This window comes from Nocardioides epinepheli (assembly GCF_037936805.1).
In the GTDB taxonomy this organism is placed as follows: Bacteria; Actinomycetota; Actinomycetes; order Propionibacteriales; family Nocardioidaceae; genus Nocardioides.
This window is the reverse complement of the sequence record NZ_JBBMMC010000002.1, coordinates 171,698-228,306: the sequence shown is the minus strand read 5'-3', so window position 1 is coordinate 228,306 and position 56,609 is coordinate 171,698. Positions and strand designations below refer to the sequence as shown.

The window sequence follows — 56,609 nt, the reverse complement described above, 5'->3', positions numbered from 1 at the left end:
ATGATATTCATCATCTATGACTATTCTGGTCACCGGTGCCACCAGCGGTATCGGGCTGGCCACCGCGACCGCGCTGGCGGTGACGGGGCATGACGTCGCGGTAGTCGGCCGGACACGGCCGACCGCGGAGCAGGCGGCGGCCCTGATCGCGCGGTCGGCACCCGGGGCGACGGTGTCGGCGTACCCGGCCGACCTCGCAAGGCGCAGCGAGGTGAGAGCGCTCGCGGAGGCCGTCAGGGCCGATCATCGCGACCTCGAGGCACTGGTGCTCTGCGCAGCCGTCGTCGATCCACCCCGGCAGATCACCGATGGCGTAGACACCACCTTGGCCGTCAACCACCTCGCCCCCGCACTGCTGACACAACTGCTCGACCCGGCCCTGGTGGGCGGCCGCATCGTGGCGGTGTCGTCGTCGCAGCACGGGGCGGCAGGTGCCTTCGATCCGACCGTCTTCGAGCCCGACTCGCCCGCCTCGCCGCGGCGCCGCTACGAGGCGACCAAGCTCCTCACCCTGCTCTACGCAACCGGACGCCTCCGAGCGCCCCATGCCGCGCCGATGGAGGTGATCGATCCGGGCTTCGTCCGCACCGGGCTCGGCCGCCATGCCCGCGGCGCCCTCCGTCTCCTGCTCATGCTCACGCGGCCGTTCCAGAGCGCGCCCGAGGTGCCCGCGGGCCTGATCGTCAAACGGCTCGAAGCACGCGACTTCACCGACGGCGGGTACCGCGGCGCCAAGGGCGAGGCGAAGCGGGCGAGGAACGCGCAGGACCCGCTCGCCGCCGAACGCGCCTGGGCCTGGACCCAGCGCCTGCTCGCCGATGCGCAGTGCTGACTCAGCCCCCCGGCTGCCAGTACGCCGCGACCAGGTCGACGGCGGCACCGGACCGTCGCAGGGGGGTTCCCTCCTCCAGGTAGCGCTGCCGGGCCTCCTCGTGATGGCTCGGCGGCAAGGACCCGTCGGCGCGGACCACGCGCCACCACGGCACCGGGCCGCCGTGTCGCGCCATGATCGAGCCGACCTGACGCGGCCCGGTGCCGACGACGTCGGCGATCGAGCCGTAGGTGGTCACCCGACCGCGCGGGACCGACTCGACGATGGTGAGCACGGTCTCCACCAGCTCCTCGGGATCCAGGCGCGCCACGCGTGGCAAGTTATCGGGCAATCGGGCCAACGGGCCAACGGGCCAACGGGCCAACGGGCCAACGGGCCAATGGGCTATTCGAGCGCCGGTCGGCGGGGGAACGCGAAGGCCGCACCGATCGTGGCGAGCAGGACGGCGCTCAGACCGGCCGCCCACAGGCCCGCCGGCGGGGTCCGGCCATCCAGCAGCCGGGCGAGCACCCACATGACCAGCACCACCGCGAGGACTCCTGCCCCGCGCGCGATCCAGCGACGCGCGAGTGCCGGGTCGATCGCGGCATCGCGGGGCGCCGTAGCCGCCAGCATCGCCGCCAGGTGCGCGGCAAGCAGCGCGCCGGCCGCGACGAGCAGCGCCGGATGCAGGGTCGAGCCGGGCACCTTCAGCCACCAGGCGAGCACCACCACGAACACCACGAGCCCGAAGCCGGAGTCGGGATGGGAGGCATGCGCCAGCGCGAGCGCGGCCACCACCACGACGATCACCACCGGGGGGCCATCACCGGCAGGCCACGCCGCGAGTATCGCGACCACCGGGCCCGCCGCGACCAGCGCCCGCAGCGCCTGCTGCGAGCGTGACCAGCGCCCGGGCCGGCGGCGCCGGATGGTCGTACCCACGCTCATGCCGCACCTCCCGGACGACGCCGTGCCAGCCTGCGAAGCACCTCGTCCACCGAGCCGGTGCCCCGCCACGGCACGACCGGGCAGCCGGCCGCGGCGAGCGCGTGCAGCACGTGCTCGCGTTCGAGCACCCGCATCCGCCAGGCGAGGTCGACCAGTCCCGGATCGGCGTCGCCCGGATCGGGCGCCCCACCCTCTGGAGGCAGGGTGTCGATGACGACGACCGGCACCCCTCTCCGGGCGAGGTCGACCGCCGTCGTCGAGATCGCGTCGACGAGCAGGGGCGAGAGCATCGCGACCGTCGCCCCGGCGCCCACCCGGAGCTCGAGTCGGCCCACCTCCTCGTGCGACGAGCCGGTCCGCACCTCGGTGAGAGCACTGAGGAGCCGTCGCAGGTGGTGTTGACCGGCACCCATCGCGACGCCACGGGCCCGACCGCCGATCGGTCGCAGCGCCACCCGGTCTCCGGTGCCGACCGCGTGCTCGGCAAGGGACGCGGCGGCACGCACCGTGAGGTCGAGGCTGCTCTCCGGGCCGTCCACCCCGCCCGAGCGGCCGTGCTCCCCGAAGAGGTCGACCACGAGCAGCAGTCCGGCGTCCTGCTCGGCGCGCGTCGTGGTGACATGGAGATCGCCGGTGCGCACCGAGACCCGCCAGTTGATCCGGCGCAGTCGGTCCCCGGGCTGGAAGGCCCGGATCCCCGAGAGCTCCGTGCCGGTACCCACCTGCTGCGAGCGGTGCGCGCCGACGAGCCCCTTGGGATGAGGTGCCTCGGCCCGGGAGCGATAGGTCGAGCGCGGGATCACCCGCAGGATGCGACCGGGCACGTCCACCGGCCCGCAGCGATATCCGCCCCACGGGCTGAAGCAGCCGACCTCCTCCTCCCCGACCGTGCGAGCGCCCCAGCGGCGCGGGGACACGACGAGCTGGAGCCGGTCGAGATCCTCCCTGCGCACCGAGAGACGTCCGTCGTGCGGGGAGACATCCTCGTAGGCCGTCGGCTTGACCACCCGGGTCACCTGCTCGACGTCGTCACCGTCCGCGACGTGGAGGGTCAGCTCGGCGCCGTGTCCCTCGCGAAGCAGTCCGTGGCCCAGCGACGCCCAGACCCGCGGCGTGCGACGGGGACGCCGCACCACGCCCGCCACGGCGACCAGCAGTGGCCCGAGGGACAGGAGCAGCAGCGCGGGCTCGCCCCACACGACCGCGCCGCCGAGGCCGAGCAGTCCGACGACCACTCCGCGCACCAGCGCCCCGGTGGGCTCCCAGCCAGGCATGGGGGCTACCGCTGCTCGACGGTGCTCGGAGTGGGCACTCGCCTCAGGACCTCGTCGACCACGCTCTCCCCCGTCGCGTCGGTCATCCACAGCTCCGGCTTGACCGAGATCCGGTGCCCCAGAGCGGCCCGGGCGACGACCTTCACGTCCTCGGGCACGACGTAGTCGCGTCCTCTGATGAGCGCGAACCCCCGCGCGGCCAGCGCGAGGCCGAGCGAGCCCCGGGGTGAGGAGCCGATCTGGACGTGCGGGTGGGACCGGGTCTCCGCGGCAAGCGCCACGCAGTAGCGCCCGACGCTCTCATCGACCACGACGGTCTCCACCGTGGCCTGCAGCGCTCGCACGCGTGCGGGGTCGGCGAGCCGGTCGAGCACGATCTCCTCGCGACGACGCCCGATCCGCCGGGCGACGACGTCGTACTCGTGGTCGGCGCTGGGGTAGCCGAAGCCGACGCGGAGGAGGAACCGGTCGAGCTGCGCCTCGGGCAGCGGGTAGGTGCCCTCGTACTCCACCGGGTTCGCGGTCGCGAGCACGCAGAACGGGTCGGGCAGCGCGAACGTCTGTCCCTCGACGGTGACCTGTCGCTCCTGCATGGCCTCCAGGAGGGCGGCCTGGGTCTTGGGAGGGGTGCGGTTGATCTCGTCGGCCAGCAGCAGTCCGGCGAAGACGGGTCCGGGCCGGAACTCGAACTCGGCCCGGCGCTGGTCGTACAGGAAGGAGCCGGTGAGGTCGGCGGGTAACAGGTCGGGGGTGAACTGGGCGCGGGAGAAGTCCAGCCCCAGGACCTGGGCGAAGGATCGCGCGGTGAGGGTCTTCCCCAGACCCGGCAGGTCCTCGATGAGCACGTGTCCCTTGGCGAGGATCGCGGCCAGGACCAGGGTCAAGGCACCACGCTTGCCGACCACCGCGCGCTCCACCTCGTCGAGGACCGCTGTCGCGAGCGTGGACGCCTCGCCGATCGGGAGCGGCGCGACCTCCTGGGGACCATCGGGCGTATCGGGCATCAACGGGTCGGGCATCAGCGGGTCGGGCATCACAGCTCCTCGATCGTGCGGATCAGTCGGTCGATCTCGCGTGGCCTCATTCGCTCGACCGGCCCCTCGGTCGCGGCACACCACTGCTCGCCGATCAGGGCGCGCCCGGCCTCGGAGTCCAGCCGGACGCCGTGGCGGGCTTGGAGGGTCCCGTCGGCGAGGCGGCGGATCCGGTCGCGGAGACCGCGGTCCGGCGTGCGTGCGGACAGATGGTTCTCGAGGTGCCGCAGGTAGTTCTGAGTGCGCGCATCGGCGCCCTCGGCTCCCGACACGGCCGGCGGTAGGGGCGTCCAGACCGCCGGCACCTGGCGCACGGCGTCGAGCACGACGAAGCCGCCGATGCCGACCAGCAGGGTCACCAGGACGACGGGCACGGGGTCTGGGTCGAACTTCATCAGCGCGCACCCGACGGGGACGACGACGGCGGCGGCCGCGATCAGCAGTGCTCTGCGACGCCAGGACCGGCGGCTGGCCGTCATGTCGACCCCCGTGGCTCGGGGGGCGTGGGGAGACGCAGTGTGTCGTGGATCCGACGTAGGAGCTCGAGCGCCCGCCGCCGGTCGGCCTCGTCCATCTCGTGCTCGGAGAAGCGGGCCTCGCGGTACAGGGCGGCGAGCTCGGCCACGGCATGTCCGTCCGCGCTGACGTGGTCGAGGAGTCGCAGCGTGAACTCCGCTGAGGTCTCCCACGGCTCGCGGGTCGCCCCCACCTGCTCGGCGCGGTCCTCGAACCGCTGCCAGCACTCGACGATCCCGTTGCGCGGAGTGCCGACGAACAGCGCGGCCTCCTGCTCGGTGGCGTCCTCGGCGATCGCGGTCACGACGGCCGGCACCAGGTCGACCTCGCCGGCGAGGACCGTGGGCTCCCGGCCACGGAGCCGTAGGTGACGCGTCTGACGCGCCGCGGAGTAGACGGCGACGGTGATGAGGCCGAGGATCAGCAGGGCGGCGCCGGCGAGCACCGCCAGCACGAGCACGACGAGCCAGTCGCTGTTGACGGGCGCCTCGCCGTCGGAGTCCTCAGTCGGCGTCGCCGTCGCAGTGGTCTCGGTCGGCGTCGGCGTCGCGATGGTCCGCCGCTCGGGGTCGAGCCCACTGCCACGGAGCAGCTCGCCCTGGCCTGCGGTCGCAGCCCACAAGGCGACCAGCACGACCACGAGCGTGCCGAGGACCGCCAGGGTCGCCGAGATCCCGGCCCGACGCCGGTCCGCCGTGGCTGCCACGGCGGCAGGCTACCCCGGCCCCGGCGCCTGGCACCGGAGCCGGAGAGCCCGGGTGGGTCAGTAGGTGGGCTGGCTGGGGTCGATCTGGTTGACCCAGGCGACCACGCCGCCGCCGACGTGGACGGCGTCGTCGTAGCCGGCGCCCTTGAGGATCGCGAGGGTCTCGGCCGAGCGGACACCCGACTTGCAGTGCATGACGATCTGGGTGCCGGAGTCGACCGAGGGCAGCTGCTCGAGGGCGGTGCCGTTCAGGAAGTCGCCCTTGGGGATGAGCACCGAGCCGGGGATCTTGTTGATCTCGTACTCGTTGGGCTCGCGAACGTCGACCAGCACGAAGTCGCGGGTGCCCTCCTCGCGCTCCTTGAGCATGTGCTCCAACTGGGTGACCGAGATGGTCGACCCGGCGGCGGCGTCGGCCGCCTCCTCGGAGATGGCGCCACAGAAGGCCTCGTAGTCGATGAGCTCGGTGACGGTGGCGTTGTCGCCGCACAGCGCGCAGTTGGGGTCCTTGCGGACCTTCAGCTTGCGCCACTCCAGCTCCAGGGCGTCGTAGATGACCAGCTTGCCGACGGCGGGGTCACCGATGCCGGTGAGGACCTTGATCGCCTCGTTGACCTGGATCGAGCCGATGCTCGCGCACAGGACGCCGAGGACGCCGCCCTCGGCGCAGCTGGGCACCATTCCCGGCGGCGGGGGCTCGGGGTACAGGCAGCGGTAGCAGGGCGCGTCGGGTCCGCTGGTGGGCCAGAAGACGCTGGCCTGGCCGTCGAAGCGATAGATGGAGCCCCAGACGTAGGGGATGCCGAGGAAATAGGCGGCGTCGTTGACCATGTAGCGGGTGGCGAAGTTGTCGGTGCCGTCGACGATGAGGTCGTAGCCCTCGAAGATGCCCATCACGTTGTCGTTGTCGAGGCGCTCGGGGTGGACGATCACCTCGACGTAGGGGTTGGCCTCGCGGATCGCGTCACGGGCCGACTCGGCCTTGGGGCGCCCGATGTCGGACTGGCCGTGGATGATCTGGCGCTGGAGGTTGGATTCGTCGACCTCGTCGAACTCCGCGATCCCGAGCGTGCCCACGCCGGCCGCGGCCAGGTAGAGCAGCGCCGGGCTGCCCAGGCCGCCGGCTCCGATGACCAGCACCTTGGCGTTCTTGAGCCGCTTCTGACCGGTCATCCCGACGTCGGGGATGATCAGGTGGCGGCTGTAGCGGCGGACCTCGTCGATGGTCAGCTCGTCGGCCGGCTCGACCAGCGCGGGAAGGCTCACGGTTTCACTCCTGAGTCGGTGAAGGTGTCGGTGCACGGATGGTGCGGGTGTTCGCGGTTCGGTGCGACGTGGGGAGAACGTCATCCCCCCTCGCCATTGTTCCCCGACCCGGTGGCACGCCCGGTGCACCGCCCGCTGTGTGACCACCGGGTCCCGATACGCTCAGCGCGTGGCATCGACATCACCCGAGCACGACGGCGCGCGCCCCCGAGGCGGCCGGCTGCCTCGTCGCGAACGGCGCGCCCAGCTGCTGGAGTCCGCGCTCGAGGTGTTCGTGCAGCACGGCTACCACTCCGCGGCGATGGACGACATCGCCGAACGGGCAGGCGTCTCCAAGCCGGTGCTCTACCAGCACTTCCCCGGCAAGCTCGACCTCTACCTCGCGCTGCTCGACAGCTCGTGCGACGCGATCATCGAGAACTGCCGCCAGGCCCTCGAGTCGACCCACGACAACAAGCAGCGCGTCGCCGCGGCGATCACCGCCTTCTACGACTACGTGGGCAGCGACTCCGGCGCCTTCCGCCTCGTCTTCGAGTCCGACCTGACCAACGAGCCGGCCGTGCGTCAGCACGTCGACCGGGTCACCACCGAGTGCGCGGCCCAGATCGCCGAGGTCATCCGCGACGACACCGGCCTGCCCGACCCGGCCGCTCGTCTGCTCGCGGTCTCGCTCGTGGGAATGGCCCAGGTCAGTGCGCGGTTCTGGCTCTCCGAGGCAGGGGGCCTCGATCGCGACCAGGCCACCGCGCTCGTCGCGGGCCTGGCCTGGCGCGGGATCCGGGGCTACCCCCTCACCGACTGATCCACCGGCGTCCACCGCACGTCGTCCAACGAACACAGAAGGAGCCCGACCGTGGAGGTCAAGATCGGCGTCCAGCACTCGCCGCGAGAGATCGTCGTCGAGACCGACGAGACCAGCGAGGCCATCGACAAGACCGTGCGCGAGGCACTGACCGGCGACGGCGTCCTCTCGCTCACCGACAGCAAGGGCCGCGTGGTCATCGTGCCCGCCGCCAAGATCGCCTACGTCGAGATCGGCGGCGGCGTGTCCGGCGCGGTGGGCTTCCGCAGCTGATCGCTGGGGGCGGGATTTCCCCGGTCGACCGGGGAAGTCTGAACTTGGCGGCCGATATCCCGGCCCCCAAGTTCAGGGATCGGCCGCCCAGTGGCGCCTGCGCCGCTAGCGAGGCGGACTCAGCTGTCGAGCCCCAGCTCGGACATGCGATCGGCGTGGCGCTCGGTGAGGCGGGTGAACATCCGGCCGAGGGCGGCCAGGTCGAGGCCGGGGCGGTCGACGCCGCCGGTGAGCAGCGCGGTGAGCGAGTCGCGGTCGGCCGCGATCCGCTGAGCCTGGGTGAGGGCCTCCCCCATCAGACGGCGACCCCACAGCGCCAGGCGCCCGCTGAGCCGGGGATCGACGGCGATGACCTGGCGGACGCGCTCGACGACGAAGGCGGCGTGCCCGCCGTCGTCGTCGAGCGAGGCCACGACGATCTCCCGGGTGATCGGGTCGAGGAAGGCGGCGATCTCGCGGTAGAAGTCGTTGGCGAGTCCGTCGCCGACGAAGGCCTTGACCAGGCCCTCCAGCCAGTCCGAGGGCGCGGTGTGTCGATGGAACTCGTCGATCGCGACCCGGAAGGGCGCCATCGCGGCGTAGGGGTCGCCACCCAGGTCGGCGATGCGGCCGTGCAGGGAGTCGACCTTGCCCAGCTCGGCCGCCGCCATCGTCGCCAGGGCCACCTTGTCCTGCATGGTGGGCGCCAGCTTGGAGTCGTCGGCGAGCCTCTCGAAGGCGCTGATCTCGCCGTAGGAGAGCACGCCGAGCAGGTCGATGACGGCGTCGCGGTAGACCGGGTCGGCGGCCGCCGGGTCCTCGGCAGGACGGCGCGCGGGCTCGCTCGATTCGACCATGCGCGCACCCTATTCGATACAATGGCCGCACGAGCGGGGCCCGCCGCCCGGACACGAGTCCGGATGTGTCTTCCTTCCCGCTCGCGTATGTGCGCGGTTGGCGCCTCCGCCCGGGTTCGGCCCAGGTGACCGTGGCCGGCCGCACAGATTCGACGAGACGATCGCAATCGGTGCAACCGGCCTCCACAGCCGAACACGGCTGCCGGCAGGTCATGACCACCCGATGGAAAGCAGAACATTGACCACCTTCCGAGAGCTCGGGGTGCTCCCCGAGATCTGTGACGCGCTCGAGCGCGCCGGCATCACCACCCCCTTCGCCATCCAGGAGATGACCCTCTCGGTCGCCCTGCTCGGCACCGACCTGATCGGGCAGGCCCGCACCGGCACCGGCAAGACGCTGGCCTTCGGCATCCCCGTCATCCAGCGCAGCATCGCGCCCAAGGACCCCGACTACGCCGAGATCCCGGCCGGAAAGCCGCAGGCGCTCATCGTGGCTCCCACCCGCGAGCTGGCGCTGCAGGTCTCCTCCGACCTCTCGCTGGCCGCGTCCGACCGCGGCATGCGCGTCCTCACCGTCTACGGCGGCGTCGGCTACGAGCCGCAGCTCGAGGCGCTCGAGGCCGGCGTCGACATCGTCGTCGGCACTCCCGGGCGACTCATCGACCTGGCCAACCGCAAGGCCCTCGACCTCTCCCACGTGCACGCCCTCGTGCTCGACGAGGCCGACGAGATGCTCGACCTCGGCTTCCTGCCCGACGTGGAGCGGATCCTCTCGATGACCCCCGAGACCCGCCAGACCATGCTGTTCTCGGCCACGATGCCGGCAGCGATCGTCGCGCTCGCTCGCACGCACATGCGTCACCCGATGAACATCCGCGCCGAGTCGTCCTACGAGAACGCCACGGTCCCGGCCACCGCGCAGTTCATCTACCAGGCCCACGACCTCGACAAGCCCGAGATCATCGGCCGGATCCTTCAGTCCGAGGACGCCGAGAAGTTCATCGTCTTCACCCGCACCAAGCGCCAGGCTCAGCGCGTCGCCGACGATCTGGTCGAGCGCGGCTTCAGCGCCAGCCCGCTGCACGGCGACATGGCCCAGGTGGCGCGCGAGAAGGCGCTGGCCAAGTTCCGCGAGGACAAGATCCGAGTGCTCGTGGCCACCGACGTCGCCGCCCGTGGCATCGACGTGCGCGGCGTCTCCCACGTCATCAACTACACCTGCCCCGAGGACGACAAGACCTACGTGCACCGCATCGGCCGCACCGGTCGCGCCGGCGCCTCGGGCACCGCGATCACCTTCGTCGACTGGGCCGACGTCCACCGCTGGAAGATGATCAACAAGGCTCTCGACCTGCCCTTCGACGAGCCGCAGGAGACCTACTCGACCTCCGAGCACCTCTTCCACGACCAGGGGATCCCCCCGGGCACCAAGGGCCGCATCGTCGAGGCCAAGCCGGCCGAGCGCAAGCCGCGGGAGTCCCGCGAGGCGTCGGGCAGGTCGTCTGGTGGCGACCGTCCGGCCCGTGAGCGGCGGCCACGCAACCGCACCCGCACCCGGTCGGGCAAGTCCGTGTCGGCCGACGCAGGCGCCACGGCCAAGGCGGCTACCGGCGCCGCAGGCAGCGCCGGCGAGCCGACGGGCGAGGTCACGGGGGCTGCGGCTTCGGCCGAGGCGCCCGCGCGCAGTCGCAACCGGCGGCGTCGTCGCCGGGGCGGCTCGGGTGGCTCGGGCACTTCGGGCACCAGCGCCGACTGAGCACTCCCACCGCTCGTGAGGCGCGGTCGGTCGATCCGACACACGGCCAACTCAGAGCCAACCTGACGGGCAGAACCTGAACTTGACGGGCGATATATCGGCCGTCAAGTTCATACTTCCCCGGTCGACCGGGGAAATCCCGGCCCGGCCGGGCGGTCAGACGGTGACGACGACCTTGGTGCCCAGCGGGGCGAAGTCCCAGAGGGCGAGGGCGTCGGGGGTGGCCTGACGGATGCAGCCGTGGGACTGCGGGGTGCCGAGGTCGCCGACGGTCTGGACCCGCTCGCCGTCGTCGACCGGGATGGTGTGGAAGCCGATCGCGGCGCCGGTGTCGCCCTGGGTGAAGCGGACGAACCACTTCATGGTGCCGGAGTCGTCGATGCCGATGGCGTCCTCCGAGCGCGAGTAGACCTCGTAGGTGCCCGGGTGCAGGTTGTCGGTGAGGCTTCCCGAGACCAGGTAGGTACGGCGGATCGCACCATCCGAGCCGACCAGCCAGACCCGCTGCCTGGCCTCGCTGAACACCACGCGCTTGCCCTCCCCGGAGTCCTCCGGCAGGACGGTCGCGGTCTCGTCGACAGTGGGGCCCTGGGAGTCGCCCTCGTCGGACCCGGTGGTCGCGCTGGAGGACGGCTCGGTCGTGGGTAGCGTCGTGGGCTCGGCGGCGGGATTCGAGGTGGGGCCCGAGGTGGAGGGGTCGCGTCGCCCGGACGCCGGCTCGCCGACCGCCTCGGCGACGGTGACCGCGGACTTGTCGTCCGGGCCGGGCTCCGGGTCTCCGTCGGCCGAGGAGGGCAGGACGCCCATCCCGCCGAGCAGTGCGATCGCGCTGGTGGCCACCGACACCCCCAGGATCGCCATCCGGCCTCGCCGCGCCTGGTAGCGCGACGGGGTGCCCCGGTGTCGTCTGACGGGCGGGCCCACCGGCGGGTCGGCCCGGCGCCGCCCGCCCCGGCTGCTGTGACGACTCACGAGGAGCGCTCCGAGCGGGCTACGAGCCCGGCGGCGACCTCACGGTAGGCGGCCGCACCCTTGCTGCTGCGGCTGGTGGCGAGGATCGAGCGGCCGGCGGCGGGAGCCTCGGCGAACTTGATGGTCTTCGGGATCGGCGGCTCGACGACGTCGAGCTCGTAGGTCTCCGAGATCGTCTCCAAGACCGTGCGGGCGTGGTTGGTGCGGCCGTCGTAGAGGGTGGGCAGCACGCCCCACACCTCCAGCTCGCGGTTGGTGAAGCGCCGGACGTCGTGGACGGTGTCGAGCAGCTGCCCGACCCCGCGGTGCGACAGGGTCTCGCACTGCAACGGGATCAGCACGCCGTCGGCGGCGGTGAGGGCTGCGACGGTGAGCACACCGAGCGAGGGCGGGCAGTCGAGCAGGATCCAGTCGTACTCGGCCCCACGCTCGGCGAGGTCCTCCAGCATGGAGCGCAGGACGTGCTCGCGGCCGGTACGGGTGAGCAGGTCGGCCTCGGCGCGGGCCAGCTCGATGGTGGCCGGCAGCACGTCGACGCCGTCGTCGGTCTCGAGCACCACCTCGGTGGGGTCCAGGCTCTTGGTGAGCACGTGGTGCACCGACAGGTCGAGGTCCTCGGGATCGATGCCGAGGGAGAAGGTCAGGCACGCCTGCGGGTCGAGGTCGACCAGCAGGACCGAGTGGCCGAGCTCGGCGAGCGCTGCCCCGATGGAGGCGACGCTGGTCGTCTTGGCGACGCCGCCCTTCTGGTTGGCGATCGCGAGGGTCGTGGTCATCGGGCTCCATCATGCCCGATCCGGATGCCCGCGCCGCGCAAGGCGACCCGGCGTGGCCACCTGAGACGATGCGTGCCATGTCGACCACCCAGCCGCCCGCCGCCCCCTCCGCCGGGCGCCCCACCGCACTGATCACCGGCGCCACCGCCGGCATCGGACACTCCTTCGCCACCCACCTGGCCCGCGACGGCTACGACCTGGTGATCGTGGCTCGCGACGGCGACCGCCTGGACCAGGTGGCAGCGCAGCTGGGTCGCGACCACGGCGTCGAGGTCGAGACGCTCGTCGCCGATCTCACGGTGCCCGAGCAGCTGGCGCTGGTCGAGGCCCGCGTCGCCGACGTCGATCGCCCGGTCGACCTGCTGGTCAACAACGCCGGGTTCGGGCTGAAGAAGCGTTTCCTGGACAACCCGGTGGACGCGGAGGTCGAGATGCTCGAGGTCCTCGTCACCGCCGTCCTGCGGCTCACCCATGCGGCGCTCGGCGCGATGACGGCGCGCGGCAGCGGCGGCATCATCAACGTCTCGAGCGTGGCCGCGTTCCTGCCGCGAGGCACCTACGCGGCCGCGAAGGCGTGGGTGAACAGCTTCACCGAGTGGGCGGCCAACGAGTACCGCTCGCGGGGCGTCACGGTGATGTGCCTGTGCCCCGGGTTCACCAAGACCGAGTTCCACGAGCGGATGCAGGTCAAGCGCGGCACCGGGCCGATGTGGCTCGACGTCGACTTCCTGGTGGAGAAGGCCCTCAAGGACTTCGCGAAGGGTCGCACGTACTCGATCCCGGGCGCCCAGTACAAGGTGATCACGAGCCTCACGAAAGTGATCCCGAGCCGTGCCCTGCAGGCCTATCAGTCGATCGGCCGCAAGTGAGCTAGATGACTAACTTCAAGGCCTCGCGCGCGCCCTCGCACGATCCCTTGGGATTACTCATCTAGGCGGGCCCCTCGGCGGCCCGGTCGAGGAGTCGCTCGTACTCAGCGACGGCGGTCGTGTGGCAGCCGAGCTCGTGATCGACCTTGCCCGTGCCGTGATGGTCGCTGGAGCCGGTGACGATCAGCCCGAGGTCGCCGGCCAGCCCACGCAGCTCGGCCCGGGCGTCGTCGTCGTGGTCCTGGTGGTCGACCTCGAGGCCGCCCAGGCCGAGCGCGGCCAGGGCCGCGATCTCCTCGGGCGGCAACGCGGAGCGGCGCCCCCTCCCCCACGGGTGCGCCAGCACACTGACCGCACCGGCGTCGGCGACCGTGGCGATCATGTCGGTGAGCCGGGCGGCGTAACGGTCGACGTAGCCGGGACGCCCTTCGTCGAGGTAGCGAGCGAACGCCTCGTCGCGGCTGGCGACGATCCCCTTGCGGACCATCGCGTCGGCGACGTGGGGCCTGCCGATGACGGTGTCGGCGCTCAGCTCGCCCGCGACGTCGTCCACGGTGAGGTCGAGGCCCAGCCCCTGGAGCACGGCCACCATCGCCGGCGCGCGGCTGTCGCGACCCTCGACGATGCGGTCGAGCTCCCGACGCAGACCCGGGTGGGCAGGATCGGGAAGGTAGGCGAGCAGATGCACGCCGGAGCCTCGGTGCCGGGTGCTGATCTCGATACCGCGGACCAGCTCGATGCCGGCTGCTTCGGCCGCGTCGGCCGCCTCCTCCCATCCGGCCGTCGTGTCGTGATCGGTGAGCGCGACGACGTCGAGCCCGGCCGCGCGCGCGGCGCGCATCAGCTCGCGTGGGCTCTGGGTGCCGTCGCTGACCCGGGAATGGGTGTGGAGGTCGATGCGCACAGGGAGAAACTACTCACCACGACGGCGCGGGCCCTCCGAACGGCAGCTCGACGAGCGCCGGCCCGACCTGGGAGGCGTCGCGGAGGATCCAGTCGGCCTGGAGAAGCAGGATCGCCGAGGCCGGCCGCAGCACCAGCCACAGCCATCGCCCCTCGGCCTCCCCGGCGACCACGGAGCGATCCCACTCGGCGTCCTCGGAGCTGGTCGACACCGGCCACAGCGGCACCAACTGACGTCCGATGCGCACCCGGACGGCCGGCGCCCCGCCGCCGATCTCGGCGCCCGGGTCGCGCGCCACCAGCCCGGCTACGCGGGCGCCGAAGCCGGTGCCCGGCTCCTCGGCGATCACCGCGACGTCGACCGGCCCGTCGAGCTCGCTGGGACCGGATGCGCAGGTCATCGTCGCGCGGGGCCGCTGCGGCGCCGCACCGATCCCGGCGAAGTCGGTGACGCTCCAGCCGGGGCTGAGCGGCCACGGCAGGTAGGTCGGCATCGTCTCGGCGCGAAGCAGGTGCTCGGCGAAGTCGTCGTAGGTGGGCGCGGTCGTGCGCCACATCGGCTCGATCGCGGCGTGGGTGGCGCAGATCCATCCCTGCGCGGACTCCGTGACCGGGGCCGCGCACTGGGGACACCCCACTGCGAGCGACATGCCGTCCACGGTCGCGGGACGGCAGGGCCGCGTCAAGAGTTCCAGCGGATGACGACCGGGCTGTCGCGCTCGTAGCCGAGCACCGAGATCGTGGCGGTGTCGAGGCGGAACAGCCGGCCGTCGCTCACCGGGAGTCCGAGCCAGCGTGCGGTGAGCGCACGCAGCGAGTGCCCGTGGGCGAAGGCGAGGACCGGGCCGTCGGTGGCGCGGACCGCAGCGATCACCCGGTCCAGCCGCGCGGTGACCTGGGCCGCCGTCTCACCACCGGGCGTCGGTCCGATCCAGATCGTCCAGTCGGGGACCTGCTCGCGGATGGTGGCGGTGGTCAGGCCCTCGTAGTCGCCGTAGTCCCACTCCACGAGGTCGTCGTCGAGGGTGGCATCGGGGAAGCCGGCGAGCTCGGCGGTACGCCGCGCGCGCAGACGCGGACTGGTGAGGACCAGCGCGGGGTCGAGGTGGGCGAGCCGGTCGCGCAGGGCGCGCGCGTCGTCCTCGCCCTCAGGAAGCAGGGGCAGGTCCGTTACCGAGGTATGCCGCCCCGCCCGGCTCCACTCGGTGGGACCGTGCCGGACGATCCAGAGCTCGCTGCCGGTCACCTCCGACGCCCCTCAGGCGTCCTGACGGCCGGGCCAGAAGCGGTCCGGGACCGGCTCGGGACGACCGGGCTGCTCGCCGCCGCGGGCGTCGAGGTAGCTCTGCTTGGGGACCATCACCTTGCGACGGAAGATGCACACGACGGTGCCGTCCTGCTTGTAGCCGATGGTCTCGACGTACACGACGCCGCGGTCGTCCTTGCTGGTGCTCTCGGTCTTGTCGAGCACCGTGGTCTCGCCGTACAGCGTGTCTCCGTGGAACGTCGGGGCGACGTGACGCAGCGACTCGACCTCGAGGTTGGCGATCGCCTTGCCCGAGATGTCGGCGACCGACATGCCGAGCAGGATCGAGTAGACGTAGTTGCCCACCACCACGTTCTTGCCGAACTGCGTGGTCTCCTCGGCGTAGTGGCTGTCGAGGTGCAGCGGGTGGTGGTTCATGGTGAGCAGGCAGAACAGATGGTCGTCGTACTCGGTGACCGTCTTGCCGGGCCAGTGCTTGTAGGTGGCACCGACCTCGAACTCCTCATACGTCCGTCCGAACTGCACAGGAACACTCCTCCTCGGGAACCGTGGCTACCCACTGGTAGACGAGGACGAGTCTCGCAGGTCGCGAGCAGGGACCCCGATGGTGTCCAGACCTGAGGAACCTGGAGGCGGTGAGCTCAGGACCCTCCGCCGCCGGCCTTGCGCCGGTGCATCTTGGGTGCGTTGTCGTTGACCTCCGAGCCGTGCGCCTTCTCGTGGACCGGTCCGTCGGTGTGTACGCCCTTCTCCTTGGTGTTCTTGCGGTCGAGGGCCTCGCGCATCTTGGCCTTGAGATCCTCGTTGTTCGAACCCGAAGAATTCATGCCCTCCACTGTGGCATGCGGTCCAGAAGCCGTCGACCGCTTTTCAGCCTCGCCCGGACGGCGCCGGTCGAGTCCTCGCCCGACCCGGCGTCCTCGTCGTCCTCGCCGTCGGCCCCCTCGCCGTCGGTCTCCTCGCCCTCGGCCTCGCCCCGACGCTCCCTCGGCCCGAGCGGCACGACGGGCTTGGTGGCGATGTAGTCGAGGATCTCGGCCGCCGCGCCGACGGGCGTGCCGGTGGCCTCCAGCAGGTCGCGCAGGACGTCGTAGCCGCCCTCGTGGTCGTGGATGGTGAGCGTCGCCCGCGGATGCTCGGCCGCGGCGGCAAGGAGTCTCTCGAAGGCCGCGAGGCCCTCGGCCGGCACCGCCTGCGGCCGGTGGGTGCCCCCCTCGGGATGCACCTCGACCAGCAGCCCCAGGTCGTTCAGGGTGTCGAAGTCCTCCAGGGTGGTCAGGTCGTAGATCCGCCGGATGTAGCGCTCGCGCACCTCGTCGGGGATCCGCAGCCGCGACAGTGTCTTCAGCGCGCGGACGACGGGGATCCGGCTGGTGCGGTAGACGGCGCGCGACTTCGAGGACGCCAGGGTCATCCACTTGCGCGCGAACTCCTCGGAGGTCGCTGAGTCGTAGTGGAGCATCCGCAGCCCGGGGTCGACCACGCCCTTGACGAACCTGCCCTTGCCGCTCTTGACCACGTGCAGGCCCATCCGCAGGTCGGTGCGGACGCGGACCCCTCGCTTGCCGCGGACATGGCCGTGGAAGTAGGCCTTGTTGTTCGGCTCCGGGATCAGCCCGAGCACGCGCAGCACGTTGGCCTCACCGTCGGTGAGCAGCCGCTTGAAGTGGGTGATCCGGCCGTCGGGCCACGACTCGCGCGACACAGCCTCGAGCGGGTCGAGCTTGAGCGTGCGGGCGCTCTCCGGAAGCGCGTCGACGACGTCGCGGTCGATGAGGGCGACCTCGTCGCCGTCGATGTGGACGATCCACTCCGCCCACTCGAAGGGCGCGAGAAGCACCCGGGTGAGGTTGGCGGCGGTGCGCTGGCGGACGTTGAGGTCGTCCGAGCGCCACTCGCCCCACCAGCCGCGCCCGGTGGGCACATGGGTGACGTGCGGGTGGGCGTCCAGGATCGCCTCGGCCTCCGCGCCGGTCTGCTCGGTGAACACCACGAGGTGGTCGATGCCGTTGGCGAGGTTGCGCTCGATGTAGCGCGCGACGTTCGTGGGGGAATCCTTCACCGTGCTGACGGCGAGGACGAGGCCGGTCATGCGGCCGATCCAATCATGGCCGCCCACGCCGATCGGGATCCGAGCGCCTCAGGCGCGCGTGTCCTCCCATTCCAGTGGCGGGCCGTGCGGGTGGCTGCGCCCGAGGAACCTCCGGACCTCGCCGCGACCGGGCCAGGTCTCCAGCACCAGCCAGAACTCGTGCCGCGACTCCGGCGTGCGCCGGGTCGGCTCGAGGAACAGGTGCACGAACGGCTGGTCGCCGGTGGCGCTCGCGCCGAGCTCGTCGATGCGGGCGCGGACGGCGTCCTGCTCGGTGCGGTCGAGGTACTGCCACATGATGCTGTGCCACAGCACCGTCACGGTGCCCGCCTCGAGCCGAAGATCCTCGACGACGTCGAGGGCACGCGCGCGGCGCACGTCGACCGGATGCTCGGCAGCGATCGCCAAGGCTCCCCGCAGCCGCTCGTGGCGGTGCACCTGGTCAGGCCACACATAGGCGGTGAGGGTCAGCCGCCCCTCCTCGGTGGCGACGTCGATCGGCATCACGTCGCTGCCCTGCCTCGAGACGACGTCCGGCCAGGGCGCGTCGGTGGGCACCGCCCCGGTCCACGCGTCCTCGATGAGCACCGGAGCGTCGGCCGGCCCGGCCTCGCCACCGTCGCGGGCGCGGTAGCGGAACCGGTCGGCGAGCAGGTTGAGACCGCCCGAGGAGCCCAGCTCGACCAGCCGCACCGGCAGTCCGGGCCACAGCCGGCTCACCTCGAGCAGCCCGCCCATCAGCGCTGCGGAGCGACCGACCTCGTTGGTCTGCGGGGGCCGGTCCAGCCAGGCGCGGACGTCGTCGGGTCGGGCGGCCAGCAGGTCGCGGACGGCCTCCCATCCGGCGTCGGCCTCCCAGGTGCCGCCGACGCTCGGGTAGAAGCGCGCCACCTCGGGCGCGCTCCCCTCGAGCACGAGCCGGTGGATCGAGCCCGCCAGGCGGAGCGCGAGCCCGGAGGGACCGGGGTCGTCCTCGTGCCCGGCCAGTACGGCCGCGGTGGGGCCGCCCGCCACGACGTCGTCGGCCGCCCGGTCCAGCAGGTCGGCATACATCTGGGAGCCCAGCAGGTCGCAGGCATGCGCCTGGGAGCGCAGGGCGGTCTCGAGATCCACCGACCGATCGTCCCACCGCGCTCCGCTCGCGCCTCGGGGTGGTGGGTCCGAGACGACGATAGTCCCGGGACTTCGGGTTGCGATCTCACCCGGAGAGCAACCCAAAGTCCCGGGACTATCCGGAACTGCGACGACTCAGCGCTTGGCCGGGTAGTCCTTGAGGAGCGAGCGGCCGATGATCATCTTCTGGATGTCGCTGGTGCCCTCGCCGATGAGCATGAAGGCGGCCTCGCGGTACAGACGCTCGATCTCGTACTCCTTGGAGTAGCCGTAACCGCCGTGGATGCGGAAGGAGTCCTCGACGACCTCGTTGCAGTACTCCGCGGCGAGCATCTTGGCCATGCCGGCCTCGACGTCGTTGCGCTGGCCGGAGTCCTTCTGGCGGGCGGCGCGGACCATCATCGCGTGGGCGGTCTCCACCTTGGTGGCCATCTCCGCGAGACGGAAGAGGATCGCCTGGTGCTCCGCGATCGGCTTGCCGAACGTCTCGCGCTGCTGGGCGTAGTCGATGCCGAGCTCGAAGGCGCGGTTGGCGATGCCGCAGGCGCGGGCCGCGACGTTCACGCGGCCGACCTCGACGCCGTCCATCATCTGGTAGAAGCCCTTGCCGGGCTCGCCGCCGAGGATCTGGTCGGCGCCGATCCGGTGGCCCTCGAAGACGGCCTCGGTGGTGTCGACCCCCTTGTAGCCCATCTTGTCGATCTTGCCGGGGATGGTGACGCCTTGGGCGGTCTCCCCGAAGCCGGGCTCCTTCTCCACCAGGAAGGTCGTCATGTTCTTGTAGACGCTGTCGGAGCCCTCGTCGGTCTTCACCAGGACGGCGACCAGGTTCGACGTGCCGCCGTTGGTGAGCCACATCTTCTGGCCGTCGATCGTGTAGCCGCCGTCGTCGTTCTTGGTGGCCTTGGTCTTGATCGCGGAGACGTCGGAGCCCAGGCCGGGCTCGGACATCGAGAACGCGCCGCGGATCTCACCGGTGGCCATCCGCGGCAGGTACTTGCGCTTCTGCTCCTCGGTGCCGTGCTGCATCAGCATGTAGGCCACGATGAAGTGGGTGTTGATGACGCCCGACACGCTCATCCAGCCACGGGCGATCTCCTCCACGCACAGGGCGTAGGTGAGCAGCGACTCCCCCAGCCCGTCGTACTCCTCGGGGATCATCAGACCGAAGATCCCCAGCTCCTTGAGACCGTCGACGATCTCCTGCGGGTACTCGTCGGCGTGCTCGAGCTCGGTGGCCACCGGCAGGATCTTCTCGTCGACGAAGACCCGTACGGCCTTGAGGATCTCGGTCTGGTCCTCGGTCAGTCCGTCGGTCTGGCACAGTCGGGGCATCCCTGGAGGTCTCCTTGCGGCTCGGCGTCCACGCGGTTAATGAACGGTCACCGCAATCTACCTACGTCGGCGCCGCAGCGGCCGAGCACCTACCACGTGAGACGACGGCGCCGGCGCCCGTAAGGTACGGCGCATGGCGCGCCGGGACCTCATCCTCCACATCGGCGCGAGCAAGACCGGTACCTCGGCGCTGCAACGCGGGCTCTTCGACTCCGCCGCGCAACTCGCCGCCGTCGGCGTCGGGCTCCCCTACCTGAGCCGTGAGGAGTCGCTGCGCGGCATCTTGCGGCCGTTCGGCTGGCGTACGGCCCACGGCTTCGCCGAGCCGCCCGACGAGGAGCGGATCGCCCGGATCGGGAAGCGGCTGCGAGCCACCCGCGGCGACCGGCTGCTGGTCACCAACGAGGACCTCTGCGAGGCAGAGTCCGAGCTCATCGAGCGGATCGTCGCGCTGGCCGACGGCGCCGGCCTCGACACCCGGGTCGTCCTCAGCGTGCGGTTGCTCACCTCGGTGGTGCCCTCGGAGTGGCAGCAGTTCCTCAAACACCGGATGACCCTCGACTACCCGACCTTCCTCGACCGGCTGCAGGCCCGCGACGGGCCGTGGGCCGAGCACTTCTGGCAGCGCCAGGACGTCGCCGCCACGCTCGAGCGCTGGGGGTCGGTCGTCGGACCCGACCGGCTCGACGTCGTCGTCACGCCCGAGCGCGCGGTCGACCCCGACGGTCTCTATCGGCACTTCGGCGACCTGATCGGCTTCGACCCGGCGGTGATGAGCTGGCCTACCGACGACATCAACGCCTCGTGGGGCTACACCGAGGCCGAGGTCTACCGCCGGGTGAACCTCGCCCTGGGCAATCGGCTGGCCAACTACGAGCGCGACTACGTGCCCGGCCTGCGCACCTGGCTGATCCGCGGCGCCCTCAAGCGCGGCGCCAGCGCGCGGATCACCGTGCCGCCGGACGCCGTCGACTGGCTGCGCGAGGTCGCCCGCGGCCACGTCGCGATGGTCCGGTCGGCGGGCATCCGCGTGCGCGGCGACCTCGACTCCCTCGTCCCGCCCCCCGACGCCGGCCGCCCGCTGCCGGAGCTGCGCGACGACGAGCTGGCCGCCGCCGCCGTCCAGGCGCTCGCCGACTTCGCGGTGATGCAACGCCGCGCCCGCCGTCGCGAGGAGGCCGGCGAGGACCCGGCGCTGCGACGCAGCGCGGGCAAGGCCCGACGCAGCGGCACCTGAATCCGGGTCGGTGTTTCTTTCTCGCCGAGTCGGCGCTCGCGCTAAGCAGAAGTGCCGGGTCGGCGTTTCTTTTTCGCCGAGTCGGCGTTTGTACTAAGCAGAAGTGCCGACTCGGCGTCCTGTACGACCAGCCCGTCAGTCGGTCGGGAGGCGGTGGGAGGGGTCGCGGGCGATCGCGACGGCGAGCACCCCGGCCACCTGCCGGACGGCGGCGTCCAGGTCGTGCGGCAACGGGGCCGCGAGCTCGGCAGGAAGCTCCAGCCCTTCGGTCTCGCACCACGCGAGCGCTCCGCCGAACAGGGCCTCGGCGGCTCGGCGGACCTCGACGTCGGGGACCTGCGCCGGCACGTCGCCCGGGTCGAGCGACGACGACGGCGGCGGTTCGGTGGGCAGGTCGGCGGCGTCGCCGAGGAGCGTGGCGTGCTCGGCGATCGCCGCCAGGCTGCGGCCGTTGAGGTCGGCGGCGAACGCGGCGGTCGTCTGGTCGACACGGGGCCGGGACTCGCTCTCGCGCAGCGGGAGCAGCTCTTGGTGGGTGAGCCTGCGCATCACGCGGCGGTAGGCGCTGGGCGGCTCGGCGGCCAGCCCGGCGTCGTTGACCCGCCGCATCAGGTCGCAGGAACCGTAGCCGAGCTGGGGATTGTCGAAGGCGGTGTCGGTGACCGTGCGCGCGGGGTCGACGCCGACGACGTCGAGCAGCCGGTCCCACAGCAGCGTGCGTGGCTGGTCCTTCTGCGCAGGCACGGTGATGGCGGTGAATCGCTCGGGCGCGACGAACTCGCCCCACGTGCGCACCATCCGCGGGATGTCCTGGGTTCGGCGGAACGCGCGGGTGCCCGGGTGCGGCGGCCGCTGTCCGCGGGTGCGGGCGGCCACGGCGAACTCCGGCCACGAGAGCCGGTGGGCATTGCGGGTCAGGCTCTGCCACTGCGACGGCAGGGCGCGGACGGCGTCACGGACAGTGAGCACGACGCGCAGGTCGAGGCCGTGCGAGCTCTCCAGCACCCGCTGGACGCCGGGCCGCTTGGCGTAGCTGAGGAACTCCATCGAGACGATCGCGCCGGCGCACCCCGGCTCAGCGGTCCGCGCCCGGACGTCGTCCATCAGGGCGACCCAGCGGGGCGCGTCGTCGAGGGAGGCCGGCCGGGCAGCGCGCCCCGAGCCCAGGGCCGCGTCGGTGAGCGCCAGCAGCTCGCGCGTGGCGCGGACGACGGTGCGCTGGTCGGGGACGTACCAGCCCTCGGCGCGCAGCCGCTCGGCGTTGGCGATGAGCAGGTCCTGCACGAAGGTCGTGCCCGTCTTCATCGCACCGATATGGAGCACCAGGCGCGGGTCGGGCACGCGGCGACCATATCCCCTTTCGGTGCCGGACCCGTACCGCCCCCACGTAGAGTTCCTCCTGACAGGACGAGAGATCGGGACAAGCGGTGCGGATAGTAGGACCCCGGGGCTGGGCGAGCACGCCCGCGGCCGCGGCGCTCGTGGTGTTGCTGGTCGTCGGCGTCTTCGCCGTCTTCGTGCTGACTCCCGACGACGAGCCGCAGGTGGCCGCCTCGACGGGCGACCCGACGACGTCGTCCGCCTCGCCGAGCACCTCGATCGGCACCGACACCACTAGCACCGACGTCGCCAGCCCGCCGTCGCCCACCGCGACGGCGTCCGCCGGCCGCCCCAGCGCCTCGGCTACCAGCAAGGAGCCGACCCTTCCCGACCCCACGACCGTGTGCGTCCCCCAGGAGCGCACGATCGAGCTGAAGGTGGTCAGCTACAACATCCACTCCGCCCGGCCCTTCGACGGCGGGCGGCGGCTCGCGCGGATCGGCGACGAGCTGGCGGCTCTCGATGCCGACGTGATCCTGCTGCAGGAGGTCGACCGCGGGCGCGCCTGGACCTCGGGCGTCGACATGCCCGCCGTGCTGGCCAGGCGACTCGGCATGGGCTCGGTGTTCGGGTCGAACGTGCAGCGGGCGGCCAACAACCAGTACGGCACCGCCATCTTGTCGCGCTTCGAGGTGGTCGACTCCGGCAACGACCACCTGCCCAAGCCGCGCGGCACCCAGCAGCGCGGCCTGCTGCGGGTCGTGCTGGACGTCGAGGGCACCGAGGTCAGCTTCTACAACACCCACCTCGAGCCCGGGGCCTCCGGTGCGCGGCTGGCCCAGATGCGCATGGTGATGCGCACCGTCAACGCCGACACCCGCCCCAAGTTCCTCGGCGGCGACCTCAACTCCTCCCCCAACACCCCCACGCTCGGAGCCACCAGGAGCGGGCTGCGCGACACCTGGGCCGCCGTCGGCTCCGGCGCCGGACTCACCGCACCGTCGGGCAACCCACGCCTGCGCATCGACTACCTGCTCTACAACAGCGGCGGCAACGTGACGGTGAGCCCGACCGGCGTCTCGGTCGGCGCCTCCCGCACCTCCGACCACAGGCCGGTCATCGCCAACTACCGGCTCGTCGTCGACGACGGCGACGTCTGCGTCCCGGTGTTCCCCGAGCAGGACCGGCGCGGCAAGGCCGGCCGCGGACGCCGCTGAGGGACCGGCAGATCAGCTGCGGCCGCGGCTCGGCAACGGCCAGCGCCGGCGTTGCTGCAGCTCCTCGACGGTGCCGTTGAGATCGGCCACCTCGGCGGCGAGGCGGTCACGCTCCTGGGTGAGCGTGCGCCGCTCGGCCTCGAGCTCGCGCACCGCGACGCGCACATCGCGGTCGTGGAGCAGCATCCGGGCCAGCACCTGCGGCATCCCCTCGAACATCTCCTCGTCGTCGACGTCGTCGGGGTGGGGGGTGTCGGCGGTGACGTCGGTGGGGAAAAGCTCGGCCAGGTCGCCGTGCACGGGATGGCCGATCCGCTCGACGACCTCGATCCAGTGCCGGGTCACCGCCTCCAGCCGCTCGCCGACCGGGGCCGGCGCGACCGGCTTGGCCGAGCGCGCGGTGCTCAGCACCGACTGGGCGAACCAACGCTTCGCCACCACGGCGTACCACGGCTGCACGAGCGCGTCGTCCTCGGCCTCGGCGATCCGGTCCAGCTCGCCGAGAACCCTGCGGAGCAGCGCGATCTGCGCGACGCCGAGGGACTCGTTGCGCCGCGGCGTGCTGGCGACGTCGACGACGTCGGCGGGCATCCCGGTGGCCTCGCAGAACCGGCGCCACAGCACGTCGGGCCCGCTCCCGCCGGGCGGGGTGATGACGAGGTGCACGCGCTCGGGCGGCACGAACCGGCGCCAGCGCTTGAGCACCCACAGCAGGTTCTGGCCGCGCCAGAAGCCGACCATGTCGTCGTCGTAGTCGGCGACGTCGTCGGGGAGCCCGGCGAGGATGTCGTCGGCGAATTCCTCGAACGACACGTTGTGGCCGTTCTTGACCCGCTCCTGCCACTGGGCGGTGAGGGTCTGGGCGAGGTTGCGCACGGTGATGACCAGGTGCACCTCGAAGTCGCCGAGCCGATCGAGGATCGCCTTGGCCTGCTTCCCGTTGGCGGCACTGAAGATCTCGTGGCTGATGACGACGTCGCCGCCCAACCGCTTGCCGCGCCGCACCAGGCGGTCGAAGGTGCCCTCGATCTCGTCCCGGTCGACGCCCCACTGGTCGGGGTTCCCGGCCATCTCGAGGGCCGCGTGGAACATGCCCTCCTGGCGCACGTACGGGTAGGAGAAGCCGTGCTCGCGCAGCGTGGCGCGATTCGAGCCGAGCACGGACTGGAGGAACGTCGAGCCGCTCTTGGGCAGGCCGATGTGGAGGTAGAGCCGTCTGACCGGTTCCGGCTCCGCGGCGGTGTCCCCGACTCCCTCGACGGCGGCCTCGCCGGGAGCGGCGTCGGCCTCGGCGGCCGTCGGGTCGTCGACGTCGTCGGGCGTCGGGTCCGTCATTCCTCGGGCCTTCCTCGCGGGGACGAATCAGAGCGTAGTGGTGGGCTCGCAGGACGCGCTCAGCGGCCGATCCGGCGCCGCAGCCGGCCGGCAAGTCCTACGGTCCGGGGCTCGGGTTCATCGTCGGCCGCGACCTCGATCCGGCCGCTGCGCCGCTTGGCCAGCTCGGTGCCGCGCTGGGTGAGCATCGTCGAGACGGCCGCGAGCGTCGCCTCGGCGATCTCCTCCTCGCTCACCGCGAGGTCTTCGTCGGTGAAGGCGGAGTCGGGGCACCGAAGATCGTCGAGCCGGCCCCGAATCTGGTAACCGGACGCGCCGAGCGCGACGATCTGGGCCTCGCTCACCTCCTCGCACCAGGGCCGCAGCCGGGTCGGCACCCGGATGCGACGCGGCTGCTGCTTGACGAGGACACCGGCGCTGAAGCCCCGCTTGACGACGTCGGCGTAGATGTAGCGTCGGTGCACCTCCTCGGGCAGCCGCTCGTTGACCCGGCGCAGCACCTCGGCCTGCACCACCCCGAGGCTGGAGTTGCTCGGGCTGTCCTCGGGCTCGAGCAGGTCGGGGTCGAAGCCGATCGTGTGCGCGAAGCGCTCGAGCAACACCGTGGTGGGGCTCCCGCTCGGCGGCACCGTGACCAGGTGCAGGCGGTCGGCAGGCAGCGCCTCTGCCCACCGGGCGAGCACCTGCGGCGGATCGAGGTGGATCCACGGGTGGCCTCCGCGGCCGGCCCGCTGGGCGCGACGCAGCTGGCGCAGGTAGCTCGGCAGGTCGACAGTGCTGCCGGCCTTGAGCTCCTGCTGCCACGAGGACGACAGCTGTCGAGCGAGGTCACGAGCGGTGACGACGACGTGCACCTCGCGATCGCCGCACAGCTCGAGCAGCCGCGTGATCTGCGCCGGACCCGCGCCGGCCAACGACTCCTGGCTGAACACCGCCCGCCCGCCGGTGGCCTGGTCGAGCTCGCGGGTGAAGCGATCGAGGATGGCCTGGTCGGAGGCGGGGTCCCGGCGGGCCTCGTAGCGATCCCGCACCACGACCATCAGCTCGAAGCACTCGCGCTTGGTGGGAGGCACGAGGTCGACCCCGGCGTCTGCCAGCCGCTCGCGGCTGCGAAGCATGGCGTCCTGGAGGTAGGACGTGCCGGTCTTCTGCATGCCGATGTGGAGGTAGAGCCGCTGCGGCTGAGACGCCATGGGCACACTCTTACGGCATGGCGCTCAGCCTCGGCAACCGGGCGGGTCTAGCGCGCGTTCTTGGTGAGCAGCCCGAACAGCTTGTTGCCCTGGTCGATGGCCTCCTGGCCGCTGCTCATCCGCACGGTGGACCGCTCGGTGAGCAGGGGCATGGAGAACTGGCGGGTCGTGTCCCACCGCACCTGCGGGCCGCGGACGACGTCTCGGACCTGGAGCAGTCCGTTGACCGCACCGACCAGGGGTCGCGAGGTGGCCTTCCACTGCTGCACGCAGGAGGTCGTGCACTGGCGTGTCCAGCTGCCCTTCACCCCGCGGCGGGAGATCAGGGAGGCCAGCCGCCGCTCGCGACCGGTGGTGTTCTTGCCGATCTTCACGAACTGCACCTTGACGCCGCGCTTGACCGCTCGACGCAACTCCATCGTCAGTCCGTAGACGTCGAGCCGGGTGGTCGCCACCTGCACGGTGCCGCCCCGTTCGGCCTCGCGCACGCCGGACATCAGGCTGGCCAGCGCTGCCCGGCGGGCTGCGGCGTTGCCGGCGGGGTCGCTGGTGAACATCTGGGTGGTGCTCGGCGCCTCGGCCAGCCAGCTGAAGCCGGCGGTGACGGCGTCGTGGTCGGAGTTGAGCTCGGTCGCGAAGTGCTGGTCGGCGACCAGCGCACCGCCACCACGGTTGAAGATGTAGTCGATCGTCGCGCCGTGGTGGTCGCCGGTGGCGAAGAAGCTCCCGAGGGTGTCGAAGGTCGGCTCGAGCTGGGCCGCGGCGAGCAGGTCGGCCGGGTAGCGGCCGCTGCGGTAGTGGAAGTTGAAGTCCCCACCGACCAGGACGGGACCCGCCGGGGCGAGCTGCTCGGTCAGCTTGCCGAGGCGGGTGACAGAACGACGCGCCAGGTCGGGCATGCCGCGGACGTTCGGTGCCACGTGCACCGCGACGACGGACAGGGTGCGGCCGTCGAGGTCGCGCAGGGTCACCCAGTTGGCGAACCGCCGGCCGAGCTCGGTCACCCGGCCCGGCGGCTTGCCGCGCCAGTTGGAGAGCATGTGGGTGCCCGAGGCGACCTCGGTCCACCGATCGGTGCGCCAGGCGACGGCGGTGGCTGAGGTGTAGCGGTTGGTGTAGCTGCGGTGGATGTCGTAGCCGTCGGGCGCCATCACGGCGTCGCTGCGGAAGGGCACCTCGTTGTAGGTGACGAAGTCCGGCAACGGGGCGAGCACCTTCTTCACGTCCGCCTGGAACCTCGGCACAGTGAGGCCGGTGTAGATGTTGGCGTGCGTCATCATGATCGGGCTCGGGACGACGGCGCGCGCCGCGACTCCGGCTGATCCCTGGGATCCCGGCTGGGCGGGAGCGGCCTGGCCGCTGGGCACCGCTCCCACCGAGAGGGTGAGTCCGGCCACCGCGAGCGCGGCGGCCGCCAGGCTCGCTCGGGCTCTGGCTCGAATGGTCAGCGTGGTCAGCACGGTGCGCGCGCCCATAGAAATGCGACTCCTCGACGGGGGGATGCGACCCCACCGGGGGGTCAGAGCACACGAATCACACCATTCCCACAAACCCCATACAACACAAACCGGAGAATTACTGGTATGTAGTTTCCTTCGGCGTGTCGCAACGGGGTGTCGATGCGACGCAGGTCACCGACTGTCGAGTCTGAGCGCCTTCGCGATCGCCGGGGAGATCCAGCGCGCGTAGTCGGGGGTGATGTGCTCGGAGTCGCGCATGGTGATGTAGCTGCCCACGACCGAGGGGCACAGGTCGTCGGCGCAGAACCAGCGCAGGACGTCGAGCGACTCGGCACCGGCCGCCTTGGCGGCGGCGAAGGAGGTCTTGGCCACCTTCTGGGAGTAGGGCCCCGGCTTCCAGGAGCACTCCCCCAGGTCTGGGTTCCCGTCACTGAGGCAGGTGCCGGGCTCGGTGGGGAGCTTGGGCGAGTTGCCGACGACGACCACCCGGTCGGAGGAGTCCTGCAGGGTGGTGAACAGGTCGCGCCAGCCGGTCTCGATGACGTCGAAGAAGGGCGCGTCGTCGCCGCCGACGGTGTCGCCGGTCGACGGGTCGGTGTAGCGCCCCACGTCGGTACCGATCACCGTCAGGTCGGGCTGGAGGTCCTCGATGGTCCCCAGCGCCCACTCCTTGAAGTCCTCGCAGCCGGACCAGGCACGATCGGTCGCCCGGTCGATCTGGGTGAGGCTGGTGGCCGAGCAGCCGCTGTAGACCAGCACGTAGACCCGGTAGCCCCATTTCTTCCCGATCTCGTCGAAGGCCGGCGAGAGTGCGCGAGCGTGCGAGTCGCCGAGCATCACGATCGAGCGGTCGGCGTCGGAGTCGCCGAAGGGACACAGGTCGGTGGTGCCGGTGCGGTAGTCGCAGTCGCCCAGGGACGCCGTCTGCTTGCGCAGGTTCAGCAGGCCGGGGGTGAGGTCGCTCGGGACCGGTGCGCCCTCCTCGGCGGCCGCGACCGAGGCCTTCACCAAGGCGACGTACTTGTCGTCACCGGGGTCCTTCTTGCCGTACTCGGAGACCGTGATCGGCGGGTTGTCCTCGAACTCGCCGAGCTGGTAGCGCACGACCTGGTTGCTCACCAGCACGGTGGCCAGCACCGTCACGATGCTCACCGGGTAGATCAGCAAAGCCTTCCCGGTGCGCTTCCACGTGCCGTAGCGGAAGGGGTTCTCGATCCAGCGGTAGCTGGCCCAGCTGACCACGAAGATCAGCACCAGCGTGCCGAGCTGGACCGGAAGCGTGGAGAAGCGCTCTCCCCCGAGGTTGCTTCGCAGCAGCACGATGATCGGCCAGTGCCACAGGTACAGCGAGTAGGACCAGTCACCGATGATGACCGCCGGCCGGATCGACAGCAGCCGCCCGACCGGGGTGTCGGTGCGCGGATCGCCGCCACTGCCCGCCACGATCAACGCGGCGGTGCCGAGCACCGGAAGCGCGGCATACCAGCTGGGGAACGGCGTCTTCGCGGTGAAGGTGAGGACGGCGTAGGCGATCAGCGCGAGGCCGGCCACTCCCAGCAGCGTCCTCCCCCACCGCGGCAGGAACGTCGCGCGAGGCAGCAGGGCACACGCTGCGCCGATGCCGAGCTCGTAGGCGCGGGTGAAGGTGGAGTAGTAGGCGGTGACCGGCGAGTTGTACGTCGCCCAGATGGACCACACCAAGGACGCGAGGATCGCCACCGCGATGAGGACGGCGGCGACGCGGCGGAACTGCAACGGCACCCGTTCCGGATCCGCCCCCGGCCGGCGTCGGAGCAGGACGAGCACCAGCACGAGCAGCGCCGGCCAGACGAGGTAGAACTGCTCCTCCACCGCCAGCGACCAGTAGTGGCGCAGCGGCGAGGGCGGCTGTCCCTCGGCGAAGTAGTCGGTGCCTACGTTCGCCATCCGGACGTTCGCGGCGAAGAACGAGGCCCACACGCTGTCGGTGAGGATGTCCTTGACCCGCAGCAGCGGCAGGGTGAGGAGCGCGACGACCGCGGTCACCAAGATCACGACCGTGGCCGCTGGGATGATCCGGCGGGCGCGACGGGCGTAGAAGTCGGCCAGCGAGATCCGCCGGTCGCGATAGCCCTCCTTGAGCAGCAGGGAGGTGATCAGGAAGCCGGAGACGACGAAGAAGACGTCGACGCCGATGAACCCGCCCGGAAGCCGCCCGGGGAAGAGGTGGTTGACGATGACCAGGAGCACCGCGAGTGCGCGGATGCCCTGGATGTCGGGCCGGAATCCCTTGCTCTTCGAAGCGGGGTTGGCGCTGCCGCCGGCGGCGTGGTCGCGGGTCTGGGCCTCAACCGACATGAGCGGTGGCGCTGATGAAGAAGTGGTCGCTGATCCGGTTGTCGGTGGCCGCTGTGTCGCGCCAGTAGTCGGTCCAGCTGACGTCGTTGGTGCTCACGACCCAGTCGACCGGGATCGGACCGGGCGGCGGCTTGCATCCGCTGCCGTAGCTTCCTCCGCTGGAGGACACCAGTCCGCCGGCGGCGACGCCCTGGCAGAAGAAGGGCTCGCGGTCGTTCATGTCGCCGGTGACGAAGATCGGGATCCCCTCGGACTTCAGGCCGTTGACCACGCTGATCAGCGTGGACCGGCCCCGCGCCCGCTCGGCCGCGTAGCGACCGCCGCCGGCTGAGGGGTGGGTGTTGACGACGTAGAACTCGCGTCCGGTGTCGCGCACGCGCAGGCGCAGGATCGGCTGCGGGCGCGGGCGCCCCATGAACGTGATCGTGAACTTGCTGCCGCTGACGAACTCGAACTGGCTGTCGTCGTAGAGGATCGAGTTGTCGGTCTCCTTGACCCCCCAGGCGAAGCCCGGGTAGGCGGCGAAACCGGTACGACCCTGGATCTGGCGCAGCTGGTCGTCCTGCAGCTCCTGGGTGCCGACGACGTCGACGCCGTGCTTCGACATCAGGTTCGCCGCACCGACCGACCGGACCGACGCGGCCGGGTAGGGGCGCGGACCGCCGGGACCGGTGTGCTGGCTGCCGAGCACGTTGAACGAGCCGACCTTGATCGTGAACGGCGCGTTCTGGCGGGCCTCGAGGCGCGCCTGACGCCGCTTCTCCCGGCGCTTCTCCCGCTTCAGCTTGCGCTCGTACCTGTCGGCGGCGTCGTGCTTGGCCAAGATCTCGATGGCCCGCTCGCGGGTCTTGACCGACATCGCCTGCTGGAGGCGCTCGAACCTGCGCTGCTTGCGCGCCTGGCGGGCGGCGATCCGCTCGGCCTTCGCTGCGCGCGCCGCCTCGGCGTCGGCCTCGGCCTGCGCCTGGGCCTCGGCAGCGGCATTGCGCGCGTCGGCACGGTCCTCTGCGGCGGCAGAGTCGCCGGTGCGCGAGACCACGAAGATCCCGCCGACGACGAGGGCGAGTACCGCGAGCGCGACACCGAGAATGAGCCCTCTCCCGGGCCCACTGCGGGCGCGATGGGAGTGCTGAACCACGTGCGCGACCTTAACACGGGAGCCGCGCTTGGCTGGGGTTCTCGCGAATACCCCACCGCAGGCGGACTCTCGTTACGGTGACCACCATGTTCCTCACCGCCTCGACCGTCAAGGACTCGGCCGAGAACGTCGCGTTCTTCGTGGCCGCCAACCTTGCCAGCGGCGTCGACCACATGTTCGTGTTCCTCGACGATCCCGACGACACAGAGCAGCGCGAGGTCGCCGACGCGCTCGATGAGAACCCGCACGTCACCTGCCTGCGCACCGACACCGCCGGTTGGTGGGGCGGGAAGCGTCCAGCGGGCCTCAACGTGCGCCAGCGCACCAACGCCAACTGGGCACGCGCCGTGCTCGAGCCCTTCGAGTGGGCCGAGTGGCTCTTCCACATCGACGGCGACGAGGTCGCCCGCCTCGATCGCCGCGCGCTCGCCGCCGTCCCGGCCTCCCAGGACGCCGTCTGGCTGCCGCCGTTCGAGGCGGTGAGCGTGTGGGACGCCGGCCGCCCCACACTCTTCAAGAGGCTGCTGCGCGACGGCGAGCTCAACCTGCTCCGCGTGCTCGGCACGATCGAGGAGCCCACCAACCAGCACTACTTCCACGGGCACGTGATGGGCAAGTCGGGGGTCCGCCCCGGCTCGGGCCTCGGCCTGACCCTGCACGACGCCGTCTCGCAGGACGGGCGCAAGCAGGAGCGGCACGAGGACCCGCGCCTGGGCGTCCTGCACTACGACGCCCCCTCGGGCGAGGAGTTCGTGCGCAAGTGGACCGCGCTGGCCCACGCCGGGCCGGCGCGCTACCGGGCCTCACGAGCGCCGTCGGCCCAGGCGCTGCGCAGCCTGGTGACCGACGACCTGCCCGACGACGTCCGCGAGCGCTACCTGCGCCGCATCTACGAGCAGACCACCGCCGACGACGTCGAGACCCTCGCCGACCTCGGCTTCCTGCTGGAGATCGACCCGCTGGAGGCACCCGCACAGCCACGCAGCCTCGACGACGCCCAGCGCGAGGCGCTGGCCGGTCGGGTGTCCGAGCTGGCCGACCGGCCCAAGGGGTCGTTCTTCATCGACGACCCCGCCAAGGGAAAGGCAAAGGGGAAGAAGGGCGCCGCACCGGGCGGGTCGCAGCGCAAGCCGGGCCGGCGCGAACAGCTCAAGCGTCTGGCTCGTCGCGGCTGAGCCGCGTCCGCACTGCCCGGGCAGCGCGTGCCCCCCGCTCGCCGATCCGGCTGAGTCGCTCCCGGGGGCCGGTGGACGCCTCTGCCTCGCCGGGCTCGTCGAGACCGCGTCCGCGGCGCAGGTCGCGGACGTCGTGCAGCATCCGGGAGACCAGGTCGACCGCGACCTCGGCCACCTCGGCATCGGTGACCGAATCGGGCTCGCGACGCTCCTCCAGCACCTGCGGCACCCGCAGGTGCCCGACCTCGCCGACGACGTCGAAGGGCGCGCCGCGCAGGTACTCCACGGCCTCCTCCCCGCGCCGGCGGCACTCGGCGATCTGGTCGGGCGCCGGCCAGAACCGCTCGCCGCCCTGCGGCACGAGCCGCTCGTCCGCGAGGTAGCTGCGTAGGTAGACACCTCGGTCGAAGGCGGTGCCGAAGCCGTCGAGCCCCGCGTTGATCCGGCGCAGCGTCTCTGCCTGGGCCACGCCCATCGAGGAGTTGGGGAAGGACGCCGACAGGTCGATGCCGGCGACGGCCTCGGCGTCGAGGCCGAGGACGCCGGCGAACCGGTGCCACACCTCCTCGCGCTCGGCGGCCGGGTCCAGCGGGAGGACGTGGATCCGCTCGGCCGGCACCGCCTGCGACCACCGGCGCAGGACCAGGCGCAGGTCGAGGGTGCGCCAGTTCCAGATGTCGGCGGGGCGGCGCGAGACCGTCCGGCCGTACTGGCTCATCGGGGTGCTGGCGCCGTTCTTCAGGCTCTCCTGCCAGCTCGCGGTGAACAGGCCGAGCGGCTCGCGGGCGGTGACGATCAGGTGCACCTGCGCCGGCGCGAGCGCGGCCACCATGTCGAGGGCCTGCTGCGCGCTCGCGGCGGCGAAGAACTCGTGGCTGATCAGGCCGACGCCGTCGGCCTCGGCGAGCTCGGTGCGGATCCGGTCCCATGCGGTGCGGTGCCGCTCCGGAGCGTGCTCCTGCTTGCGCTCCTCGCGGACGGTGCGCGAGGCCCACAGGTGGTCACGCCGCTCCGAGCCGGGAACGACCACGCCGCGCTCGCGCAGCGCCTCCCGGTTCGACCAGAGGATCGTCTGGAGGTAGGTCGTCGCGGTCTTCGGCAGTCCGAGATGGACATAGACCGAATCGACCACTACAGCGACCTCTGGAACCGCTCGATCGCCTCGGCGGCGGCCGCCTCGTCGCGGCCGGAGAGCGGGACGAGGAGCTCTTGGACGACGTCGACGATCTCGGCGAGCCGGACCTGGTGCCGTCGCAGCTCGGTCAGGTCGCTCTCGAGCTCGGCCACCCGCTCCTCGAGCCGGCGGATCTGGGCCCGCGCCGCGCCGGGCCGAAGGTCACTTACCTGCACCACGCCACACTCCTACGACTCGCACGACCGGACGGGTCGTCGGCTTCCGGTTGACGACCCTAACGCCGCGCGCTCCGGCCTTGCGCAGCAACGCCGCGAACACCTCAGGATCGGGGCGCCCGATCATCCACTCCTCGCGGGTGTGGTCGGGCACCCTGGCAGCGCCTGGCGGCGTCTTGTACGTCGGGTGGAACTCGGTGAGCAGCTGGCCGCCGGCCCGCAGCGCCATCGAGCTGAACCTGGCCAGCGCCTCTCGGCCCACCGACGACGTCGCGTCCGCGACGTGGCGGGCCAGGATCACCCGGGGCTGAGAGTCCTGGGCCAGACGGGCGCCCTCGGCGAGGACCGAGCGGCCATCGGTGAGGTTGAGGTGGCGCACCTCGAGGTCGAGTCCCTCGGCGCGAGCCTGTTCGGCCACCAGGTCCAGGGCGCGCGGCACGTAGTCGTAGGCGATGACCCGAAGGCCCTGGCGGGCCAGCCAGATGGCGTCGCGGCCACGCCCGGCGCCGACGTCGAGGACCTCGGTGGCGCCGATCCGCTCGGCCACCGCGGCCGCCTTGCGCCCCAGCTGGCTGGGGTTCTCGCGGGGCGGCTTGCGCTTGGCGTAGTGCGAATGACGGTCCCAGTAGCGGATGCCCGGCTGGGTGCCGCGGAACCAGTCGTCGAAGGCGCGGATCGTGTGGGCGCTGGTGGTGAACTTGAACGCCGGGTCCGGGACCCGCCAGCCGGGCCCGTACATCGCCTCGAGGAGCTTCTCGGGCCGGGCGGGGACCGGCATCGGGCGACCGTCGAGCTCGGCGGTGCCCAGCGGGTAGATCCACTCGCGCTCGAACGGGGTGTTGATCTCCCCCATCAGGTGCAGCCGGCCGGCGTCGAAGAACCCGCCGAACACGTCGAGGCCCCGGGTGACGTCGCCCTCGCTCACCATCACCTTGAACGAGGCACCGCTGTAGCGAGCGATCCTCAGCCCACGCTCGGCCAGCGCGCGCTGGATCCGATAGGACTCCAGGGCGACGTCGACCGGCGTCGTGTGAGAGCTGACGTAGCCGAGGTCGGCATCGGAGTCGTGGCCGAGGACGGCCCCCTCACGCACCGCGCCGAGCAGGGTTCCGTAGGCGATGAACGGCTCGACCCCCGCCTCCCGCAGCGCCTCCAGCACGGCGTCGGTGGCATCGAGCAGGGCCTCGATGTCGCGGTCGCTGCGGCTGGCGAAGGTCGGCACCAGTCGTCCGGACTTGTCGATGCCCAAATCGACCCCGCGACGGTTCTGCACCCGGATCGGGCCGGAGCCCTCCCCCAGCGTGACCGTCTTGTCGAACAGCTCACGACCGGTGACCGAGTCGGACACGGTGATCCGGCCCGTGCCGTTGAGATGAGCGCGCAGCGGCTTGGGCCAGACGGCCCGTCGAGCCGGCCACGGCCCGCGGGCCAGCGCGTCGACCGGAGCCACCGGATCGGTGTCCCGGCGGGTCCAGAACGTCCAGATCCGCCGGCCGTCGAGACAGACGTCGAGTGGTCGGTCGTCGCCGACCAGCACCGACACGCCGTCGTCGTCGACGCGCCGCACCCGGGTCAGCCCCGGTGCGGCGCGTCGCGACGGCGCGCTCGTGCTCGTGCCGGTGCCGCTCAACGCTCAGTCGCCGGCCATGTGGGCGTACGGGTCGACGCCGGTGGTGCTGTAGGGCGTGCCGTCCTCGTAGACGGCGTTGGCGTCGGAGCCGAAGACCAGGCGCTCACCGGGGGGCGGCGTGGTGGCGCCGCGGAACTGCGGGACGGCCTGACGGGCGCTGCCGCTGGAGAAGCGGTTGTACCAGTAGTCGATGTGGCTCTGGTAGCGCAGCGTGTCGCGCTTGCTGCGGTAGATGCCGAGGTTCTCGTCGCTGACCGCGGACAGGCCGGACCAGTTCGCCGAGCCGTTGAGGACGGCGTAGGCGCGGTTGTTCTTGCCGAGCTTGCCGACGACCGACATCGCCTTGAGGTGGAAGTAGTTGTCGAACTCGCCGTCGCCGTTGACGTCCTGCACGAGGTGTCGCATCGGGACCGGGCCGCGCGGGCCGGGTGCCCGCAGCATCCGGCCGACGTCGATGCCGACGACGGTGTAGCCGATCTTGATGTCGCAGCCGTTGTTCCACAGCGAGCGGACCTTGCGGGCCAGGCGCATGCCGCGGTCCTGGCGGATCACGTCGGGCGCGATCCGGATCCGGGTCTTGCCCGAGGCGGTGTTCTTGGCGCCGCTGCACCGGACCTGGTTGAGCAGTTGCATCACCGGGTCGTTGCGGGTGGCCATCGGGAACTGGATGAGCCGGAAGTTGCTCTCGAAGCGCTGGGAGACGTACGGCTTGGCGGCACGCCGGTCGCGCTTGGCCTCACGGAAGATCTTGTTGTAGAAGCGCCACACGTTCTTGCTGCGGGTGTGGGTGTAGATGTCGTTCCACTGGTTGTTGGTGGAGGCCAGGGTGAGGTTGGCCGAGCCCTGCATCACGACTCGCTTGACCTTGCCGGCCTGGGAGAACATGAAGAACTTCGAGTGCGCCGAGCCGGTGCTGCCACGGCACGAGCCCATGCAGGTGCGCGCCCAGCTCTTGCGCGCCGGCTTGCGGCCCTTGTTGTGGCGGGCCAGCTCCGAGCGCAGCCGCCGGAACGGCGCGTTCGGGATCTCCACGTTGTTGCGGTTGTCCATCAGCAGCCGCACCCGCACCCCGCGTCCCTGAGCGCGCAGCAGCGCGTCGGTGCCCTCACGGGTGAGGAAGTTCCACGAGAAGATGTTGATGTTCTCGCCCTTGGGGGTGGAGTTGATGGACCGGATGATCTTGCGGAAGATCGTGCGGCGGTCGGTGACACTGCCCAGCGGGCTGTTGAAGGTCGCTCCGGGGCGGGGGTTGAAGTTGTCGGGTGGTGCAGCGCTCGCCGGCGCCTGAGCGGCGGGGACGGAGAGCGCCGCGACAACGACGATCAGCGCGAGGAGTTTGGCCACAGCCGGTTCATCCCATCGAGTCGGGGTGGCTCGTCAGCTCGGTGCTGCTGACGAGAAGTGCGGGGGTCGTGCGGTTGCGTCGTTCGGTACGTCGTTTCGATTGTGTGCAGCACCAGGGCCGGTTCCGAAATCGGCAGTGGTCGCAGGCCTCATCAGGCCCTGCACCGGGCGGCCGCGGAGCCGTAGTCCTTGTCCTTCATCAGCGGGCCGTCGGCCTCGCTGATGTCGCTGCCGGCGATGGCGTAGAAGCGGTCGGCGTAGCGGACCAGGCGCTGGCCGGATGAGCAGCCCAGCTTGTCGGCGGGGACGTAGGTCTCGCCGTCCGCGCAACCGGAGTAGGTGCGCGGGAGAACCGCCCCGGCGGTCCAGACGTCGGCGCAGGCGGGCGTGCCCGGGGGTACCGCCTCGCTGGTGGGCGGGGCGCTGGTCGGCGTCTGGCTGGGCTCGCTGGTGGGCTGGCTGGTCTCGGTGCCGGACTCGGTCGGAGTCGAACTCGAGGTGTCGTCGGAGGCGTTCTCGGCGTCGTCGGACTCCGATCCGCAGCCGGTGAGCAGCGCCAGACCGAGAAGGGCACCTGCGGCGAGCCCGGCGAGCGAGCCGGCGCGTGAGCGACCGATGCGGCCAGTGCGACCGGTGGGGGTGGTGGTGCGAGACGCCATGGACTGCATTGTAGGTCGCGGGTGTGCAGAACCGGGTGAACACGCACTCGGAACGTCGTGACCTCCCGCGGAGCCCACACCGGTAGCGTGCGGTCACGTGAGCAGTCCCGCGCGCGTCTACGTCGCCCGCCTGGTGGGTTTGCCGATCTTCGACCCCCAGGGGGATCAGGTCGGCAAGGTGCGTGACGTCGTCGTCGTGATGCGCTCGGAGGCCAGTCAGCCGCGGGTGCTCGGCCTGGTGGGCGAGGTCTTCGGCCGGCGCCGGATCTTCGTGCCGATGACCCGGGTCACCCACATCGACGCCGGGCAGGTCTACACCACCGGCCTGCTCAACATGAGGCGCTTCGAGCAGCGCTCGACCGAGACGCTGGTGGTAGGACAGATCTTCGACCGGCAGGTGACCATCCCCGGCGGCGGCGCCAGCGGCACCGTGAGCGGGACCATCTACGACGTCGCGATGGAGCAGGGCCGGACCCGCGACTGGCTGCTGAGCCGGGTAGCGGTGCAGGAGCCTGCCAAGGGGCTGCGCCGGCGCGGACAGACGCACGTCGCCGAGTGGCGCGACGTGCAGGGGCTCGCCCGTCCCGGAGGCGACGCCCAGGGCGCCACCGCGCTGCTGCACGCCCTCAACGAGATGCGGCCCGCCGACGCCGCGACGATGATCCACGACCTCCCCGAGGAGCGTCGCACGGCGGTCGTCGCCGCCCTCGACGACGAGCGGCTCGCCGACGTACTGGAGGAGATGCCCGAGGAGGACCAGGTCGAGATCCTCGAGCACCTGGACTCCGAGCGCGCCGCCGACGTCCTGGAGGAGATGTCGGCCGACGACGCCGCCGACCTGATCGCCGACCTGGCTCCGGAGACCGCCGAGATCCTGCTCGCACTGATGGAGCCCGACGAGGCCGAGGACGTGCGGCGGCTGATGTCCTACGTCGAAAACACTGCCGGCGCGATGATGACCCCCGAGCCGGTGGTGCTCGGCACCGACGCCACCGTGGCCGACGCGCTCGCCCGAGTGCGCAACCCCGACCTCACGCCAGCGCTGGCCTCGCTGGTGTTCGTGTGCCGCCCGCCGCTGGAGACGCCGACGGGACGCCTGGTCGGTGTCGCCCACATCCAGCGCCTGCTGCGCGAGCCGCCCTCCACCCTGGTCGCCGGGGCCCTGGACGACTCGATGGAGAACCTGCGTCCCGAGGCGACGATCGATCAGGTCGCGGCCCACCTGGCCCTCTACAACCTGGTGTGTGCGCCGGTGGTCGACGAGAACGGGCACCTGCTGGGCGCCGTCAGCGTCGACGACCTGCTCGACCACATGCTGCCGGCCAACTGGCGCGACCGGGCACTGAGCAGCGACGACCGGACGGGGATCGAGGAAGGGGTGGGTCGTGGCTGAGCAGCGCGATCCCAAGGAGAGCCGTCCGGACCCTCGCCAGAGTCGCGAGCCCCGCACCCGCCTGGACACCCCGCGCGACAACCGGCGTCAGCTGGTGCGGCGTCCGGCCTACGACCCCGAGTCGTTCGGCACCTTCGCCGAGCAGTTCGCCCGGTTCATGGGGACCGCGACGTTCCTGGCCTACATGACGCTGTTCGTCGCGATCTGGATCGGCTGGAACGTCCTGATCCCCGGCGATGCCAAGTTCGACATCTACCCCTTCATCTTCCTCACCCTGATCCTGAGCCTGCAGGCGTCCTACGCGGCACCACTGATCCTGCTGGCGCAGAACCGGCAGGAGCAGCGCGACAAGGTCGTGGCCGAGCAGGACCGCCAGGCCAACGCCCGCGCGCACGCCGACATGGAGTTCCTGGCCCGCGAGGTCGCCTCGCTGCGGATGGCGGTCGGCGAGGTCGCCACCCGCGACTACGTCCGCTCCGAGCTCCGCTCACTGCTGGCCGAGCTCGACGAGCGAGCGGCCGCGGCGGCGTCCGAGGCAGACTCCGAACCCGGTGCCGACGACGACCGGCCGCCGCCCCCGGGCTCCTGACCGCCTCCGATCACCGCCGCCGGGGAGCCTGCTCCTAGACTGGCCGCATCATGACGTCACCGAATCGCGAGCAGATCGACGCTGCCCTCGCCACCGTGCAGGACCCCGAGATCAAGCGGCCCATCACCGAGCTCGGCATGGTCGACACCGTCGAGATCACCGACAGCGGCCTGGTCCGGCTCACGGTGCTCCTCACCGTGGCCGGCTGCCCCCTCAAGGACACCATCACCCGCGACGTGAACGCCGCCCTGCACCGCGTCGAGGGCGTCACCGACGTCGACCTCACGCTCGGGGTGATGACCGCCGAGCAGCGCGCCGGCCTCAAGGAGATCCTCCAAGGCGGCCAGGCCCAGCGCGAGATCCCGTTCTCCCAGCCGGGCAACCTCACCAAGGTGTTCGCGATCGCCAGCGGCAAGGGCGGGGTCGGCAAGTCCTCGGTCACGGTGAACCTCGCGATCGCGATGGCCCAGCAGGGGCTCAAGGTCGGCGTCCTCGACGCCGACATCTACGGCCACTCGGTACCCGCCATGCTCGGCGTCGCCGACGCGCGCCCCACCCAGGTCGACGACCTGATCATGCCGGTGCCCACGCCGTCCGGGGTCTCGGTGATCTCGATCGGGATGCTCAAGCCGCGGCGCGACCAGGTCGTGGCCTGGCGCGGGCCGATGCTCGACCGCGCGCTGGTGCAGATGCTCTCCGACGTCTTCTGGGGCGACCTCGACGTGCTCCTGCTCGACCTGCCGCCGGGCACCGGTGACGTCGCCATCTCGCTCGGGCAGCACCTTCCCGGCGCCGAGGTGGTCGTGGTCACCACGCCGCAGGAGGCGGCCGCGGAGGTCGCCGAGCGCGCGGGCACGATGGCCTCGATGATGCACCAGCGCGTCGTCGGCGTCATCGAGAACATGAGCTACCTGGCCTGCCCGCACTGCGAGCCGGGCCCGGATGGCCAGCCCGGCCACAAGCTCGACATCTTCGGCAGCGGAGGCGGCGACCGCGTCGCCGAGACCCTCGGCCAGCGCTTCGGGTACGACGTCCCGGTCCTCGGCCGGATCCCGATCGAGGTGTCCCTGCGCGAGGGCGGCGACGTCGGGAAGCCCGTCGTCGAGAGCGACCCGAGCGCCCCCTCCGCGCGCGAGCTCTCCTCGATCGCCGCCCAGCTGACCGGTCGCGGTCGCGGCCTGGCCGGCATGCAACTCGGACTCACCCCGAGCAACCGGTTCTGAGGCCCGCGCGTGTTCGGGGTCGGGCTTCCTGAGCTCGCGGTGATCCTGCTGGTCGCGGTTCTCGTCTTCGGCCCCGACCGGCTCCCCGAGTTCGCCCAGCAGGCCGGGCGGCTGCTGCGCCAGGCGCGCCAGCTGGCCAACTCCGCGCGCGACGACCTGCGCAGCGAGCTCGGCCCCGAGTACGCCGACCTCGAGCTGCGCGACCTCGACCCCCGCACGATCGTGCGCAAGCACATCATGGAGGCCATGGAGGACGCCGACGCCGAGGCGGCCGCCGAAGCCCGTCCCAAGCGCCGCGCCGCCACCCTCCCCTCCGGCGCCATCCCACCCTTCGACTCCGAAGCCACCTGACCCTTCCTTCACGCCGAGTCGGCGTTTGTGTTGAGCATTCGCGCCGACTCGGCGTCGCGTGCACGCCGAGTCGGCGACTTTGTTTGACGCAAACGCCGACTCGGCGTCGCATTCACGGTCAGACGTCGCGGCTCTGGACGGCGGCGAGGGTGGCGAAGGAGACCAGGGTGATGCGGGGCGGGTCGCCCTCGGCGACCTCGACGAAGTCGCCGCCGATGCGTCGTAGCGGGCCGTCGTGGCGCACCCGGTCGAGACGGTGCAGCACGCAGCGCTCCCCCGCGTCGGCGAGGTGCCGCAGCGCGGAGCCGAGACCGAGTCTGCTCAACGGCGACCAGGCGATCTCCGGGACGGCGCGGTCGGCCGCGCCGTCGATGGCGGCGAGGGCCGGGAGCGGGATGATCCAGTCGCCGGCCGGGGAGGCCAGCAGGCACCAGCCGTTGGCCACTCGGTCGAGACGTCCGGACAGCGGGCCGACGCCCGACACGTGCAGGGTGACGTCGCGGTCGATCGAGGCCATCAGCCGCGCCGCGAGGGTGACCTGCTGGTACTCGGTGCGCGACCGGTCGGCGATCTCCGGCGCGCGGTCTGCGTCGTAGAGCGACTCCGCCTGCTGCTCCAGATCGTCGAGCAGGCTGAAGATCTCCGCCTCCCACCCCATGACCCGACCCTACTGGCGTGCGCACCTGTGGAGAAACGATTGACGCCGATGTAAAAGGGGCGTTAAGTAAGGCAAACAGACGCAAACGCAACGATCGTGGTGGTGATCTCGGGATGGTCGGTCGCGGGCTCCGCAGCCTCGCGGTGTGGGCGCTGCTCGGTGCCCTGGCCGTGCTCGCGTGTCGCTGGGCGGGCACCGTCGTGGCCCACTGGCTGGGCGGACACCGGCCGCCGACCGGCCGGCTCGACCTGGCACTCGCCGACGTCGCGGCGGTCGCGCTCGCCGGGTGCGCGGTATGGGCGTGGGCGGTGACCACCGTGGTGCTGGCACAGGCGATCGGCACGCACCGCTCCACAGCCGCCCCGAGCGCCACGCCGGCCGGCACCTCCCCTCGACAGGTGCGTGGCGTGCCGGTGTGGGCCGCGCGCGCCGTCCTGCTGGCGTGTGGTCTCGCGGTGGTGACCGTGACACCTGCCTATGCGGTCGACGGCGAGCACGGCGCCCCGCGGTCCACGCCCGCGGCGGCCGGATCGCTCGACGGCCTGCGGGTCCCCGATCGCGCCACGGGGCCGGCGCACCGCACCGAGCCCGCAGCACAGGCTCCGATACCGGGGCCGATACCGGGGCCGACGCCGGGGCCGACGCCGGGGGGCGGTGCCTCCAACCGCGATCGGGGCGAGGTCGTCGTCAGTCCGGGCGACAGCCTCTGGACGATCGCGCGCGACGGGTTGCCCGCGGCACGGCGCGACGTCTCCACCGTGGCCAGGGCCACCGCGGCGCTGTATGCGGCCAACCGCGACGACGTCGGCACCGACCCCGACCTGATCCACCCCGGGTTGCGGCTGCACCGACCACCGGACCACCCACCCCACCGGCCGGATTCGAGCCGGCCCGCACCAGACCAGCCCGCACCAGACCAGCCCGACACAGATCAACCCGACCAGAGGAGTGAGCCATGAGCGTCAGCCCCCCGTTCCACGACAACGTGATCCCACTGCGGCTCCCGATGCCGGTCGCGGCGACCCAAGGAACCCTTGCCTTGGCCCTCCAGCCGCGCTTGGAGCCGCCCGCGGCACCACGCGACTCGACCGAGACCGCTACCGCGGTCTCCGCGCTGCCCCTCCCCCTCGACCGGCCCGGCGCCCACGACCTCGAGCGCTGGGCCCGACGCTTCGGGCAGGCCGTGGTCGAGATCGTGGGCGGGGACCGTCCGGTGAGCCAACTGGTGCGCTGGACCAGCCGCGAGGTCCATCTCGATCTCGAGCGGCGAGCTCAGCTGGTCGCCCGCGCGAGTGGGCACCTTCCCGGCGTCGCGCGAGTCCAGGCAGTCACGCCGCGCGTGTGGTCAGTGCACACCAGCTTCACCGCGCCCGGCATCGCCGAGACCAGCATCCACGTGCGCTACGGCGAGCGCTCCCGCGCGCTGGCCGCCCGGTTCGAACGACGCCGCAACCGCTGGGTGTGCACCGCTCTCGAATTCGCCTGAATCCAGGCTGGATCCACCGATTGTCGTCTCGGCGAGCGTCACCAGATGGGTGCGATGGCAAGGCGCGGTCGCGAAGGCGTTCTGGTTGACCATCGAGCGGCTGCAACGCCGCCAGCGCGCCCATATCGTGGCGTGCAGCAGGCGAGAATCGGTGGATCCAGGCTGAGCCTGCATCCACCGATTGCCGGCTCGGCGAGCGTCACCAGATGGGTGCGATGGCAAGGCGCGGTCGCGAAGGCGTTCTGGTTGACCATCGAGCGGCTGCAACGCCGCCAGCGCGCCCATATCGTGGCGTGCAGCAGGCGAGAATCGGTGGATCCAGGCTGAGCCTGCATCCACCGATTGCCGGCTCGGCGAGCGTCACCAGATGGGTGCGATGGCAAGGCGCGGTCGCGAAGGCGTTCTGGTTGACCATCGAGCGGCCGCAACGCCGCCAGCGCGCCCATATGGTGGCGCGTAGCAGGCGAGAATCGGTGGATCCAGGCTGAGGTCAGCCGATGCGTGCGGTGACGCCGGCCGGACCGCCCGGCGCGCCGTGGCACTGCTTGAACTTCTTGCCCGAGCCACACGGACACTTCGCGTTGCGACCGACGCCGGCGTACTGGTCGCGCTCCGCGCTCGCGTCGCTGGTCTCGACCGCCTCGCCGTCCTCGCTCGGCGCCGACAGCTTGAGGTTGGAGGGCATCGCCTGCTTCTCCAGGCCCTTGGCGCGGATCTGCGGGGCCTGCTTGGTGAGTGTCGGGGCGTCGGGCTGGGCCTCGGAGGGCAGGTCGCGCCGCATCGGCTCCTCGGGGTCCTCGAGCTGGAGCTCGACCTCGACCTCCTCGCCCTCGTCCTCCTCGTCGAGCTGGACCTCGAGGTTGAACAGGAAGCCGACCGTCTCCTCCTTGATGCCGTCCATCATCGCGGCGAACATGTCGAAGCCCTCACGCTGGTACTCGACCAGCGGGTCGCGCTGGGAGTAGGCCCGCAGGTAGATGCCCTCGCGCAGGTAGTCCATCTCGTAGAGGTGCTCGCGCCACTTGCGGTCGAGCACCGAGAGCAGCACGCGACGCTCGAGCTCGCGCATCACCTCGGAGCCGACCTCCTCCTCGCGCGCGTTGTAGGCCGCCTGGGCGTCGGTCTGGAGGGTGGCGATCAGCTCCTCCTTGTCGAGGCCGGCCTGGTCGCCGCCGGCCTCCTCGATCAACTGCTCCCGGTCGACGGTGACCGGCCAGAACTGGTTGAGGTCGGTCCACAGCTGCTCGAGGTCCCACTCCTCGGAGAAGTCCTCGAGCGAGCCCCGCACGGTGCCCTCGACGACGTCGTCGACGAAGCCGCGGATCTGCTCCTCGATGTCGGCGCCCTCGAGCACCTCGTGGCGCTCGCCGTAGATCACCTTGCGCTGGCGGTCCATCACGTCGTCGTACTTCAAGACGTTCTTGCGCGACTCGAAGTTCTGCGACTCGACCTGGCCCTGCGCGTTGGCGATCGCGCTGGTGACCCTCTTGTTCTCGATCGGGACGTCGTCGGGGATCTTGAGCATGGTGAGGACGCGGTCGACCCACTCGGACTTGAACAGCCGCATCAGCTCGTCCTCCAGGGACAGGTAGAACCGGGACTCACCCGGGTCGCCCTGACGGCCGGAGCGACCGCGCAGCTGGTTGTCGATGCGGCGCGACTCGTGGCGCTCGGTGCCGACGACGTAGAGGCCGCCGAGCTCGCGCACCTCGTCGTGCTCGGTGCTGACCCGCGCCTTGACCTCCTCGAGCATGCCGGGCCAGGCGGCCTCGTACTCCTCGGCGGTCTCCCCGGTGGGCTCGAGACCCTTCTTGCGCAGCTCGGCGTCGGCGATGAACTCCACCGAGCCGCCGAGCATGATGTCGGTACCGCGGCCGGCCATGTTGGTGGCCACTGTGACCGCGCCCTTGTGCCCGGCCAGCGCGACGATCTTGGCCTCGTCGGCGTGGACCTTGGCGTTCAGGACGCTGTGGGCGATCCCGAGTGCCTTCAGCTTGCCGGAGAGGTGCTCGGACTTCTCGACCGAGACGGTGCCGACCAGGACCGGCTGGCCCTTCTCGTGGCGCTCGGCGATGTCCTCGACGACGGCGTCGTACTTGGCCTCCTCGGTGCGGTAGACGAGGTCGGGCTGGTCCTTGCGGACCATCGGCCGGTTGGTCGGGATCGGGACGACGCCGAGGTTGTAGATCTTGTCGAACTCCGAGGCCTCGGTCATGGCCGTACCGGTCATGCCCGACAGCGTGTCGTAGAGCCGGAAGTAGTTCTGCAGGGTGATCGTGGCGAGGGTCTGGTACTCCTCGCGGACGGTGACGCCCTCCTTGGCCTCGATCGCCTGGTGGAGCCCGTCGTTGTAGCGACGTCCGGCCAGCATGCGGCCGGTGTGCTCGTCGACGATGAGCACCTCGCCGTTCATGACGACGTACTCCTTGTCGTTGCGGAACAGCTCCTTGGCCTTGATCGCGTTGTTGAGGAAGGAGATCAGCGGGGTGTTGACCGACTCGTAGAGGTTCTCGATGCCGAGATGGTCCTCGACCTTGGTGATGCCCGGCTCGAGGACGGAGATGGTGCGCTTCTTCTCGTCGACCTCGTAGTCCTCGTCGAGGGTGAGCTTGTCGACGATCTTGGCGAACTCCCCGTACCACTTCACCTCGTCCTGGGTGGGGCCGCTGATGATCAGCGGGGTCCGCGCCTCGTCGATGAGGATGGAGTCGACCTCGTCGACGACGGCGAAGTTGTGGCCGCGCTGGACGCACTCCTCGATGGAGCCGGCCATGTTGTCGCGCAGGTAGTCGAAGCCCAGCTCGTTGTTGGTGCCGTAGGTGATGTCGCAGTTGTAGGCCTCACGACGCTCGGCCGGCTTCATCTGCGGCAGGATCACCCCGACGGTGAGCCCGAGGAAGTGGTGGATGCGCCCCATCTGCTCGGACTGGAACCTGGCGAGGTAGTCGTTGACGGTGACGACGTGGACGCCCTTGCCGCTCAGCGCGTTGAGGTAGGACGGCAGCACCGCGACGAGGGTCTTGCCCTCACCGGTCTTCATCTCGGCGATGTTGCCCAGGTGCAGCGCGGCACCGCCCATGATCTGGACGTCGAAGGGGCGCATCCCGGTGACACGGCGCGAGGCCTCGCGCACGGTCGCGAACGCCTCGGGCATGAGCTCGTCGAGGGTGGCGCCCTCGGCCAGCCGCTCCTTGAACTCCCCGGTCATCGCCTGGAGCTCTTCGTCGCTCATCTTCTTGAACTCGTCCTCGATCGAGTTCACGGCCTTCGCCACGGCTTCGAGCTGGCGCAGGGTCTTGCCCTCGCCGATACGGAGGAGCTTGTCGATGAACGCGGGCACGGCAGGAACTCCTGGGGCTGGGGGTGGGGCACGGAAAAGCTGAAGCTGAGGGGCCCGGATCGGGCCACCGACCATCCTAACGAGCGGGACCAGGTTCGCGTTCCGCGGGCAGACACCCGGCTGTGGCGTGCGTCATAGCGTCGCGACGTGGGCCGCCAGCGGGGCGACCAGATCGCCACGCTCCCCCACGACGATGTCCTGCAGTCCGAGCCAGCCGCGCAGCCGGTCGAGCTCGAGCGCGAGCTCGGCCGCGGTGTCGTCGGGGGCGTGGGCCTCGGCGAACGCGCCGTGCACCAGGAGCCGCCCGGTGGGTCGGTCGGCCTTGAGGTCGACGCGCGCGACGATCTGGTCGCGCAGCAGGAACGGCAGCACGTAGTAGCCGTAGATCCGCTTCGGCGCCGGGGTGTAGATCTCGATGCGGTAGTGGAAGTCGAAGAGCCGCTCGGTGCGCTCGCGCTCCCACACGACCGGGTCGAAGGGGCTCAGCAGGGTGCGGGCCGGCACCGCGCGCGGACGTCGAGCGTCGCGGTGGAGGAAGCCGGGACGCCGCCAGCCCTCGATGCTCACCTGCTCCAGCTCGCCGGTCTGGGTCAGCACGGCGACCGCCGCGGTGACGTCCTTGATCGACATCCGGTAGTAGTCGGCCAGGCACCGGATCGTGGCCACACCGTGCGAGACCGCCGCCCGGCGCACGAGCTCGAGGTGCTGCTCGGCCACCGGCAGGTCGGGGGCGTTGCGGACCTCGGCCGGCAACACCCGCTCGGGGAGGTCGTAACGCAGCTCGAACTGGCTGTTGCGTCCGGCGATCGCAAGCTCCCCGGCAGTGAAGAGGAAGTCGAGCATCCGGCGGGTACGCGACCAGTTCCAGCCCCAGTTGTCCTTGTTGCGCGGCAGGCCGTCGTCGAGATCGCGCGAGGTGGCTGCCCCGCCTTCGGCGAGCTCGGCCAGCAGCCGGCGCTCGAGCTCGTCGTCCTTCGCGACGAAGCCCCACTTGCCGCGCTCGGCGCGATACCGCTCGCGTCGGTGCGCCATCGCCGGCCACAGGTCGACGGGCATGAACGCCTGGACGTGGGCCCAGTACTCCACCACCCGCCGGCGATCCGACCCGCTGGCGGCCCGCTCGAGGAGCGCGGTGTCGTAGGGCCCCATCCGCGAGTACAGCGGCATGTAGTGCGCGCGCTGGAGCACGTTGACCGAGTCGACCTGGAGCACTCCGGTACGGGCGATGGTGCGCGCGAAGGTGCGCATCGTCGGCGGATCGTGAGGCCGGTCCAGGAAGCCCTGGGCGGCCAACGCGATCCGCCGGGCCTGGGCCTGGCTGAGCGACTGGGTCACGCGCAGTTTCTACCCGATGACGCGGACGGTTCTCGACCGCGAACGACGTCCCGCCGGCGGGCAAACTCTCCTGCGGACCTCCCCGACGGCGGGGTTTCGTCGGCGCCGCCCGCACTCGTCCCTCGCGCGTCCGGCCTGCTCAACCTCCCGAGGGGCTGCCTCCCTAGGGCAGCTCGAGCAGATTCTCACGGACGGCGTAGATGACCGCCTCCATGCGCGAGTGCAGCTGCAGCTTCTCGAGCATGTTGCGCACGTGGTTCTTCACGGTGTTCTCGCTGATGAACAGCCTCGCCGCGATCTCCTTGTTGCTCAGGCCGTGGGCCACGAGTCGCAGCACGTCGAGCTCGCGGTCGGTGAGGCGCAGCGCCGGGCCGCTCTCCTTGGCGGGTCGCATCTGCTTGAACTCGTCGATCAGCTTGATGGCCATGGACGGGCTGATCAGCGACTGGCCATCGGCGACCACCGCGATGGCCTGGGCGACCTCCTCGATCGAGGAGTCCTTGAGGAGATAGCCGGAGGCACCGCTCTTGACCGCCTCGTACAGGTCACCCTCGTCGTCGGAGGCGGTGAGCATGATGATCTTGGCGCTCGGGACGGCCTGCTTGATCGCCAGGCAGGTCTCCATCCCGCTGCGCTTGGGCATCTTCACATCGAGCAGTACGACGTCGGGCGCGGTGGTCTCGGCGAGCCGGGTGCCCTCGACGCCGTCACCGGCCTCGCCGACGACCTCGAGGCCGGGCTCGGCGGCGAGGAGCATGGTCAGGCCACGCCGGAACAGCTGCTGGTCGTCGACGACCATCACCCGCACCGGAGCACGATCGGGGGCGACCTGCGCCGGCTCACCCGTCGGTGTCGGCGTCGCCCCCTGATCTGCCACGGACCCAGTCTCTCACGCGCCGGGCCCCGGACCCCGGGGCGGCTCAGTCCTCCAGCTCGCCGTTCAGGTCGAGGGAGATGACGCCGTAGTCGTAGCCACGGCGCCGGTAGACCACCGAGGGCCGCTCGCTCTCCTTGTCGACGAACAGGTAGAAGTCGTGGCCGACGAGCTCCATCTCGTACATCGCCTGGTCGAGCGTCATCGGGGCGGCCGGGTGGGTCTTCTCGCGGACGACGAGCGGACCGTCACCGGTGACGTCGATCGGGCCCACCGAGCGGTCGCGCACCTCGTCGCCGTCGATCTCGGCGGCCACCGCCTCGACCACCGCCGGGTCCGCCAACGCCTGACCCACCGAGACCGGGGTGCGGCGCCCCCGGTGGACGCGACGACGGTCGGCGGCGCGCCGCATCTGGGCGGCCATCTTGTCCAGAGCAAGGTCGAGGGCACCCATCTGGTGGTCGGCGGCCGCCTCGGCGCGGATCACCGGGCCCTTGGAGATCGCGGTGAGCTCGACGTGGACCGACTTGTCGTGCTGGCGCGGGTTCTGCTCACATTCGACCTCGACGTGAACCCGGATGATCCGGTGGTCGTGCTTCTCGAGCTTCGCGAGCTTCTCGGCACAGTGAGCACGGAACGAGTCGGTGATCTCGCACTGGCGTCCGGTGACGACGATATCCATGGTGAACCTCCCGCTAGCGATGGGTGTGGCTACAACTCTTCACACTGTTCTTCACTGCGTGCCGCGGTGCGGCCGCCGTGGCGGCGGCACCGGTACACGAGATGGAGTCCGTCCGGCCGACCTGGTCTTCGACCCCACAACCGCCTGCTGAGACGCTCGCAGCTTCTCCGCCACTACTGGCCTTCTCCCGACGCTCGCACCCGCACACCGGTGGGAGCAGGCCGCATCTGACGGCCGGGACGGGGCAGGACTTACCTCTAAGCCGCACCGTGATCCTCGCCGCCCCACCGGGGTGGGACGGGTCGAGTTACGTGGGCCGTTTCGCCTGCGACTGGCATCGGCTAGCCGCCCCGGGCACACGCCCCGGACGACGCAACCACGGACCCGGACGGACTCCATACACGGACGTTAGTCGGTCCGGTGAAACGGGGGAACCTCCCCCGCTGTGTCGAACCCGATCCGCGCTGCGGACCCACCTGCCTCGACGCGAGCCGGCGTCGCGGCGACGCATGCGACCCCGAGGACGGCGACGCCGACCGCCGCGAGCGCACGCCCGCTCTCGCGGGCCGTGCTGCCCGTCGTGACGACGTCGTCGCACACCACCACGTGCGCAGCATCTCCACGCCGCGCCTGCTGCCGGGCCAGGGTTCGCAGCGCCCTCGGGCGCGCGGCCATGCACCCGGCCAGGTTCGCCTGCCGCTGAGCCCGGTCCAGGCCGGCCTGATCGACGACGCCGCGACGCAGACGCAGCAGGTGGACGACGGTCGCCTCGACCCCGTACGTGCCGCGCAGCGCGCGGGCGGCCGCCGTGGTGAGAGCGCCGGTGGGGTCGTGTCCGCGAGCGCGGGTGGCCGCGGGACGCGAGGGCACGGGCACGAGCAGCACTGGCTCACCCTCCGATGCGCGAGCGTTGGCGAGCAGGGCCACCACGGCCTGTGCCAGAAGCAGCCCGAGCGGTGCGGTGAGAGCCAGCAGCCGCCGTTCCTTGTGTCCCACGACCATCTCGCGGAGCACCTCGGCATAGGTGCCCGCGGCGAAGCACGCGGCCAGGCCGGGGATCGGCGGTGCCGGCGTGCACGACACCGCTCGGCGAGGCAGGGCCGCGGCACAGGCCGAACACAGCACCCGGCCCGGTCTGCGGCATCCCACGCAGGCTCCGCCGAGGAGGAGGTCGAGCGAGGCGTCGCGCAGCTGGGAGGGGTGGCTCACTGCGCTATCCGATCAGGAGCGACCGCCCGGCACCACCACCTCGCGCAGGCCTGTGGATCAGCCGGCGTAGGCGATGTCGGAGGCCGGGTCGCCCAGGAAGCCGTAGCTGCCGCCGTCGGTGAGGTTGATCAGTCCCTGGTCGGTGACGCCGTAGGTGGGCAGGTCGGTCATCGGGGATCCGGCCAGGCCGCGCACGGGCTCGGCGAGCGTGGTCGACAGCGGCTCGGACGTCGTCGGCGAGCCGTCGACACTCACCGTGCGCACCTCGTAGATGGCACCGGGATCGACCGGCATCAGCAGCGCGATCGTGGTGGGCGAGGTCCAGGCGATGTCGCGGATGCGCACCGCGGATCCGGGCTGGACCACGATGGGGTCGGTCTTGGCGACCCGGTCGAGCCCTCCCCGATCGTCGATCTCGATCCGGCCGATCCGCAGGTGGTCTCCCCTCGGACCGCGGACCACGGCGACGAACCGCGTGGCATCGCGGGAGACGAGGAAGGATCGCACGTCGCGGCCGCTCACGCCGGGCACGGTGAGCCGCTGGCCGCGCCCGTTGTCGGACAGGATGTGGACGACGGCACCACGCCGCGTGCGGTCCACGACCCACACCCGCCCGGCGAAGTCCCACACGGGCTGTAGCAGGGAGGTGCCGCGCAGCGGTCGGATCGGAGGGCCCACGCCGTCCTCGGACTCGACGATCGGGCCCACGGCCAGCTCGCGGCCGGCGTCGGTGACCCCGGCAGCCGCGAGCCCGTCGATGCTCACCGCGGCGGCCCGCAGCGCGAGCGAACCGCTGCCGAACGGGCCCGGCACCGGCACCAGCTCGTTCCCGTCGCGCGTCGACAATGCGCCGGCTCGCACCCCGAACAGCTTGTCGGTGGCCGGGTATCCGCTCGGGTCGAAGGGGGCGGCCTCGCTGACCTGATACTCCTCCTCGCCGCTGGGCCCGGTCAGGACCTCGTCGTCGAGGGTGACCCTCAACGCGGAGATCGCGGGATCCTGCTGGAGCGTCCAGGCGAGCTGGGCGAGCATCTTCTCGGTCGCGTCTCCGGCCAGGCTCCCGGCCTCGCCCACCAGCGGCACGGTGGCGACGCCGGTCGTCGACACCGGTACCGACACCTCGACCCGAAGCCCCGGAGGGATGAACGAGCGCACCACACGCTGCTGGTCTGCGGGCGGACCGGCGAGAAGTCGCGTGATGATCGTGGAGGTCAGCTGCTCGCCTCGGGGCACGAACACCGGATCGGGCACGAGGATCCGACCGCTGGGATCGAAGTAGTACAGGGACGCGACCCGGAACCGCTGCGAGAACCACGAGTCGGGGACGATCAGCGCGTCGGGCGGGTTGGTGATCCGGTACTGGCCGTCCTCGATGGTCAGGTCGAGCTCGAGCTCGTCGCGGCCGGGAGGCAGGCGACCGGCCCAGGAGCCGTTCCGGTCGATCTTCTCGGGGTCGTTGAGCGGCACCGAGAACGAGAGGCTCTCGTCGCGGGGCAGCAGCTGGCCGGCATAGGTGATGGTGGCGGCGGTCGGATCCCAGTTCCGTGCCGCGTCGGTGGAGAGGAACTGCTTGACGGTGTCGGTGTCGCTGGGCCAGGCGGTCATGGCCTTGAAGTAGCCCAGGACGACGTCCTCGGCCGATGCTCCTCGGGTCGGCGGGACGGCGTTGACCTCGGCCGCCTCGCGCTCGCTGACCTGGGAGTCGGTGTCCGCGTCGACCACGGGGCCGGAGTCGGGCAGGCTGGTGCAGCCCGAGACGAGAAGGACGACGAGCACGACCGCGGTCACGCTCAGCAGGCGGCGGGCGCGGCTCATGCGCTCACCTCGTCCCGATCGCCGGCGTCGTCCGGCTGCAGCGGCAGCGGGCTACGACGCAGGACGTGGTCGCTGCGCCGCGGCAGGGTGAGGCGGAACTGGGCGCCGCGACCGGGTCGGCCCCAGGCCTGGAGCCAGCCGCCGTGCAGGTGGGTGTCCTCCAGCGCGATGGAGAGCCCCAGGCCGGTGCCTCCGCTGGTGCGTGCCCGCGCGGGGTCGGCGCGCCAGAACCGGTTGAAGACCACCGCGGACTCCCCCGGCTCCAGCCCGACGCCGTAGTCGCGGACCGCGATGGCCGAGGCATCGTCGTCGGCGCCCAGCCGGATCACCACGCCGGGCTCGCGTCCGCCGACCTCGGCGTGGTCGATGGCATTGGTGACCAGGTTGCGCACGATCCGCTCGACCCGGCGGCTGTCGGCCTCGGCCAGGCAGGGCCGGTCGGCGTCCTCGATCGCGATCTTGACCCCGCGCTGCTCGGCGAGCACCTGGGTGGAGTCCACGACCCGGCGCACGAGGTCACCGAGGTTGACGTCGTCGACGTCGAGCACGGCGGCGCCGGCGTCGAAGCGGCTGATCTCGAGCAGGTCGGCGAGCAACGTCTCGAACCGGTCGAGCTCGGTCTGCAGCAGCTCGGCGGCGCGCGCGGTGCCGGGGTCGAAGCTCTTGCGGGCATCGTGCAGCACGTCGCCGGCCATCCGGACGGTGGTCAGCGGCGTACGGAGCTCGTGGGAGACGTCGGAGACGAACCGCCGCTGCACCCGGCTGAGCTCCTCGAGCTGGCGGATCTGGCGTTGCAGGTTGCTGGCCATCTGGTTGAACGACGTCGCCAGCCTGGCCAGGTCGTCCTCGCCGGTGACCCGCAGCCGCTCCTGGAGGCGCCCGGCCGCGAGCCGCTCGGCGACCTGGCGCGCCATCCGCACCGGCGTCACCACCTGGCGCGTCACCAACCACGTGATGCCCGCGACCAGAAGCAGCAGGAGCACGGCCGCGGTGAGCAGCGCCTGGGTGACCAGGCTCATCGTCTCCTCCTCCTCCTGGAGCGGGTAGACGACGTAGAGCGCGTAGGTGCGACCGTCGGCGGGCAGCCGCAGCTGGGACCCGACGACGATGCCCGGGACGGACCCGGCATGCGTCCCGCCGGCGACTCCCGCATCGGCTCCGGTGTCGGTGGTCACGACGCGGGTGTAGGTCCAGGCCGAGCCGGCGCCGACGTCCGACATCCGGTCCATCAGCGAGTCGGGCAGGGTGGCGGCGACGTCGAGGCCGGGGCTGTTGGTCGCGACGGCGTCGTCGATCGGCACGCCGGCGTCGACCGGGCCGGTGATGACCACGCGGTAGCCGCGCGTGTCGGCCCGCTCGATGATGTCGCGCGCCAGGTCCTGCACCTGACCGGCGGCATCGGTGTCACCGGCCGGCGCGGCCTGCAGGCGCAGCTGGGCGTCACGGGTGGCCGAGGCGGACTCGGCGAGGACGGTGTCGACACGGTTGGCCAAGAGCCCGTCGCGGGTCTCGCGGAGCAGGTACCACCCCACGACGCTGATCATCACCGCCGAGAGCACCAGGGTGCTCGCGACCACCCGCGCCTGGGTGGAGCGCCGCCAGAAGGTGAGCGCCCGGCGCACCCCCAGCGGCAGGCGCGGCGCCCGCATCTCAGACCCGCATCTCAGGCCTTGCCGGCCTTGTAGCCGACACCGCGCACGGTGACCACGATCTCCGGGTGCTCCGGATCGTGCTCGACCTTCGAGCGCAGGCGCTGGACATGGACGTTGACCAGGCGGGTGTCAGCGGCATGGCGGTACCCCCACACCTTCTCCAGCAGCATCTCGCGGGTGAACACCTGCCAGGGCTTGCGGGCCAGGCACAGCAGGAGGTCGAACTCCAACGGCGTCAGGCCGATCGCGGTGCCGTCGCGGCTGACCGAGTGACCGGCGACGTCGATCTCGAGGTCGCCGATGCGCAGCGACTCCCCGGTCTCGGGCTCGGGCTTCTCCTTGCGACGGACCCGCGCACGGATCCGGGCGACGAGCTCCTTGGGCTTGAACGGCTTGACGACGTAGTCGTCGGCGCCCGACTCGAGCCCGACGACGACGTCGACGGTGTCTCCCTTGGCGGTGAGCATCACGATCGGCACGCCGGACTCGGCGCGGATCTCCTTGCACACGTCGATGCCGTCGCGGCCGGGAAGCATCAGGTCGAGCAGCACGACGTCGGGTCGATAGTCACGAAATGCCTCCAGCGCCTGGTCCCCCCGACCGACCGTGTGGGAGTCGAAGCCCTCCTGACGCAACACGATCGAGAGCATCTCGGCCAGCGCCGCGTCGTCGTCGACGACCAGCACGCGACCGTTGGTCGCCAGGTCGCTCGACGCCTCGCTCATACCGCCACTCATCCTCACAGTGTGACAGGCGGGACGACACGCCGACCCGACAGGGAGACAACCACCACCCGCTCCCGACCCGCCCATCCACGCTGACCCGTCAGCCATAGCGGACGGGTCAGCGCAAAAACGACGTCGACCCGTCAGCTATGGCTGACGGGTCGGCGCGGTGGCGGTTCGGTGGTGCCGCCGGTCTCGAGCCGCCGAGGTCTCGACACGCCGGTTCACGGCCTTCGCGGGCTCAGGCCGCGACGGCTCGCTCGACCACCGTTGACACGATCGTCCTGACGTGGCGAGGCCTCGCGAGCTCGGCCTCCCTCACATCAGTATCGATACGTGTCGGGCTTGTAGGGGCCCTCGACCGGGATGCCGAGGTAGCCGGACTGGTCCTCCGAGAGCGTGGTGAGCTTGACGCCGAGGGAGTCGAGGTGGAGGCGGGCCACCTGCTCGTCGAGGTGCTTGGGGAGCACGTAGACGTCGGTGGGGTACTCCTCGGTCTTGGTGAACAGCTCGATCTGGGCGAGCACCTGGTTGGTGAAGGAGTTCGACATCACGAACGAGGGGTGCCCGGTCGCGTTGCCGAGGTTCATCAGGCGACCCTCGGAGAGCACGATGATCGAGCTGGCCGGGCGGTCGTCGGTGGCCGGGAAGGTCCACACGTCGACCTGCGGCTTGACGTTCTTGCGCTCGGCGACGCCCTCGGCCTCCAGGCCGGCCATGTCGATCTCGTTGTCGAAGTGGCCGATGTTGCCGATGATCGCGTTGTGCTTCATCTGCCGCATGTGGTCGATGGTGACGACATCCTTGTTGCCGGTGGCGGTGATGATGATGTCGGCGATCGGGAGGGCCTCCTCCAGCGTGGTCACCTGGTAGCCGTCCATCGAGGCCTGGAGCGCGCAGATCGGGTCGATCTCGGTGACGATCACCCGGGCGCCCTGGCCGCGCAGCGACTCCGCGCAACCCTTGCCGACGTCGCCGTAGCCGCACACGACGGCGACCTTGCCGCCGATGAGGACGTCGGTGGCGCGGTTGATGCCGTCGACCAGCGAGTGCCGGCAGCCGTACTTGTTGTCGAACTTCGACTTGGTCACCGAGTCGTTGACGTTGATCGCCGGGAAGAGGAGCGAGCCCTCCTTCATCATCTCGTAGAGACGGTGCACACCGGTGGTGGTCTCCTCGGTGACGCCCTTGATGCTGTTGGCGATCGGGGTCCAGTGGTTCGGGTTCTCGGCGAGGACCTGGTTGAGGACCTCGAAGATGATCCGCTGCTCGTTGCTCGTGGCGGTGGCCGGGTCGGGCGCGACGCCGTCCTTCTCGGCCTGCACGCCGAGGTGCACGAGCAGGGTCGCGTCGCCGCCGTCGTCGAGGATCATGTTGGGCTGGCGGTCGCCCCAGTCGAGGATCTGCTGGGTGCACCACCAGTACTCGTCGAGGGTCTCGCCCTTCCACGCGAAGACCGGGACGCCGGCCGGCTCCTCGACGGTGCCGTTCGGGCCGACCGCGACGGCGGCGGCGGCGTGGTCCTGGGTGGAGAAGATGTTGCACGAGGCCCAGCGGACCTCGGCGCCGAGCGCCACGAGGGTCTCGATGAGCACTGCGGTCTGGATCGTCATGTGCAGCGATCCGGCGATACGCGCTCCGGCCAGCGGCTTGGAGTCGCCGAACTGCTCGCGCATGGCCATCAGGCCGGGCATCTCGTGCTCGGCGAGCATGATCTCGGTGCGGCCGAAGTCGGCCAGGGAGAGGTCGGCGACCTTGAAGTCCACAAGTGCTCCTGAGGGCGGTGTCGATGCATGTCGGTGCATGTCGGTGCGGACTACCCAGGCTAGGTCCGCCCTCGGGCGATCGCAGAATCGCCGCAGCCCGCCCTCAGTGGCCCTCGGAGTGCGCGGCGGCGTGCTTCTTCGGGAACGGCAGCACGTGCATCACCGCGACCACGACCGCCCCGACCACCAGGCCGACGACGGCCGACGCCGCGGTGTTGGTCAGCCAGCCCAGGACCGCGCCGAGCCCGCCGACGGCGTCGTGGACGGCGACCTCGAGGTGGTGCACCACCGAGTACGGGCCGTGCCAGCCGATCTCGTCGAGCTGGACCAGCAGGATGTGGCCACCGACCCACAGCATCGCCGCGATGCCGACGACCGAGATCACCGCGAGGAGCCGGGGCATCGCGGCGACCAGACCCAGGCCGATGCGCTGGGCCGCGGCCGAGGAGCGCTGCGCGAGGCTCAGCCCGACGTCGTCCATCTTCACGATCGCGCCGACGACTCCGTAGACCAGGATCGTGATGCCGACCGCGACGACGGCAAGGATGATCGCGCGAGCCCAGA

At 71.1% G+C, this 56,609-nt stretch carries 54 protein-coding genes (1 of these 54 cut by a window edge); 14 read left to right on the top strand and 40 right to left on the bottom strand.

Annotated features, from left to right (window positions below):
• Nucleotides 1–16: 16 nt before the first annotated feature.
• Nucleotides 17–832, top strand: coding sequence for an SDR family NAD(P)-dependent oxidoreductase (locus WMR31_RS04475; RefSeq protein ID WP_340537571.1), 816 nt, complete (start codon nucleotides 17–19; stop codon nucleotides 830–832).
• 1 nt (nucleotide 833) lies between these two features.
• Here the strand turns inward: WMR31_RS04475 and WMR31_RS04470 are convergent, their stop codons facing one another.
• From WMR31_RS04470 to moeZ, 7 genes are all read right to left on the bottom strand, one after another.
• Nucleotides 834–1,142 carry an MGMT family protein gene (locus tag WMR31_RS04470; protein ID WP_445321596.1) on the bottom strand — a complete coding sequence of 103 codons (309 nt, stop codon included), beginning with the start codon at nucleotides 1,140–1,142 and terminating at the stop codon, nucleotides 834–836.
• Between the two features lie 74 nt (nucleotides 1,143–1,216).
• On the bottom strand, nucleotides 1,217–1,762 hold the full coding sequence (locus tag WMR31_RS04465; protein ID WP_340537570.1) for a hypothetical protein: 546 nt from the start codon (nucleotides 1,760–1,762) through the stop codon (nucleotides 1,217–1,219).
• Nucleotides 1,759–3,036: a DUF58 domain-containing protein gene (locus WMR31_RS04460; RefSeq protein WP_340537569.1), complete on the bottom strand. Its 1,278-nt coding sequence runs from the start codon at nucleotides 3,034–3,036 to the stop codon at nucleotides 1,759–1,761. The genes WMR31_RS04465 and WMR31_RS04460 overlap by 4 nt, the downstream gene beginning before the upstream one ends.
• Nucleotides 3,037–3,041: 5 nt before the next feature.
• A complete protein-coding gene (locus WMR31_RS04455) occupies nucleotides 3,042–4,070 on the bottom strand; it encodes an AAA family ATPase (protein ID WP_340537568.1) in 1,029 nt (342 codons plus the stop codon).
• Entirely contained in the window at nucleotides 4,070–4,549 is a 480-nt protein-coding gene (locus WMR31_RS04450) for a hypothetical protein (protein WP_340537567.1), read from the bottom strand. The genes WMR31_RS04455 and WMR31_RS04450 overlap by 1 nt, the downstream gene beginning before the upstream one ends.
• On the bottom strand, nucleotides 4,546–5,292 hold the full coding sequence (locus WMR31_RS04445) for a DUF4129 domain-containing protein (RefSeq protein ID WP_340537566.1): 747 nt from the start codon (nucleotides 5,290–5,292) through the stop codon (nucleotides 4,546–4,548). Before WMR31_RS04445 ends, WMR31_RS04450 begins: the two co-directional genes overlap by 4 nt.
• 57 nt (nucleotides 5,293–5,349) lie before the next feature.
• Nucleotides 5,350–6,558, bottom strand: a complete 1,209-nt coding sequence (gene moeZ, locus WMR31_RS04440; RefSeq protein WP_340537565.1) for an adenylyltransferase/sulfurtransferase MoeZ — start codon at nucleotides 6,556–6,558, stop codon at nucleotides 5,350–5,352.
• Between the two features lie 169 nt (nucleotides 6,559–6,727).
• On the opposite strand from moeZ, the gene WMR31_RS04435 reads away from it, so the two are divergent.
• Both WMR31_RS04435 and WMR31_RS04430 read left to right on the top strand, forming a co-directional pair.
• Complete coding sequence (locus WMR31_RS04435) at nucleotides 6,728–7,360, top strand: TetR/AcrR family transcriptional regulator (protein ID WP_340537564.1); 633 nt, start codon at nucleotides 6,728–6,730, stop codon at nucleotides 7,358–7,360.
• Nucleotides 7,361–7,411: 51 nt separating this feature from the next.
• Nucleotides 7,412–7,633 (top strand): DUF3107 domain-containing protein, encoded by a 222-nt coding sequence (locus tag WMR31_RS04430; RefSeq protein ID WP_340537563.1) that lies wholly within the window; start codon nucleotides 7,412–7,414, stop codon nucleotides 7,631–7,633.
• A gap of 119 nt (nucleotides 7,634–7,752) precedes the next feature.
• Here the strand turns inward: WMR31_RS04430 and WMR31_RS04425 are convergent, their stop codons facing one another.
• A complete protein-coding gene (locus WMR31_RS04425; protein ID WP_340537562.1) occupies nucleotides 7,753–8,469 on the bottom strand; it encodes a ferritin-like fold-containing protein in 717 nt (238 codons plus the stop codon).
• Nucleotides 8,470–8,692: 223 nt separating this feature from the next.
• On the opposite strand from WMR31_RS04425, the gene WMR31_RS04420 reads away from it, so the two are divergent.
• Nucleotides 8,693–10,225 carry a DEAD/DEAH box helicase gene (locus WMR31_RS04420; RefSeq protein ID WP_445321595.1) on the top strand — a complete coding sequence of 511 codons (1,533 nt, stop codon included), beginning with the start codon at nucleotides 8,693–8,695 and terminating at the stop codon, nucleotides 10,223–10,225.
• A 156-nt stretch (nucleotides 10,226–10,381) separates the two neighbouring features.
• Here the strand turns inward: WMR31_RS04420 and WMR31_RS04415 are convergent, their stop codons facing one another.
• Both WMR31_RS04415 and WMR31_RS04410 read right to left on the bottom strand, forming a co-directional pair.
• The gene (locus tag WMR31_RS04415; protein ID WP_340537560.1) at nucleotides 10,382–11,086 is read right to left on the bottom strand and encodes a L,D-transpeptidase; all 705 of its coding nucleotides are present in this window, start codon (nucleotides 11,084–11,086) and stop codon (nucleotides 10,382–10,384) included.
• 107 nt (nucleotides 11,087–11,193) lie between these two features.
• On the bottom strand, nucleotides 11,194–11,973 hold the full coding sequence (locus WMR31_RS04410; protein ID WP_340537559.1) for a ParA family protein: 780 nt from the start codon (nucleotides 11,971–11,973) through the stop codon (nucleotides 11,194–11,196).
• Between the two features lie 77 nt (nucleotides 11,974–12,050).
• Between WMR31_RS04410 and WMR31_RS04405 the strand changes: the two genes are divergently transcribed.
• A complete protein-coding gene (locus WMR31_RS04405) occupies nucleotides 12,051–12,842 on the top strand; it encodes an SDR family NAD(P)-dependent oxidoreductase (protein ID WP_340537558.1) in 792 nt (263 codons plus the stop codon).
• 61 nt (nucleotides 12,843–12,903) lie between these two features.
• Here WMR31_RS04405 and WMR31_RS04400 read toward each other — a convergent pair whose 3' ends face one another.
• The 8 genes from WMR31_RS04400 to WMR31_RS04365 form a co-directional block, all read right to left on the bottom strand.
• Nucleotides 12,904–13,746, bottom strand: a complete 843-nt coding sequence (locus WMR31_RS04400) for a PHP domain-containing protein (RefSeq protein ID WP_340537557.1) — start codon at nucleotides 13,744–13,746, stop codon at nucleotides 12,904–12,906.
• Between the two features lie 13 nt (nucleotides 13,747–13,759).
• Nucleotides 13,760–14,395, bottom strand: coding sequence for a DUF6758 family protein (locus WMR31_RS04395; protein WP_340537556.1), 636 nt, complete (start codon nucleotides 14,393–14,395; stop codon nucleotides 13,760–13,762).
• 32 nt (nucleotides 14,396–14,427) lie between these two features.
• Complete coding sequence (locus tag WMR31_RS04390; RefSeq protein ID WP_340537555.1) at nucleotides 14,428–14,991, bottom strand: histidine phosphatase family protein; 564 nt, start codon at nucleotides 14,989–14,991, stop codon at nucleotides 14,428–14,430.
• A 12-nt stretch (nucleotides 14,992–15,003) separates the two neighbouring features.
• Nucleotides 15,004–15,537, bottom strand: a complete 534-nt coding sequence (locus tag WMR31_RS04385) for a MaoC family dehydratase (RefSeq protein ID WP_340537554.1) — start codon at nucleotides 15,535–15,537, stop codon at nucleotides 15,004–15,006.
• A gap of 116 nt (nucleotides 15,538–15,653) precedes the next feature.
• Nucleotides 15,654–15,839 carry a DUF5302 domain-containing protein gene (locus tag WMR31_RS04380; RefSeq protein WP_340537553.1) on the bottom strand — a complete coding sequence of 62 codons (186 nt, stop codon included), beginning with the start codon at nucleotides 15,837–15,839 and terminating at the stop codon, nucleotides 15,654–15,656.
• Complete coding sequence (locus WMR31_RS04375; protein ID WP_340537552.1) at nucleotides 15,836–17,104, bottom strand: glycosyltransferase family protein; 1,269 nt, start codon at nucleotides 17,102–17,104, stop codon at nucleotides 15,836–15,838. The genes WMR31_RS04380 and WMR31_RS04375 overlap by 4 nt, the downstream gene beginning before the upstream one ends.
• Before the next feature lie 48 nt (nucleotides 17,105–17,152).
• Nucleotides 17,153–18,217 (bottom strand): DUF2332 domain-containing protein, encoded by a 1,065-nt coding sequence (locus WMR31_RS04370; RefSeq protein WP_340537551.1) that lies wholly within the window; start codon nucleotides 18,215–18,217, stop codon nucleotides 17,153–17,155.
• A 135-nt stretch (nucleotides 18,218–18,352) separates the two neighbouring features.
• Nucleotides 18,353–19,552, bottom strand: a complete 1,200-nt coding sequence (locus WMR31_RS04365; RefSeq protein WP_340537550.1) for an acyl-CoA dehydrogenase family protein — start codon at nucleotides 19,550–19,552, stop codon at nucleotides 18,353–18,355.
• A 133-nt stretch (nucleotides 19,553–19,685) separates the two neighbouring features.
• On the opposite strand from WMR31_RS04365, the gene WMR31_RS04360 reads away from it, so the two are divergent.
• Nucleotides 19,686–20,789 carry a hypothetical protein gene (locus WMR31_RS04360; RefSeq protein WP_340537549.1) on the top strand — a complete coding sequence of 368 codons (1,104 nt, stop codon included), beginning with the start codon at nucleotides 19,686–19,688 and terminating at the stop codon, nucleotides 20,787–20,789.
• Nucleotides 20,790–20,924: 135 nt separating this feature from the next.
• Here WMR31_RS04360 and WMR31_RS04355 read toward each other — a convergent pair whose 3' ends face one another.
• Nucleotides 20,925–22,130: a hypothetical protein gene (locus tag WMR31_RS04355; RefSeq protein WP_340537548.1), complete on the bottom strand. Its 1,206-nt coding sequence runs from the start codon at nucleotides 22,128–22,130 to the stop codon at nucleotides 20,925–20,927.
• Between the two features lie 143 nt (nucleotides 22,131–22,273).
• Here WMR31_RS04355 and WMR31_RS04350 point away from each other — a divergent pair, with 143 nt between their 5' ends.
• A complete protein-coding gene (locus tag WMR31_RS04350; RefSeq protein ID WP_340537547.1) occupies nucleotides 22,274–23,326 on the top strand; it encodes an endonuclease/exonuclease/phosphatase family protein in 1,053 nt (350 codons plus the stop codon).
• Between the two features lie 12 nt (nucleotides 23,327–23,338).
• Here WMR31_RS04350 and WMR31_RS04345 read toward each other — a convergent pair whose 3' ends face one another.
• From WMR31_RS04345 to WMR31_RS04325, 5 genes are all read right to left on the bottom strand, one after another.
• Nucleotides 23,339–24,661: a hypothetical protein gene (locus tag WMR31_RS04345; RefSeq protein ID WP_340537546.1), complete on the bottom strand. Its 1,323-nt coding sequence runs from the start codon at nucleotides 24,659–24,661 to the stop codon at nucleotides 23,339–23,341.
• Nucleotides 24,662–24,720: 59 nt separating this feature from the next.
• A complete protein-coding gene (locus tag WMR31_RS04340; protein WP_340537545.1) occupies nucleotides 24,721–25,854 on the bottom strand; it encodes a hypothetical protein in 1,134 nt (377 codons plus the stop codon).
• Between the two features lie 47 nt (nucleotides 25,855–25,901).
• The gene (locus WMR31_RS04335; protein WP_340537544.1) at nucleotides 25,902–27,329 is read right to left on the bottom strand and encodes an endonuclease/exonuclease/phosphatase family protein; all 1,428 of its coding nucleotides are present in this window, start codon (nucleotides 27,327–27,329) and stop codon (nucleotides 25,902–25,904) included.
• Nucleotides 27,330–27,485: 156 nt separating this feature from the next.
• Entirely contained in the window at nucleotides 27,486–29,651 is a 2,166-nt protein-coding gene (locus WMR31_RS04330) for an acyltransferase family protein (RefSeq protein WP_340537543.1), read from the bottom strand.
• Nucleotides 29,641–30,789 (bottom strand): endonuclease/exonuclease/phosphatase family protein, encoded by a 1,149-nt coding sequence (locus tag WMR31_RS04325; RefSeq protein WP_340537542.1) that lies wholly within the window; start codon nucleotides 30,787–30,789, stop codon nucleotides 29,641–29,643. The genes WMR31_RS04330 and WMR31_RS04325 overlap by 11 nt, the downstream gene beginning before the upstream one ends.
• Before the next feature lie 77 nt (nucleotides 30,790–30,866).
• Between WMR31_RS04325 and WMR31_RS04320 the strand changes: the two genes are divergently transcribed.
• Nucleotides 30,867–31,964: a glycosyltransferase family protein gene (locus WMR31_RS04320; RefSeq protein ID WP_510182514.1), complete on the top strand. Its 1,098-nt coding sequence runs from the start codon at nucleotides 30,867–30,869 to the stop codon at nucleotides 31,962–31,964.
• Here the strand turns inward: WMR31_RS04320 and WMR31_RS04315 are convergent.
• The 5 genes from WMR31_RS04315 to WMR31_RS04295 all read right to left on the bottom strand — a co-directional run bounded on the left by WMR31_RS04315 (nucleotide 31,939) and on the right by WMR31_RS04295 (nucleotide 36,947).
• Nucleotides 31,939–33,096, bottom strand: coding sequence for a hypothetical protein (locus tag WMR31_RS04315; protein ID WP_340537541.1), 1,158 nt, complete (start codon nucleotides 33,094–33,096; stop codon nucleotides 31,939–31,941). The two genes, WMR31_RS04320 and WMR31_RS04315, sit on opposite strands and share 26 nt — an antisense overlap.
• Entirely contained in the window at nucleotides 33,096–33,317 is a 222-nt protein-coding gene (locus WMR31_RS04310; RefSeq protein WP_340537540.1) for a DUF6752 domain-containing protein, read from the bottom strand. The genes WMR31_RS04315 and WMR31_RS04310 overlap by 1 nt, the downstream gene beginning before the upstream one ends.
• On the bottom strand, nucleotides 33,301–34,944 hold the full coding sequence (locus WMR31_RS04305) for a LicD family protein (RefSeq protein ID WP_340537539.1): 1,644 nt from the start codon (nucleotides 34,942–34,944) through the stop codon (nucleotides 33,301–33,303). Before WMR31_RS04305 ends, WMR31_RS04310 begins: the two co-directional genes overlap by 17 nt.
• Before the next feature lie 3 nt (nucleotides 34,945–34,947).
• Nucleotides 34,948–36,288, bottom strand: a complete 1,341-nt coding sequence (locus WMR31_RS04300) for a phospholipase D-like domain-containing protein (protein ID WP_340537538.1) — start codon at nucleotides 36,286–36,288, stop codon at nucleotides 34,948–34,950.
• A gap of 152 nt (nucleotides 36,289–36,440) precedes the next feature.
• The gene (locus WMR31_RS04295) at nucleotides 36,441–36,947 is read right to left on the bottom strand and encodes a hypothetical protein (RefSeq protein ID WP_340537537.1); all 507 of its coding nucleotides are present in this window, start codon (nucleotides 36,945–36,947) and stop codon (nucleotides 36,441–36,443) included.
• Between the two features lie 97 nt (nucleotides 36,948–37,044).
• Here WMR31_RS04295 and WMR31_RS04290 point away from each other — a divergent pair, with 97 nt between their 5' ends.
• Genes WMR31_RS04290 through WMR31_RS04275 form a run of 4 tightly spaced genes read left to right on the top strand, consistent with a single transcriptional unit; the run spans nucleotide 37,045 to nucleotide 40,503 of the window.
• Nucleotides 37,045–38,340 (top strand): magnesium transporter MgtE N-terminal domain-containing protein, encoded by a 1,296-nt coding sequence (locus WMR31_RS04290; protein ID WP_340537536.1) that lies wholly within the window; start codon nucleotides 37,045–37,047, stop codon nucleotides 38,338–38,340.
• Nucleotides 38,333–38,929 (top strand): DUF1003 domain-containing protein, encoded by a 597-nt coding sequence (locus WMR31_RS04285; RefSeq protein ID WP_445321594.1) that lies wholly within the window; start codon nucleotides 38,333–38,335, stop codon nucleotides 38,927–38,929. The genes WMR31_RS04290 and WMR31_RS04285 overlap by 8 nt, the downstream gene beginning before the upstream one ends.
• A gap of 50 nt (nucleotides 38,930–38,979) precedes the next feature.
• A complete protein-coding gene (locus WMR31_RS04280) occupies nucleotides 38,980–40,152 on the top strand; it encodes an Mrp/NBP35 family ATP-binding protein (RefSeq protein WP_340537535.1) in 1,173 nt (390 codons plus the stop codon).
• Between the two features lie 9 nt (nucleotides 40,153–40,161).
• Nucleotides 40,162–40,503, top strand: a complete 342-nt coding sequence (locus WMR31_RS04275) for a sec-independent translocase (RefSeq protein WP_340537534.1) — start codon at nucleotides 40,162–40,164, stop codon at nucleotides 40,501–40,503.
• Between the two features lie 118 nt (nucleotides 40,504–40,621).
• On the opposite strand, the gene WMR31_RS04270 is transcribed toward WMR31_RS04275, so the two are convergent.
• Nucleotides 40,622–41,161, bottom strand: a complete 540-nt coding sequence (locus WMR31_RS04270; RefSeq protein ID WP_340537533.1) for a hypothetical protein — start codon at nucleotides 41,159–41,161, stop codon at nucleotides 40,622–40,624.
• Between the two features lie 113 nt (nucleotides 41,162–41,274).
• Here WMR31_RS04270 and WMR31_RS04265 point away from each other — a divergent pair, with 113 nt between their 5' ends.
• Both WMR31_RS04265 and WMR31_RS04260 read left to right on the top strand, forming a co-directional pair.
• A complete protein-coding gene (locus tag WMR31_RS04265) occupies nucleotides 41,275–42,120 on the top strand; it encodes a LysM peptidoglycan-binding domain-containing protein (RefSeq protein ID WP_340537532.1) in 846 nt (281 codons plus the stop codon).
• Nucleotides 42,117–42,647: an Rv3235 family protein gene (locus WMR31_RS04260; protein ID WP_340537531.1), complete on the top strand. Its 531-nt coding sequence runs from the start codon at nucleotides 42,117–42,119 to the stop codon at nucleotides 42,645–42,647. Before WMR31_RS04265 ends, WMR31_RS04260 begins: the two co-directional genes overlap by 4 nt.
• A gap of 490 nt (nucleotides 42,648–43,137) precedes the next feature.
• Here the strand turns inward: WMR31_RS04260 and secA are convergent, their stop codons facing one another.
• The 10 genes from secA to WMR31_RS04210 all read right to left on the bottom strand — a co-directional run.
• Entirely contained in the window at nucleotides 43,138–45,987 is a 2,850-nt protein-coding gene (secA, locus tag WMR31_RS04255) for a preprotein translocase subunit SecA (RefSeq protein ID WP_340537530.1), read from the bottom strand.
• Between the two features lie 132 nt (nucleotides 45,988–46,119).
• Nucleotides 46,120–47,322 carry a winged helix-turn-helix domain-containing protein gene (locus WMR31_RS04250; RefSeq protein ID WP_340537529.1) on the bottom strand — a complete coding sequence of 401 codons (1,203 nt, stop codon included), beginning with the start codon at nucleotides 47,320–47,322 and terminating at the stop codon, nucleotides 46,120–46,122.
• A 163-nt stretch (nucleotides 47,323–47,485) separates the two neighbouring features.
• Entirely contained in the window at nucleotides 47,486–48,199 is a 714-nt protein-coding gene (locus WMR31_RS04245; protein ID WP_340537528.1) for a response regulator, read from the bottom strand.
• A 43-nt stretch (nucleotides 48,200–48,242) separates the two neighbouring features.
• The gene (hpf, locus tag WMR31_RS04240; RefSeq protein ID WP_340537527.1) at nucleotides 48,243–48,878 is read right to left on the bottom strand and encodes a ribosome hibernation-promoting factor, HPF/YfiA family; all 636 of its coding nucleotides are present in this window, start codon (nucleotides 48,876–48,878) and stop codon (nucleotides 48,243–48,245) included.
• Between the two features lie 408 nt (nucleotides 48,879–49,286).
• A complete protein-coding gene (locus WMR31_RS04235) occupies nucleotides 49,287–50,087 on the bottom strand; it encodes a ComF family protein (protein WP_340537526.1) in 801 nt (266 codons plus the stop codon).
• A gap of 57 nt (nucleotides 50,088–50,144) precedes the next feature.
• Complete coding sequence (locus WMR31_RS04230; protein ID WP_340537525.1) at nucleotides 50,145–51,902, bottom strand: LpqB family beta-propeller domain-containing protein; 1,758 nt, start codon at nucleotides 51,900–51,902, stop codon at nucleotides 50,145–50,147.
• Complete coding sequence (gene mtrB, locus WMR31_RS04225) at nucleotides 51,899–53,551, bottom strand: MtrAB system histidine kinase MtrB (RefSeq protein WP_340537524.1); 1,653 nt, start codon at nucleotides 53,549–53,551, stop codon at nucleotides 51,899–51,901. The genes WMR31_RS04230 and mtrB overlap by 4 nt, the downstream gene beginning before the upstream one ends.
• Before the next feature lie 14 nt (nucleotides 53,552–53,565).
• Complete coding sequence (gene mtrA / locus WMR31_RS04220; protein ID WP_340537523.1) at nucleotides 53,566–54,279, bottom strand: MtrAB system response regulator MtrA; 714 nt, start codon at nucleotides 54,277–54,279, stop codon at nucleotides 53,566–53,568.
• 323 nt (nucleotides 54,280–54,602) lie between these two features.
• The gene (gene ahcY, locus WMR31_RS04215; RefSeq protein ID WP_340537522.1) at nucleotides 54,603–56,084 is read right to left on the bottom strand and encodes an adenosylhomocysteinase; all 1,482 of its coding nucleotides are present in this window, start codon (nucleotides 56,082–56,084) and stop codon (nucleotides 54,603–54,605) included.
• A 64-nt stretch (nucleotides 56,085–56,148) separates the two neighbouring features.
• Nucleotides 56,149–56,609, bottom strand: partial view of a DUF808 domain-containing protein gene (locus WMR31_RS04210; RefSeq protein ID WP_340537521.1) — the 3' portion only. Its footprint extends 499 nt past the window's final position; the window shows 461 of its 960 coding nt (coding positions 500–960); the start codon falls outside the window, past its right edge — the gene reads right to left on this strand; it ends in the stop codon at nucleotides 56,149–56,151.

Coding starts and splice junctions, on each gene's coding strand:
- WMR31_RS04475 (WP_340537571.1), top strand. CDS start 17: ATGACTATTCTGGTCACCGGTGCCACCAGCGGTATCGGGCTGGCCACC.
- WMR31_RS04465 (WP_340537570.1), bottom strand. CDS start 1,762: ATGAGCGTGGGTACGACCATCCGGCGCCGCCGGCCCGGGCGCTGGTCA.
- WMR31_RS04460 (WP_340537569.1), bottom strand. CDS start 3,036: ATGCCTGGCTGGGAGCCCACCGGGGCGCTGGTGCGCGGAGTGGTCGTC.
- WMR31_RS04455 (WP_340537568.1), bottom strand. CDS start 4,070: ATGCCCGACCCGCTGATGCCCGACCCGTTGATGCCCGATACGCCCGAT.
- WMR31_RS04450 (WP_340537567.1), bottom strand. CDS start 4,549: ATGACGGCCAGCCGCCGGTCCTGGCGTCGCAGAGCACTGCTGATCGCG.
- WMR31_RS04425 (WP_340537562.1), bottom strand. CDS start 8,469: ATGGTCGAATCGAGCGAGCCCGCGCGCCGTCCTGCCGAGGACCCGGCG.
- WMR31_RS04420 (WP_445321595.1), top strand. CDS start 8,693: ATGGAAAGCAGAACATTGACCACCTTCCGAGAGCTCGGGGTGCTCCCC.
- WMR31_RS04415 (WP_340537560.1), bottom strand. CDS start 11,086: ATGGCGATCCTGGGGGTGTCGGTGGCCACCAGCGCGATCGCACTGCTC.
- WMR31_RS04410 (WP_340537559.1), bottom strand. CDS start 11,973: ATGACCACGACCCTCGCGATCGCCAACCAGAAGGGCGGCGTCGCCAAG.
- WMR31_RS04405 (WP_340537558.1), top strand. CDS start 12,051: ATGTCGACCACCCAGCCGCCCGCCGCCCCCTCCGCCGGGCGCCCCACC.
- WMR31_RS04395 (WP_340537556.1), bottom strand. CDS start 14,395: ATGTCGCTCGCAGTGGGGTGTCCCCAGTGCGCGGCCCCGGTCACGGAG.
- WMR31_RS04380 (WP_340537553.1), bottom strand. CDS start 15,839: ATGAATTCTTCGGGTTCGAACAACGAGGATCTCAAGGCCAAGATGCGC.
- WMR31_RS04375 (WP_340537552.1), bottom strand. CDS start 17,104: ATGACCGGCCTCGTCCTCGCCGTCAGCACGGTGAAGGATTCCCCCACG.
- WMR31_RS04365 (WP_340537550.1), bottom strand. CDS start 19,552: ATGCCCCGACTGTGCCAGACCGACGGACTGACCGAGGACCAGACCGAG.
- WMR31_RS04360 (WP_340537549.1), top strand. CDS start 19,686: ATGGCGCGCCGGGACCTCATCCTCCACATCGGCGCGAGCAAGACCGGT.
- WMR31_RS04345 (WP_340537546.1), bottom strand. CDS start 24,661: ATGACGGACCCGACGCCCGACGACGTCGACGACCCGACGGCCGCCGAG.
- WMR31_RS04340 (WP_340537545.1), bottom strand. CDS start 25,854: ATGGCGTCTCAGCCGCAGCGGCTCTACCTCCACATCGGCATGCAGAAG.
- WMR31_RS04335 (WP_340537544.1), bottom strand. CDS start 27,329: ATGGGCGCGCGCACCGTGCTGACCACGCTGACCATTCGAGCCAGAGCC.
- WMR31_RS04330 (WP_340537543.1), bottom strand. CDS start 29,651: ATGTCGGTTGAGGCCCAGACCCGCGACCACGCCGCCGGCGGCAGCGCC.
- WMR31_RS04295 (WP_340537537.1), bottom strand. CDS start 36,947: ATGGCGTCTCGCACCACCACCCCCACCGGTCGCACTGGCCGCATCGGT.
- WMR31_RS04280 (WP_340537535.1), top strand. CDS start 38,980: ATGACGTCACCGAATCGCGAGCAGATCGACGCTGCCCTCGCCACCGTG.
- WMR31_RS04270 (WP_340537533.1), bottom strand. CDS start 41,161: ATGGGGTGGGAGGCGGAGATCTTCAGCCTGCTCGACGATCTGGAGCAG.
- WMR31_RS04265 (WP_340537532.1), top strand. CDS start 41,275: ATGGTCGGTCGCGGGCTCCGCAGCCTCGCGGTGTGGGCGCTGCTCGGT.
- WMR31_RS04260 (WP_340537531.1), top strand. CDS start 42,117: ATGAGCGTCAGCCCCCCGTTCCACGACAACGTGATCCCACTGCGGCTC.
- hpf (WP_340537527.1), bottom strand. CDS start 48,878: ATGGATATCGTCGTCACCGGACGCCAGTGCGAGATCACCGACTCGTTC.
- WMR31_RS04230 (WP_340537525.1), bottom strand. CDS start 51,902: ATGAGCCGCGCCCGCCGCCTGCTGAGCGTGACCGCGGTCGTGCTCGTC.
- mtrB (WP_340537524.1), bottom strand. CDS start 53,551: ATGCGGGCGCCGCGCCTGCCGCTGGGGGTGCGCCGGGCGCTCACCTTC.
- mtrA (WP_340537523.1), bottom strand. CDS start 54,279: ATGAGCGAGGCGTCGAGCGACCTGGCGACCAACGGTCGCGTGCTGGTC.
- ahcY (WP_340537522.1), bottom strand. CDS start 56,084: ATGCACCGACATGCATCGACACCGCCCTCAGGAGCACTTGTGGACTTC.